A 57,671-nucleotide genomic window follows, 5' to 3' on the forward strand; every position below is an offset into this window, starting at 1 on the left:
TGCCGATAGAATTTTTGTTTTAGAACAAGGTAAAATCATCGAGCAAGGTAAACATGAGGATCTGATTGTAGAAAAAGGATTGTACTACGCTATGTGGCGCCAACAAATTGGCGAGCGTAAATAGTTGCGCGTAAAGAATCTCGCAAAGTCGCAAAGCCGCAAAGTTTTTTTTAAGCTTTGTGGCTTTTCTTTTTATTATTTTTAAGTTTTAAAGATTTGCAACTACTCTCTTTATCCCAAACTTAATGATTGGAACATTGAAATTGATTAGCAAACCTAATTTCATTTTTGTGATTTTGAGATATGTTAAAACCTGTTTCGCATGCACATCTGTAACTTGTTCAATTGACTTGATTTCCAATATCACTTTATTCTCAACTATTAAATCTGCTCTAAAACCAATATCTAAATTTATCTGATCCCAAATTACAGGTAATACTTTTTGTTTTTCTACTCTTAGTCCTCTTTTAGTTAATTCATGATACAAAATAGCTTCATAAACAGATTCCAATAATCCTGGCCCAAGTTTCACATGTACTTTATAGCAAACATCAACCACAACAGCAGAAATTTCATTTTCAGTCATTTTTTAAAAATTAAAGTATAAGCTTACAAATTTAAAACTTTAAATAAAACGCTTTAAAGCTTAAAAAAAAAATAAACTTCGCGACTCTGCGTCTTTGCGAGATTAATTCTTCACAAAAAAAACTTAGCACTAAAATTAGCACAACAAAAAAGCCGCAAAGCTTAAAAGAATAAACTTTGCGACTCTGCGTCTTTGCGAGATTAAATAATTACTTCAAGAAATCTCCAGCTTTAGAAAGCGCCTCAGCAATTCCGTCAGCATTTTTACCTCCAGCAGTTGCGAAGAAAGGCTGACCTCCTCCGCCTCCTTGAATGTATTTACCCAATTCGCGAACTACTTGTCCTGCGTTTAGGTTTTTGGCAGCTACAATTTCTTTAGAAACATAACACGTCAACATTGGTTTTCCGTCGTTAACGGTTCCAAAAACAACGAATAGATTTTGGTATGAATTTCCTAACTCGTAAGCCAAATCTTTTGCGCCTTCAGGATTTAAATCAACTTGTTTTGCCAAGAATTGAACTCCGTTGATTTCTTGCAACTCTTTAGCCAAATCAGCTTTCATATTTTTAGCTTTATCTTTTAATAAAGCTTCCAATTGTTTTTTCAATTGAGTATTCTCGTCTTGCAATGCCTGAATCGCTTTTACAGGATCTGGAGCATTTTTAAGTGCTTCTTTAATTTCGCTGAAAGAAAGTGCCTGAGATTCAAAATATTCTTTTGCCGCTTCACTTGTAATCGCTTCAATTCTTCTAATTCCTGCAGCAACAGCTCCTTCAGAAACAATTTTAAAGTGCCAGATATCAGATGTATTGGCAACGTGAGTTCCTCCACATAATTCGACAGAATCGCCAAATTTAATTGTACGAACTAAATCTCCATATTTCTCACCAAACAAAGCAATTGCGCCGTCTTCTAGAGCTTGTTCTTTTGGAATGGCTCTTTTTTCGATTAATGGCAAACTCTCACGAATTCTTGCGTTTACAAAGTTTTCAACCTCTACTAATTCTTCGTCTGTAACTTTTGCGAAGTGAGAAAAGTCAAAACGCAATGAAGCATTACGAACCATCGAACCTTTCTGTTCGATATGAGTTCCTAAAATCTTACGCAAACCTTGGTGCAACAAGTGTGTAGCCGAGTGATTTGACGAAGTTTTTGCTCTCTGAATAGCATCAACAACAGCGTTAAAAGTTCCAGTTAAATTTTCTGGTAACGATTTTGCTAAATGTATAGTCTGGTTATTTTCTTTTTTTGTATCAATAATGTAAACGATATCACCGTTTTGGGCTTCCAAATACCCTTTATCTCCAGTTTGTCCTCCGCTTTCTCCATAAAAAGGAGTTGCATTAAAAACCAATTGGAAAATCTCACCATCTTTTGCACTTTCAACTCTACGGTATTTCGTAATTTTAACCTGATGTGCCAATCTGTCATAACCAACAAATTCTTGAATATCATCTTCCACAATTACATTCCAGTCACCAGCTGTTACTTTAGAAGCGGCACGAGATCTTTCTTTTTGCAATTGCAATTGTTCTTGAAATCCTTTTTCGTCCAGTTTCAATCCTTTTTCTGAAAGAATCAAAGCAGTTAAATCAATTGGAAATCCGTATGTATCATACAATTCGAAAGCTTTTTTACCATCGATCGTATCTCCTGTATTATTTAAAATTACAGCGTCTAAAAGAATTAATCCTTGATCTAATGTTCTTAAGAATGAATTTTCTTCTTCACGAATAACATTTGAACAAAGTGCTTTTTGCGTTCTAATTTCTGGGAAAGAATCTCCCATCTGCTCGCTTAAAGTTTCTACCAATTTATAGATAAAAGCTTCTTTCGTGTCTAAGAAAGTAAATCCGTAACGAATAGCACGACGCAAAATTCTACGAATAACATAACCAGCTCCAGTGTTAGAAGGCAACTGACCATCGGCAATAGCAAAAGCTACTGCACGAACGTGATCGGCTACTACACGAATTGCAATATTTACTTTTTCCTCAGCTTCATTTGATGCTTTTACGGTATATTTTGCACCTGTAATTGTTTCGATTTCTCTAATTAATGGCATGAAAACATCTGTATCATAATTTGATGTTTTTCCTTGCAAAGCCATACACAAACGCTCAAATCCCATTCCGGTATCTACGTGCTGCGCTGGAAGTTTTTCTAGAGAACCGTCTGCTTTACGGTTGAATTCCATGAATACGTTATTCCAGATTTCAACTACTTGAGGGTGATCATTATTTACAAGACTTTTTCCAGAAACCTGAGCTTTTTCTTCTGCAGAACGTAAATCAACGTGAATTTCAGAACAAGGTCCGCATGGTCCTTGATCTCCCATTTCCCAGAAATTATCTTTTTTATTACCTAGAATAATTCGGTCTTCGTCGATTAACTCTTTCCAAATATCCCAAGCCTCTTGATCAAAAGGAACATTGTCTTCTTTGCTTCCTTCAAAAACAGAAACATAAAGATTTTCTTTTGGAATTTTGTACACTTCTGTCAATAATTCCCAAGCCCAGTTAATTGCTTCTTTTTTAAAGTAATCGCCAAAAGACCAGTTCCCTAACATTTCAAACATCGTATGGTGGTACGTATCTATACCAACCTCCTCAAGGTCATTATGTTTTCCTGAAACACGAAGACATTTTTGCGTATCGGCTATTCTTGGACTTTTTGGAGTTCCGTTCCCTAAGAAAAATTCTTTAAACTGGGCCATTCCCGAATTATTGAACATTAAGGTTGGGTCGTCTTTAAGGACAATAGGAGCCGATGGAACAATTGTATGTCCTTTACTCTCAAAAAAATCTAAAAATTGTTTACGTACGTCTTGTGATTTCATATTTTAATTAGAAAATGTGTCTGTTTAATGTGTCAATTTGATAATTAGACAATTAGATAATTTGTGAATTTGATAATGCATTAATTTCGAAATCGATCATAAAAACTAATCGTTTAAAACAATAAATTCCTTATTTTGCGCATTATATAATTACCCCAATTATATAATTAACCTATGTTCTTGTAAAAAAGCTTAAATGACTGCAACATTTAGTAATATTGTTCGTCTAAGTTATTTTACAAGCTGCAAAAATAGCGTATTTTAAAATATGGCGAAAGTAAAATATTATTACGACTCAGAAAATCTGGCTTATACGAAAATAAAAACCAGAAAAAGAATAAAAATTGGTTACGCATTCCTATTTTTAGTGGCTTCGGCACTATTTGGATTTTTGGTTTTTGTACTTTTAATAAACACTCCTTATTTCGAAACTCCAAAAGATCGTTTGCAAGCCAGAGAAATTGAAAATTTAAAACTGCAATATGCTATTTTAAATAAAAAATTAGACGAAATTGATGAAGCTGCAGATGCATTAGAAGAACGTGACAATAATATTTACCGCATTTATTTTAACAAAGCCGAAATTCCAGATTCCATTAGAAAAGCAGGTTTTAAAAACTCTGATCGATATAAAACTTTGGAAGGATACAATAATTCGCAATTGGTTCTAAATACTACAAAAAGAATTGACAAACTTTCGAAGCAATTGGCCATTCAGTCTAAATCTTTAGATGAAATTTTAAAATTAGCTGGAGCTAAAGAGAATTTATTATTGGCCATTCCTGCCATTCAGCCAGTTCGAAATGAAAATTTAAAACGTGTAGCGTCAGGTTTTGGATACCGCATTGATCCTTTCACGAAAGTGCGAAAAATGCACAACGGAATGGATTTTTCTGCCAATACAGGCGCTCCAATCTATGCAACAGGAGATGGAGTTGTAGAAAGAGCCGACAATACTGCTTCTGGATATGGAAATCATGTTGTGATCAGGCACGGTTTTGGATATGAAAGTTTATATGCGCATTTAAGCAAATACAACTGTCGCCCGGGACAACGGGTAAAAAGAGGCGATGTTATTGGTTATGTAGGAAGCACGGGAAGATCTGAAGGTCCACATTGCCATTATGAAGTGCATAAAGACGGGAAAGTCGTAAATCCGTTGAATTTTTATTATGGAAATATTTCAGCTGCAGAATACGTAGTGATTTCGCAAATGGCAAATCAAGAAAACCAATCATTAGATTAATAGTACAAAAAATACTATTTTTGGAATAAAATAGAAAAAAACGAACCATGCATATTGAACTTTCTAAAGACAAAAGATATTACAGTATTGGCGAAGTTGCCAAAGCTTTTAATGTCAATGCTTCTTTGATACGATTTTGGGACAGCGAATTTGATATTCTGAAACCTAAAAAAAATGCCAAAGGAAATAGAATGTTCACGCCTGAAGATATTACCAACCTGCAATTAATCTATCACTTAGTAAAAGAAAGAGGATTTACGCTGGATGGTGCCAAAATACACCTTAAAGAAGGTCAGAAGAAAACGTTAGATAAATTCGAAATAATACGTAAATTAGAATCGATAAAAACGCAACTGAACGACATCAAAAACGAATTGTAATTAAAAATTGAAATAAACCTAAATTAAACAAATATGAAGAAAGGATTAATAATTCTTGGAGTTGTAGCTGTAATCGTTATCGGATTATATAGCTGGGCAAGTGGCATTTATAACACTGCGGTAACACTTGATCAAGACATAAAAGAAAGCTGGGGAAATGTCAATACTGCTTATCAAAGGAGAAATGATCTGATTCCTAATCTAGTAAATACTGTAAAAGGATATGCTAAACATGAGCAAAGCACATTAACAGCAGTAATAGAAGCCCGAGCTAAAGCGACTGGAGTTACTATTGACCCAACAAACGTTACTCCAGAACAATTAGCAGCATTCAATTCTGCACAATCAGGAGTTTCATCTTCACTATCAAAATTATTGGTAAGTGTTGAACAATACCCAAACCTTAAAGCTGATGCAAGCTTTATGAAACTGCAAGACGAACTGGCTAGTACAGAAAATCAAATCTTAACGGCAAGAACTCGTTTTAATGAAGCTGTTAAGCCTTACAACAATAACATTAATACTTTCCCAAGAAATATCTTAGCTGGAATGTATGGCCTTAAAGAAAAACCATATTTTGAAGCATCTACTGGAGCTGATAAACCAGTTGAAGTAAAATTCTAAATAAAGCATTTTAGAGTCAACGGTTTCGTTTGATTCTAAAATCTATCCCGATAGCTATCGGGACTTAACTCTAAAATCACCCAAATGTCAAAAGTAGAAGATTTTTTAACCAAAGAAGAAGAGCAAGAAATTGTTGAAGCTATTCGTATGGCTGAAAGTAATACTTCTGGCGAAATTAGAGTACATATAGAAAAAACAACTTCTAAAGTCCATTTTGATCGGGCTTTAGAAGTTTTTCATGAATTACGAATGGATGAAACTAAATTGCAAAATGGCGTATTGCTCTATTTTGCAGTAGAAGACAAAAACTTTGTAATTTGTGGAGACAAAGGAATTAATGATTTGGTAGCCAATGATTTTTGGGATTGTACCAAAGATATTATGACCAACCATTTTAAAGCTGGAAACTTTAAACAAGGAATTGTTGATGGTATCTTAAACGCCGGTACACAGCTTAAAAAATATTTTCCTTCTCAGGAAGATGATATAAACGAATTATCTAACGAAATCTCAAAAGGATAAATAATGAAAATTTCTAAAAACAAAATCACAAATTCCAATAGACTTTTTCAGATTACTTTTTTGTTTATCGCATTATTTATCAGCAATGCTATTTTTGCGCAATTTGAGATTCCGTCAAAACCAAGTTTTCAAACTTCTGTTTATGATTATGCCAACATTTTAAGTTCTACAGAAAAAACGCAATTAGAAGAAAAACTAGTTCGTTATTCTGATTCTACAACTACTCAAATTGTAGTAATCACCATCGAAAGCTTAAAAGGAGAAGATGTAAGCCAATTAGCAACAAAATGGGGACAGACTTGGGGAATTGGCGGAACTAAAGAAGACGATAATGGAGTTGTAATTCTTTTAGCTAAAAATGAAAGAAAAATTGCTATTAATCCTGGATATGGCCTTGAAGATCGACTCACTGCAGGAATTGGTGGCGAAATCATCAGAAATATTATTGTACCAGAATTTAAAGCAGGAAGCTTTTACAACGGACTTGATAAAGGAACCGATGCTATTATCGATGTTTTCAAAGGAAAGTATAAAGGCGAGCGTAAAACAGCAAAAAAAGGACAAGATTTTCCTATTCTTCCCTTTATCGTTATTGTTGTGATTGTTTTAATTTTACTTTCTCGAAATAAACGAGGAGGCGGAGGTAATTCTGGGAACAATGGCGGAGGCGGCCCTAGCCTACTTGATGTTATTATTTTAAGTAATCTAGGACGAAGTGGCGGTGGATTTGGAGGCTTCGGCGGAGGATCATCTGGTGGTGGTTTTGGCGGAGGCGGAGGCTTCGGCGGAGGTTTTGGCGGTGGAGGTTTCTCTGGCGGAGGATCTAGCGGAGGCTGGTAATTAAATTTTGTTTCCTATTTTAAGTTTTGTTTAAAGTTTCAAGTTATCTTTGAAAATATTTTAGTTTCAAAATTTAATTCATAATTTACAATTCATAATTAAAAATAGATGTTATCACATAAAGCAAAATATGCCCTTAAGGCCTTACTTTATTTAGCAGAACAAGACGAAAACCACATTTCTAGAACAGTAGAAATTGCGGATGGCGCTAATATTCCTAAAAAGTTTTTGGAACAGATTTTATTAGATCTGAAACGCGGCCGTTTTGTAAGCAGTAAGCAGGGAAAATTTGGCGGCTACTACCTGATAAAATCTAAAAATGACATTACTTTGGCAGAAATTCACCGATTATTTGACGGTGCAATTGCACTTTTGCCGTGTGCTTCTCTAAATTTTTACGAGCCTTGCTCTGATTGCAAAACCGAAGACGAATGCAGTCTGCGCCACGGCTTAATGCTTATTAGAGATAAAACTTTAAAGGCTATGGAAGGCATCACAATCGCTTCATTGGTGAAGAAATAAAAAAATATTTTTTAAATCCTAGTAAATCTATAGAATTAATTATATATATTTGCCAAAAATAATTAACTAATCATTTACAAAATTTTAACTCATGAAAGTACCTTCTAGTCAATCAGGTGGAAAAAATCTTTTGCAAAAAAAATATAACTATAAGTTCACAACTGTGAATGCCGCTTCATTTATGATATGTATGTGCTGGTAAAAAATTTAATTTTAAACTCTACTAATCACATATACTTAATATAAAAATGAAAACATCTATTAAAAATATATTTACAATACTTGCAGTTTTAACGTTCTCAATCTCATTCGCACAAAAAATTGAAGGAGTTGTAACTACAGATCAAAATATTCCTTTAGAAGCAGCCAATGTGGTAATTAAAGGAACAACATTTAGCACTATTACAGATTCTGAAGGCCGATTTTCGATAGAATCACAAGGAAAATTACCCGTTATACTTTTAGTTCAATATATTGGATACAAAACCAATGAGCTTGAAATTACGGCAATTCCTGCATCTCCTCTATTGGTAACTTTACGCGAAGAAAATCAATTGGTAGAAGTTGTGGTTTCTTCAAGAAGAAGAATTGAAAAAGTACAAGATGTACCAATTGCCGTTTCTGTTGTAACAGGAAAACAAGCAGAACAAGCTGGTGCATTTAACGTAAATCGTATAAAAGAATTGGTTCCTTCTGTTCAATTGTATTCTTCTAATCCAAGAAATACCGGAATCAACATTAGAAGTTTAGGTTCTCCATTCGGACTTACAAATGATGGTATCGATCCTGGAGTTGGTTTTTATGTAGATGGGGTTTATTATGCACGTCCAGCAGCAACAACTTTAGATTTCATCGATGTTGAACAAATTGAAGTTTTACGTGGTCCGCAAGGTTCTTTATTTGGAAAAAACACTACTTCTGGAGCTTTTAATATTACATCTCGCAAACCAAGTTTTACATCGGGTGCCGATTTTGAAGTGAGTTACGGAAATTATGCCTTTTTACAGGCTAAAGCTTCTATTACTGGAGCATTAGGAAAAAAAGTGGCAGGTCGTTTATCTTTTTCTGGAACACAGCGTGACGGTTTAATCGATAACATTGCAACAGGAAGACCAACCAATACTTTAAATAATCAAGGTTTTAGAGGACAAATATTATGGACTCCTACAGAAAACACAAACATTATTTTTGCAGGAGATCTTACAACACAGCGTCCTGACGGATATGCGCAGGTTGTTGCTGGTGTTGCCCCTACTCAAAGGGCTGCATACCGTCAGTTTGATGCTATTATTGCCGATTTAAATTATCAATTGCCAAGTTTAAATGCTTTTGACCGAAAAATAGATCACGATACACCTTGGCGTTCTGGACAGGATTTAGGAGGGGTTTCGTTAAACATTGATACTAAAATTGGCGGTGGAACATTGACTTCTACAACAGCTTGGCGTTTCTGGAACTGGGATCCGTCAAATGATAGAGATTTTACAGGATTACAGGTTTTAGCAAAATCTCAAAATCCAACCAGACAAACACAAATTACACAAGAGATTCGTTATGCTGGACAACTAACATCCAAAATTAGCGGTGTTGCTGGAGTATTCTTTATCGATCAAACTTCGCAAACAGATGGTACAGAAGAATCTGGTAATGCACAATGGAGATTCTCTCAAAACTCAACAAGTCCATTATGGAAAACTCCCGGTCTCTTTGAAGGTTACGGAATTAAAACCGACGCAAGAATTAGAGCTTCGAGTGCGGCTGTGTTTGGACAGCTTGATTGGGCTGTTACAGAGAGATTCCACATTTTGCCAGGTTTGAGATATAATTTTGATAAAAAAGATGCTAGTTATTCTCGTAAAACTTATGGAGGTCTTCAGACAACAGATCCAGCCTTGTTGGCTTTGAAAAAATCAGTTTACTCTGATCAAGCATTTGATTCTGACACAGATAACACAGACTTTTCTGGAAACTTAACGCTTACTTACAAAGCATCAGACAAAATCAATGTTTATGCTACTTATGCTAAAAGCTACAAACCAGTTGGAGTTAACGTAGCTGGGCTTCCAACAAATTCTGCAGGACAGCCATTGACTGAACTTGCTGTAGTAAAACCAGAAAAAGTAAACCATTATGAAATTGGAGTAAAAACATCTCCATTTAAAAATTCAATTTTCAACTTAACGTTCTTTAATACCGATATCAAAGATTTTCAAACCAACGTTCAGGCAGCTGAATTGGGTGTAAACCGTGGTTATCTTGCCAATGCAGACAAAGTTCGCGTAAGAGGTGCAGAATTGGATGCTAGTTTTGTTATTAATTCACATTTAACAATTAATGGTGCTGCAACTTATACAGATGGCAAATATGTGAAATTCACCAATGCACCGCTTCCATTAGAAGAAACTGGAGCGCCAGTTGCCTTCAAAGATGTTTCTGGAACTGAATTGCCAGGTGCTTCAAGATGGGCAGGTTCACTTGGAGGAGAACTTTCTGATCATGCAAAATTCTTTGGAAACGCAGGAAAAATTTACTTCGCAGCCGATGGTTATGCACGTTCTGAATTCTCTTCAAGCCCTTCCGCTTCAAAATATTTAATTGTTCAAGGATACGCAATTTTCAATGCTCGTTTAGGTTTCCGTGCATCGCAAGGTTTATCTGTTCAGTTTTGGGGACGCAACCTTTTAAATAAAGATTACTACGAGCAATTATTGCCTGCAGGTGGTAACTCAGGACAATATGCTGGAGTTATTGGTGATCAAAGAACTTATGGAGTTACATTGAAGTATTCTCTATAAGCGGTTAGTTAGCGTTAGTATTAAAAACGAGGTGTATCTTAAAAATACATCTCGTTTTTTTATTTATCTTCAAAACAAACCTTAATCTGTTGTTTTTAAAACTTTTATAGTCGTTCTTTTATTTTTAAAATATTGAAATTTAATGTTCTTTTAAATTTTCATAATTTGAGCACTACAATACAGACTTACTACAATTTTACTATTTCAGAAAACGAAATTTCATTTGATCCTTATTGGTACAGTAAATCAAACGGTGTAGTAAATTCAATTTTAGGCATTTTAGCTTTAGTTAGTGGCTTTCTTGTATTGGAGTTCACTAATTCTAGAATGGGACTATTTGCCGCTCTTATCACATGTTTCATTCTACTTTCAAATACTCTTTATTTATTATTAATTCGAAATAAAACTTCTTTGAAATTTGATAAGTCACGAGATTCTTTTTACAAGATTACGCCCATTAGTAAAAAGAAAATATGCAAACTCAGTTTCATTTTTGCTATTGATTCAAAATCAAAATCCGATACTTTTTATTATCAATTAACTGCACAAAAAAGAAATTCAGTCAAAAACTTCCGTTTTACTGCTGTAATAAAAAGCACTGATGGAGATAATCCAGAGATTCGTTTTTTACAAATGGAAATAATTCCTCAATTAGAATTATTTTTAAAAATTAATAAAAAGACAAATCACCTTTTTGGTTTTGAAGAAACTTCGATTTAAGTTTAAATCATTTGCAAAAAATAAAACTATCACAAAATAGAGCCAAAAAGCATCTTAAAAAACAATCTCAAATTCAATTCGTATATTCTGTTTTCTATATATTCGCAGCCAGAATTTGTAGTATTGAAAAAGTACCAGAGAATATTTTTTATTATAATCTTGGCGAGCCAGCTTTTAAGCGGGCAAAACCAAAGAAAAATCGACCAGCAGACTTTAACCTGGATTCGATATTATAATATTTTTCCGTTAAGCGAAAAATGGGCAATTCATTCTGAATTCGACAATCGAAGCTTTGTAAATCCCATTCACGAAAATCTTTTTGTTATTCGATCTCAAGCTCGCTTTAGGGCAACTAAAATGATCGATTTGGGCGCTGGATTTGCCTATTTTAATGTCAATACCCAAAATCCGAATGTTGATCCAGATTTTTCTATTCCAGAATATCGAGCGCAACAAGACATCACTTTGATTAATGATATTGCCAAAATTACTTTTCACAACCGTTTTCAGCTAGAAGAAAGATTCATTCAAAAAGCGGATAAAAATGGATTATTGAATGAATTTTCATTTGCTTACAGATTTCGATACCGATTACAATCAAAATTTACAATTTGGGAAAAAGAAAAAAGAAGTATTAAAGGGACTATTTCCGACGAAATTTTATTCAATTTCGGAAAAGACAATCGAAGAAATACTTTTGACCAAAATCGTATTTACGGTGCTATACGTTATCATTTCAATCCAAATCTCGGTTTAGAATTGGGGTATTTAAAAAACTTCCAACGACGAGCCAGCGGTGTAGATTTTTACGATCGTGATATTATTCGACTTACTGTTTATCACAGAATTAATCGAAAATTTTAGATTTTAGATTTTAGATTTTAGATTTTAGATTTTAGATTTTAGATTTTAGATTTTAGATTTTAGATTTTAGATTTTATTAAAAATCCTAAATCAAATTTCATTTGATTTAGGATTTTTTTTAACCTTTGCCCCTTTGTCCCTCAGAACCTTAGCCCCTTAAAAAAAACTACGATCCCCTCTGTCTCTTTCCTCCTTTTTTGCTTTCGGCAAAGTTTCCAATTTTATAGGCTAACGAAAACATTACATAACGTTTTAAAACAGTATTTTCTTCGTCTCTAATAGAAGTTGGCGAAATAGTTCTGGTTGCGCTTTGATTCTGATTTAATACATCATAAACTTTTACTTTTGCGTATAGTTTTTTATCCAAGAATCCGTAAGACAAACTAGTGTTCCAAAGGAAAAAATCTTTTCTGAAATCGTCTGAAATATTCGAATTATAAGTATATCCAAAATCATTTCCGAAGATTAAATTGGCAGGCCAATAAGAAGTTGTCTGCATATTAATTCTATGAATTACGTTTGAAGTGGCGTCTCTAGAAAAGTTTTCGTATCGTGTTTCATTGTACGACAAACTATACGACGGCGCAATCGAAAGCACCTCTCCATAATCATACGAAGCATAAACGCTCGGCGTAATTACCACCGATTTTGCATAATACAAAACCGCATTTGTAAATCCTTTATCAAAATTATAATTACCGCTTAAACGCAAACCGTATCTAAGGGTATGCGCATCTTTTTTAATCTGCTGGTTCCAGTTTCCTCCAACCGAAGCCGAATAAGTTCCTGAAATATTAACATAAGTCGTATTTCTTTTTCCACTATCATCATAAATAGAAGTCGAAACTATGTCATTATTATAGTAATTCCCTTTAAGAAATAAGCTATAACCTGAACGTGTTCTAAAATCAAAATTTTTAAAATCAATTCCCGCGGTATTTTTTTCAATCGGATTTAAATCTGGATTACCAATTACACTATTCAGCGGATTATTTAAATCTGCAACTGGCATTAACTGTGTCGCTGACGGAAGCGCATTAGAATAATCATATTTAAAAGTTAAGTTTTTAGAACGATTAAATTTATAACGAAACTGAGCCGTTCCGTATGGAAGCATATATCTTTTATTTAAATCTGTAGCTTGATTTAAGTAAAACGAATGATTATCAAACTCAACAATTGAAGTTCTAGAATTGATATTAAGAGTATATTTACTTTTTTGCCAGCTAATACCAACTTTTGGCGTAATCGAATTTTGTTTCGACGTGGTATAATTGGTCAGCAATAAATTTAAATCTGAATATTCCTGAGATGCATCGTCAAAATTAAAAGTCTTTTGATCGTTCATCGAACTTTGCCAGTCAAAATCGGTACCGAAACGCACACGAAGCGAATCAGTAATGGGTTCCGTATATTCTACATCAAGCGAATATGCATCACTTTTTGACGTGTTTTTTGCGTTCTGATTTCTTTCGTCATTTGGTTTTGCATCCTGATAAAAAATAGTTTCAGAAATATTAATTCCGTTCGAATCATTTTTTGTGTTATTGTTATTAAAAACTACACTCAAATTTCGAGATTTCTTTTCAAAAGTTTTATTGAAATTAATGCTGTTTGCAAAACTCGTATTTGAGTTTTCTGTATGCGAATTTGCAGTACTTTCGTTCAATGCTTCACCATTTTCATTTTCAGAAAAAGACGAAGATGAAGAATTGCTATTCGATTCAGACAAATTCAATTTTGGAGCAAAAACAATCTGCATCGTAGGATTGATTTTGTATTCTAATTCGAAGTTGACTTTATTTCCAGTATTTTCATTTCTCGTTTTAGAATCTGCTTCGGTCAAAATATTCCCCGTTGGCAATAAACTCAGCTGATTGGATTTGCTATCATTTTTAGTCACCGAATTTGTAAAGTTGTAACTGCTCATAAACTCCAAATCCTTTGTCCAGTCATCAGAATAATTAATTCCAGCCAAAGTCGATTGCGTAATTCCTTTTCCTCCACTGCCTGAATTCTGATTGCCACCTCTTGCATTTCGTCCGCCACCCATATTGTCAAAAACATCATCCATAGAAAATCCGGTTGAGTTGATGTTGTTTGACGAAGCCAAAACACTAATTTTTTGTTTGTTTTTAAAGAAGTTCATCATTAAACTGCTCTCATAGCGTTCATCTGAGCCATAACCTCCAAGTACTTTACCGAAATATCCCTTGTTTTTCTTTTCGTCAATAGTGATATTTATGCTAGAATAATCTGAAGTCGATTCTTGTTTGGCAAGCTCTTCTTTTCTGGTTTTAAAATCAGAAACCTGAACTTTTTTAATTATATCGGCAGGAAGGTTTTTAATGGCAATAGCTCCGTCTTTATCAAAAAAAGCTTTTCCGTTGACCAAAACCTGATTGACTTCTCGCCCATTTACCGTAATTTTTCCTGTATTATCTACATCAAATCCTGGCAGCTGTTTCAATAATGTTTCTACATTGGCATCTGGACGCACTTTATAAGAACCAGCATTAAATTCTAAAGTATCTTTTTTAATTGTAATAGGCGGTGCTTCGCTTTTAATTACTACTTCGTCTAAAACATTTGCGTTTTCAAGCATATACAATTTACCGAAGTCTTTACTTTCTGTAAGTCCTTTTTGCTCTTCATAATAGGCCTGATATCCGGTATAATTTACTTTTAAGAAAACTGGTTTATCATACTTTTTAGTATTAATGATAAAATTTCCGTTTTTGTCCGTTGTGGCATATTCAATAATCGTAGAATCTTTTACAGCAGTAAAATAAACAGTTGCCAGTTCTATCGGAAGCTGAGAATTGATATCGACTACAGTTCCTTTAATAACAATATTGTTTTGGGCATTTGTCGAATAAACAAAAGCTAAAAACAATAGAAATGAATAAATCTTGGTCATAAAATTAGGTTAGTTAGATCAATAAGACTTAAAAAAAGCCAAAAGGTTTAATTGTGTTTTTTACATTTATCCAAATATAATGCCAATAAAAAATTGATTCTGTAAATTATCTAGACACAAAACATAAAAAAGTCCCCTATTCTTAGGGGACTCGCTTTTTATTTTTCTCTTATGTAAATATCTATTGGAACTCCTGCAAAATCCCATTTCTCACGAATTTTATTTTCAAGGTATCGCTTATAAGGTTCTTTAACGTATTGCGGTAAATTAGCAAAAAACACAAATTGTGGCGTTTGAGTAGGCAATTGCATGCAATATTTAATTTTTACATACTTACCTTTTGTCGCTGGTGGCGGATACGCTTCAATAACTTTTAGCATATATTCGTTGAATTTTGAAGTTGCAATTCTTTGTTTTCTATTTTCGAAAACCTGAACTGTAGCTTCCAATGCTTTTAACAAACGCTGTTTCGTCAAAGCAGAAACGAATAAGATTGGCACATCGGTAAAAGGCATTAATTCTTTTTTGATTTTTTCTTCGTAATCACGTGTAGACATGGTATCTTTTTCTACCAAATCCCACTTATTTACCAAGATAACAACGCCTTTACGGTTTTTCTCAGCCAGCCAGAAAATACTTTGATCCTGACCTTCAAATCCGCGAGTTGCATCTATTACCAGAATACAAATATCTGCATGTTCGATTGCACGTACAGAACGCATTACAGAATAAAACTCTAAATCTTCTTTTACTTTTGCTTTACGGCGAATTCCTGCAGTATCAACCAAGTTGAATTCAAAACCAAAACGGTCAAATTTAGTATCAATAGCATCACGAGTTGTTCCTGCAATATCGGTTACCATAAAACGATCTTGACCAATTAATGCGTTGATAAAACTAGATTTACCAGCATTTGGACGGCCCACTACAGCAAAACGAGGCAAAACAACTTCTGGCTGAACTGGTTCTGGTTTTACTGGAAAAGATTCGATTAAAGCATCTAATAAATCTCCAGTTCCGCTTCCAGAAATACTGGCAAACGTATAATAATCACCTAAACCAAGATTATAAAACTCAATCGCATCTTTCTCACGCATTGCGTTATCAACCTTATTTACGGCCAATAAAACTGGTTTTGTTACTTTACGAAGCAATTTTGCAACGGTTTCATCCATTGGTGTAATTCCTTCTTCAACATCAACCACAAAAATAATAACATCTGCTTCGTCGATAGCAAGTTCTACCTGCTTACGTATTTCTCCTTCGAAAACGTCATCAGACCCTCGAACGTATCCACCTGTATCAATGACAGAAAACTCTTTTCCGTTCCACTCGCTTTTACCATAGTTTCTATCACGGGTAACCCCAGATACTGAATCTACAATAGCTTCTCTTCTTTGTATCAGCCTATTAAACAGGGTCGATTTCCCTACGTTAGGTCTTCCTACTATCGCAACAATGTTATTCATTTATTTGAATTTTAGATTTTGGATCGCAGATTTTAGATTTCAATTTGCTTGAAATCAAGATTCTTATAAATCCAAAATGCTGTTTTTTAATTTTTTGCAAAGGTAGGGAAAAAAAGTTGCTGAGCTACTAAGTTTCTAAGTACCTAAGAATTTTGTTAAATTTTGTTTCTCCCGAAGCCTCGGGATAAGGTTTTACGTTTTAAAACTAAAACCAGATCTGGTTATTAATCTTATTTTTTAGGAGCTAATTCCAGCTGTTCGCTATATCTTTTCCTGGCTAAAGAAGCCAGAAAAAGGATGCCGCTTCCATCTGGGCTAGGGCTTTAAGGTTTTAAGAAAATTTTTTTTTTATTTTTTTCTCAACCAGCCTAATATTCTATCATTTTCGATTTTAAAATTTCCTTCTTGATTATGTAGGGCAAAAATTTCTCTCGAATTGCTAAACGGTCCTGGATTCTGCTGAATGATTTCGACTTCATTTTCAGAAACTTTAGAAATTATGGCCACATGACCAAACCTGTTTAACAGCGAACTAGAAAAAATAACCAAATCTCCTGTTTCTGGTTTTGACGTACTTGGATTTGTATATTGAATTAAATTTCGATTGCCGTTTAAGTTGCCGTCTTTAATTTTAGAATCAAAAAAATCTTTTGCGTGACCGTAAGCATCTGGCATTTTATGATTATAATGCTCATAATAATACCTTTTTACAAACTCAACGCATTGGTATTTGAGTCCTAAATTATAATTGTCTTCGGTAACGTTTCTTCCCTCAATATTATCAACACCGCCATTATAATAAACTTTTACACCATTTAAACTGTCAAGTGCCTGCCCTATTTTGTAATCATTATTGAGATTAACTTTTTTAATAATTGTCATTCCTGCATAAACTAAAGCTAAAATCGTAATTATTAAAATTGTAATCTTTTTAATTTTCATAGAGTCTCATTTTCAAAAATCATTTTCGTTTAACGAATAAACGATTAAACTGTTAAACAAAAATTATTGATTATAACCGAATCGTTTCAACATATTAGCATTGCTTCTCCAGTTTTTATTTACTTTTACAACCAATTCAATATGTATTTGTTTTCCGAAGAATTTTTCTAAATCGACACGAGCATCGGTTCCTACTTTTTTCAAAGCAGCACCTTTATGACCAATGATAATTCCTTTTTGTGTTTCGCGCTCTACCATAATAATCGAACGGATTCTAATAATTTTTTCGTCTTCAAAAAACTCTTCCGTTACAATTTCAACCGCATACGGAATCTCTTTGCTGTAATTCAATAAGATTTTTTCACGAATGGTTTCGTTTACAAAGAAACGCTCTGGTTTGTCTGTTAATTGATCTTTAGGATAATATGCTGGAGATTCTGGAAGTAATTCGATAATTCTTCCGAAAACTTCTGGAACGTTGAAGTTCTGCAAAGCCGAGATCGGGAAAATCTCTGCATTTGGTACTTTTTCTTTCCAGAAAGCGATTTGTTCTTCTAATTGTTCTTGGTTCGAATTGTCAATTTTATTCAATAATAATAAAACCGGAATTTTAGCGTAAATAATTTTATTAAAGAAAGCTTCGTCTTTTAAGTCTTGCTCGCCTATTTCGACCATGTAAATTAAAATGTCAGCATCTTCAAAAGCCGATTTTACGAAGTTCATCATCGATTCCTGCATTTCGTACGCCGGTTTTATGATTCCGGGAGTATCAGACAAAACCAATTGAAAGTCTTCTCCGTTTACGATTCCTAAAATTCTATGACGTGTAGTTTGTGCTTTTGATGTAATGATCGATAATCGTTCTCCAACGAAAGCGTTCATCAATGTTGATTTTCCAACATTTGGATTTCCGATAATATTTACGAAACCTGCTTTATGTGACATTTTAAATATAATTTATTCTGCAAAGGTAGTCATATCAAGTTAATACAGAAAATAAAACATTTTTTAATATTTTCGTTGGAATTCTCAAAAATCGCCGTATCTTTGCACCCGAAACATCGCGGGATAGAGCAGTAGGCAGCTCGTCGGGCTCATAACCCGAAGGTCACAGGTTCGAGTCCTGTTCCCGCTACTAACGAAACACCACTTTAAACAAAGTGGTGTTTTTTTTTGCAGAATAGTTACTGGGATCATATCCGCCACCGCGGACACAGGTTCGAGTACTGTTCCCGCTACTAAGACGAAGAGCTTCAGAGAAATCTGAAGCTTTTTATTTTTGTTTACTATGCAGTGAGTTACGAGCGAGACGCTCTCGCCAGCGGAGGGACAATCTTTGTTCGTGAAATTTAATTTATAATTTTTCTAATAATTTTTTCTTATGTTCAGCAAATTCTTCTTCTGAAAGTATTCCATTATCCTTTAATTTAGCTAATTTTTCAATTTGATCTAAAATTGATGGATCTGAGTTATTTTGCATAACTACTGTTTGCTCCTTCGGTTGAGAAACGTAGTTTCTAACAAATTCCGCAAATTGCCTAGCCGATGTTTTTTCAACGTTATCTATTATTGCTACGTTTCCAGAGGTATGGATTTTTACTTTTGCTAATAATAGACCTGTTTCATATTGAATTGAACTTATCTTGTCTAGAGGAAAATCTTCCACTTTTAAACCATAAACTAAACCTTTATCGATAAAAACCAGACGTCTAGTCGTTGAAACAAGAATCCCATGTCCATTATTGTATGTTCCTTGAATTATATTGGTAATTTTTTCTTCATCAGCAAGAATTTGAGGTAATTCATTAATCTCCTTTCTTCCTAAAAACAAAGATGAATTTCTTAAATTTAGATTATTTAATTCAGCTTTAATTTGATCAAATCTTGAATTTTTGGAAACATTTTCATCAGCTTTAACTTGTAATATTTCTTTAACTTGCTGTAAAGTAAAATTCTTTAATTTGAACGCAATACTTGGATTTGCATTGTTTATTTTTTTATAGCATCCTGTGCAAACAATTCCGCCGTCATTAAGTTTTCCAGCGCCGAATGTGGGTGTATTTATAAATTTTAATACTGTTGAACACATAACACAATTACTCATAATATTTCGTTTAAATTTTTAATCTTTATAATTTCTAAACAAATATCATTAGTTATTAATTACAATAATTACGGAAAACCATAATCAAACAATAAGACTCACGTTACAAGTTGTAACTAGAGAATGCTAGTTACTAAATTTCCGCTTTTTTATTTGTAAGCTTTATCTCTATTAAATTTTCAACGCAACCTTTTAGATAATTGACCATCTGTCTATTATAACCATAAAACAGCCAAAAAATGAAAAAGAACATTTTACTTTTGTTATGCATCGGAATTTTATTCTCTTGTAGCAATGAAGAAGAGAAATTATCAGAATCTACAGTAATAGGAACTTGGAAATTAATTGAAGTAAATGCTGACCCAGGAGACGGAAGCGGTACTTTTAGAGCAATAGAAAGCAATAAAACAATCGAATTTAAAAGAAATGGAATCATAACAACCAATAGTTCATTGTGTGATCCCTATTCTGAAGAAATTAAAAGTTCTGGAAGTTATAGCTTGGCAAATAATTCTATAACTACCAATTGCCAGAACCCAAACATAGCAACGATCTCGTTTGAACTTAAAGACGAATATCTGATTTTAAATTTCATTTCTAATGAAGGATATTCTCAAAAATTTAAACGAGTTAACTAAATTTTTAAATACAAGAACTTCCCAACTCAATTGGAAAACAAAAAAGCTTCAGACTACCTGAAGCTTTTTTCGTTTTTTAATTATTCTAAAGTTTAGAAAACCCCAAAACCGCACAATTATGTGACAGTAATGAGGCCCGCTAAAAACTATATGCTAGCCGATTCAAATTGTTTTAAGTCTCTGGTATTTTTCTGTACGGCAAGCGCAGAAAATAAGCCTAATACAAATGACATTCCGAAGAATCCCTTTTCGCTGAGCAGTAATTCGGCATTCCAAAGACCGATTATTAATAATACTATCGAAGCAATCGTACTAAACCAGCTTATACTATAATACAAATCGGTTACGGGTATTCCTTCTAGTCTGTCACGCACACTTTTTTGGACTGAAATTACTGAGAAAAGACCAAAGAGAAGAATGGTAAAATAATATCCTTTTTCGTTGTAAGCCATGTCTGAATTATAAAGTCCGATACAATACGAGGCCATTCCTATAAGTAAAGTCATCCATGAGGCACCCACAAAAGCGACACTCGGCTTTAAAGGGTATTCATTGTTAAATCTTGCATTTTTTAATTCTGAATTGTTGTTTGATTCATTTGATTTTAGCGGTTCCATAATTTTATGTTTTATAATTATGAAGCAAATGTCTGAAGGAAATAGAAGTTCTGAAAATCAATTTATTTAAAAAACTGATGATATAAAAATTCATTTTGTTATTTTTATCTTCATAAAAATACACTTATGAATGCACTGCAAGAAATAGCCAATATGATGAATGAAACCGAAAAAAAGGCATTCATACATTATCTATCAAAAAAAAATAAGCGTAAAGACACACGAAACGTAGAATTATTTTATTTTTTAGAAACTGACGATATAAAATTTAAAAATAAATTTTCGAAAGATAAAAAAAGCATCGATGCGTATCATGCGCTTAGAAAAAGACTTTACGATAACATGATCGATTTTATGGCTAATCGAAGTTTCGAAAATGATACTTCGCAAGAAAATGCAGTGCTTCGTCTTGTTGTAGTAAGTCGATTATTTTTTGAGCATAAACTCATAAAAACAGCTTTTAAATGCTTAGCAAAAGCGGAGGAAATCGCATTGAGCATCGAACATTTTAGTCTTCTTAATGAAATCTATCAGACTCAAATACAATTTGCACATTTTAATCTATCAGAACCAATTGAAAAAATAATACAGAAATATAAAGCAAACAAAAAACAGCTCGAATATGAAGAACAGCTTAATTTGGGTTATGCGGTTTTACGCCGTGAACTTGCTGCTATTTATCATGAAGGCCGAATAGTAGATTTTCAGGCCGTTATAAAAAATACTATTGAAACACATGGAATATCGCTAAAACAAGGATTAACTTTTAAATCGCTGTATCAGATACTATTTATTGCCAACGAATATGCTTCGATAAACAATAATTTCTCTCTCATACAGTCTTTTGTCATTAAAAGTTATCGCTTTATAAGTAAAAAAACCGAACTGAGAGACCGACATTTATACTATCACATATACATATTGTATTTTATCGCTAACTTCTATTTTCGAAACGGCCAGTTTACAGAATCCTTGAATTATCTAGACTTGATGTTTACGGAACTGCAGAAACAATCTGGAAAATATTATCAGCGTTTTTGTCTTAGATATTTTTTATTATTGGCTTTCAATCAAAACTATCTTGGCAATTCTCAAAAAGCTATTGAAATTGCCGAAAAAGCGCTTTCTTCAAACAAAAAAGCAGATCCTAATGACGTTAATGACATTCGCCTCATGCTTATTGTTTTTTATGTCCAGCAAAATGCCGGAAGTAAGGCTGCTAAAGAAATGGCAAAATTAAACCATACTGACAGCTGGTACGAAAAGAAAATGGGAATGGATTGGACAATAAAAAAGTGTCTAGTAGAACTGCTCCTTCATGTACAGCAAGAAAACACAGAACTGGCTTTATCGCGAATAAAAAGCTTTAAAAGACGTTATAAAAAATATCTTTTAACAGTAAATGAAGAACGCGTCATTCACTATCTTTTGTTTGTAGAACAATATGTAATGAAGCCCGAAATTATTCGAACTCCAAAATTTCAAAAAGCAATAGAAGATTTTATAATCTCAGCTCAAAACGGGCCTAAAGATATTTTAATTATGAGTTTCTTATCGTGGCTGGTTGCAAAAGTGAGATTAAAAACGACTTATGAAAACACTTTGGATCTTCTAAAAACATATTTTTTAAAGGAACATTCTTAGTACTATTTTATAAAAACTATAGAGAAATCTGAAGTTTTTTATTTTATTATAAAAAGAATATTACAGACCATTTGAATATTTATTAATACAGAAAAAGCTTATTTACAAAAACTGTTTTGAATTTAGAAATTAAATAGTAAATTAGCTACATATCATCCTCGCCTTTAAATATTTGCATATTTATTTCTTAATAAAAAACCAAAATACAATATTGTTAAAATTGAATGCTAATAGATGAACAAAATAGTACCCGTTTAATTACATTTATTGATACCGAAATTGAACCATCTCGAGGTAAAATTCTTGATTTAGGTGCAATTAAGGGAGACGGCAATGTATTTCATCAAACATCTATAGATCATTTCACACAGTTTTTGCGAGGAAGCGAATATATTTGCGGGCACAATATTTTAAATCACGATATAAAATACATCGGAAAATCGGTTCATGAAGCTGGCATTAATTCTTTCAATATAATTGATACTTTATATCTGTCGGCATTATTATTTCCAACTATGCCTTATCATTCATTAGTGAAAGATGATAAGCTTCAGACAGAAGACAGAAATAATCCTCTAAATGATTCTATAAAAGCACGAGATTTATTTAATAGTGAAGTTGCCCAATTTTGGCAAACAGATGAAACGCTAAAAAAAGTTTTTTACAGCCTTTTATATCGTACAAAAGAGTTTGGCGCGTTTTTTAGGTTTGTCAACCACAGTCACATAAGCTCTAATGCAGAAAGCCTTATTCGATCAAAATTCCGCGACGAAATATGCGAACATTCAGATTTAAATAAAATAATAGCTGAACATCCTATTGAATTGGCGTATTGCCTTTCCTTGATTAATTCGTTTATAGTTTATAAAAAAGTGCACTCTATTACACCTCCGTGGGTGCTTAAAAACTATCCTGAGGTAGAACGAATAATGTTTTTATTACGAAGCAAACCCTGCTTAACAGGTTGCAATTACTGTAACGACGCTTTAGATATATTTAAAGGATTAAGTAAATTTTTTGGTTTTAGTTCGTACCGAAACTATGGTGGCGAACCACTTCAGGAAAAAGCCGTTAAGGCAGCAGTTAACAATAAATCGGTTCTAGCCGTTTTTCCAACTGGCGGCGGAAAATCAATTACCTTTCAGGTTCCTGCACTTATGAGTGCCGAAAACTCTAAAGCGCTAACCATTGTAATTTCTCCACTCCAGTCGTTAATGAAAGATCAAGTTGACAACCTTGAAAAAAATGGAATAACCGAAGCTGTTACTATTAACGGATTATTAGACCCCATAGAAAGAGCCAAATCTATAGAAAGGATTGAAAACGGATCTGCTTCTATTTTATATATTTCGCCAGAATCATTGCGCTCAAAAACTATCGAAAAACTAATTTTAGGTAGAAAAGTGGCTCGTTTCGTAATCGATGAAGCCCACTGTTTTTCATCATGGGGGCAAGATTTCAGAGTCGACTATCTTTACATTGGTGATTTTATAAAATTAATTCAAAAAAAGAAAAATCTTGAAGACGGCATACCCGTATCCTGTTTTACTGCAACAGCTAAACAGAAGGTAATTGAAGATATCCAAGATTATTTTAGCGAAAAATTATCGCTGAATCTTGAAGTATTCACTTCAAAAGCATCGAGAACAAATCTTCAATATAAGGTTTTTGAAAAGCAAAATGAAGACGAGAAATATTTGACTGTTAGAGATTTGCTTGAGGAGAAAAAATGCCCCACAATTATCTATGTATCCAGAACACTGAGAGCTTATAAACTTGCCGAACAGCTAGTAAAAGATGGTTTTAATGCGAAACCATATCATGGCAAAATGGATAAAAAGGAGAAAACCGAAAATCAGAATGCGTTTTTAAATGGAGAAACGAAAATTATGGTGGCCACTTCTGCATTTGGTATGGGAGTAGATAAAAAAGACGTGGGTTTAGTTATTCATTATGAAATTTCAGATTCACTTGAAAACTATGTTCAGGAAGCAGGGCGCGCAGGGAGAGACGAAAATATTTCGGCCGATTGTTTTGTTTTATTTAATGAAGAAGACCTCAGCAAGCATTTTATTCTGCTAAACCAAACCAAACTTTCAATAAAAGAAATTCAACAAATTTGGAAAGCAATAAAAGATATTACACGATTTCGCTCTAAAGTATCTAATTCTGCCTTAGAAATTGCCCGTAAAGCAGGCTGGGACGATAGTGTTGCAGAAATAGAAACGCGAGTCATTACTGCAATAGCTGCCTTAGAAGACGCAGGATATCTTAAACGCGGACAAAATATGCCAAGGGTCTTTGCCAGTAGCATTTTATCTGAAAATGCTCAGAAAGCTATTGAAAAAATAAACGCCTCGAAAAAATTTGAAGAAAAGCAAAAAGAACAGGGGGTTCGTATTATTAAAAAACTGTTTTCTAGCAAAAGCAGAAAGGAGAATAATAATGAAACCGCAGAATCAAGGGTAGATTATATTAGTGATCATCTGGGAATTGTAAGAGAAGAAGTCATTAATATAATCAACCTGTTGCGTGAAGAAAATATTCTAGCCGATGCAAGAGACTTGACTGCCTTTATAAAAAAAGCAGAACATAAAAACCGTTCTATTGCCATCCTAGAAACATATTCTAAAATTGAAAACTTTTTATTACCGCTTTTCACGGAAGATGAGTGTGTTTTTAATTTGAAAGAATTGAACGAAGGAGCTGAAAAATATGGCTGTGAAAATGTAAACACTAATAAAATAAAAACGTTAATTAACTTTTGGTCAATTAAAAACTGGATTAAAAGGAAAAATTTAGACCATACTAAAAACCATATTGCTGTACTCTGTCTTCAAAACAAGGAACAATTAAAAGATAAACTTGAAAAACGCCATGAACTTGCCACTTTTATTATTACTTTTTTCTATGATAATAAAATGAGCAATATCGCAAATAATCAGGAAGATAAAGAAGAGATTCTCGTGGAATTTTCGGTTCACGAATTAAAATCAGCTTATGATAACAGCAACAATCTTTTTAAAAAAGAAATTAGTATTTATGATGTTGAAGATACCCTATTTTACCTTTCCCGAATTGAAGCCATAAAAATAGAAGGCGGTTTTCTTGTAGTCTACAATGGATTGACTATTGAGCGTACTGAACAAAACAATAAAAAACAATATACTAAAGACGACTATCAAAAACTCAATCAGTTTTACGAAAGTAAAGTGCAACAAATTCATATTGTGGGCGAATATGCGCAAAGAATGATCGACGATTACAAAAATGCGCTTCAGTTTGTAGAAGATTATTTCCAACTGAATTATAGTTCGTTTTTAAACAAGTATTTTAAAGGCAGCAGGCAAAATGAGATAAAGCGAAATATTACACCAGCAAAATTCAGACAGCTATTTGGAGAATTATCTCCTACTCAATTGAAGATTATTAATGATAATGAAACAAGACATATAGTTGTAGCTGCCGGCCCTGGAAGTGGAAAAACAAAAGTGCTAGTTCATAAATTGGCTTCTCTCTTATTAATGGAAGATGTTAAACATGAACAGTTGCTCATGTTGACTTTTTCTCGGGCTGCAGCTACCGAATTTAAAAAACGCTTGTTAAAGCTAATTGGCAACGCAGCAAACTTCATCGAGATCAAAACTTTTCATTCTTATTGTTTTGATCTTTTGGGTAAAGTGGGCACTTTAGAAAAATCGACCGCCATTTTAAACACTACAGTTGAAAGAATTAAAAATGGTGATGTTGAGGCTAATAAAATCACTAAAACGGTATTGGTAATTGACGAAGCTCAGGACATGAATGCAGATGAATTCGCGCTCATAAACGCATTAATGGAACAGAATGATGAAATGAGAGTTATTGCTGTTGGAGATGATGACCAAAATATTTATGAGTTTAGAGGAGCTAGTTCTAAATATCTTGAAAAGTTTATTTATGACAACAATGCCATGAAACATGAATTGGTTGAAAATTACCGTAGCAAACGTAATTTAGTCGAATTCTCAAATCAATATGTCAGACAAATTAAACATCGTCTAAAAGAAACACCAATCATAGCAAATCAAATCGATAATGGAAAAATTAAAATTATCAGGTATCGAAGAGGCAATCTAATTACACCACTTGTAACTGATATAGCTACAACAGATCTTTCGGGAACTGCATGCGTACTTACCAAAACAAACGATGAAGCGATAAAGATTACGGGACTGCTTTTAAAGAATGGCATTCAGGCTAAACTAATACAATCTAATGACGGTTTTAATTTATACAATCTTATTGAGATTAGATTTTTCTTGAATAAAATAGATTCAGGACCAGATATTTATACCATTAGTGATGATATTTGGGATAATGCCAAAGTAGAGCTAAAAAACACTTTCAGTAAGAGCAATAAACTAGATGTTTGTCTGAACCTTATCAAAGATTTTGAAACCACTAATCCTTATAAGAAGTATAAATCTGATTTAGAAGTTTTAATTAGCGAATCTAAATTAGAGGATTTTTACAATCAAAATGGCGAAACCATTTTTGTATCAACCATTCATAAAGCAAAAGGAAAAGAATTTGATAATGTATTTCTCCTGCTTGAAAATTTCAATCAAGATACCGATGAAGCTAAACGGCAATTATATGTTGCAATGACGCGAACAAAGCGTAATTTAAATATTCATCTCAATGCAGATTATCTTAATCTTTTGAATGCCGAAAATTTGGAACGAATACACGATAATGAAATATACACTGCACCTGATAAAATTGCTGTTCATACGACTTTAAAAGATATCTGGCTAGACTATTTTATTGACAGGCAGAGTTTAGTTTCTCAACTAATGTGTGGTGATAAACTACATATTAACGGAAACGAATGTTTAAATTCAAACGGGCAGTCTGTATTGAAATTCTCAAAGCAATTTATTTCGAAAATTGAAGAAATGAAATCAAAACATTATGAACTAAAAAGTGCCAATGTAAATTTTATATTGTATTGGTTCAAGGAAGAAACGTCACAAGAAATTAAAATAATTTTACCAGAGCTATATTTTGAAATTATCCAAAATCATTAGCTAGCCAATACTACAAGATAAATCTTCAATTTCCGACCATAATTTTCAATATTATGCATATTCCGTCCTCTTTTTCTTGATTAAAATAATATTTTCTTAATCAGGTGCTTTCTATTTAGCAGATGTTTTTTGTAAATTTGCAGCTTTAAAAATTAGTAGTTTATATTTTACGCCATCTCGCCACTGGTAAGCGTATTCTCAAATTAAACCAACTAACAACTGTTGTACATTTTCAATTATTATAACCGCAAATCAATACAATGCAAAACAAACACAACCCCAAAATCTTATTTTTTACCCTTCTAACTTTATTTTTTTCCTTTAATTTATTCTCTCAGAAAAGTGTCTATGCCGGAATCGAAATTGGACGTAGAGCTATAAAAGTTTCTGTTATTGATGTAAGCAATATTAGAAAAGCCGATTATAAAATCCTTTCCTTTTGGACAGAGCGAATTCCGTTTGCCGATCATATTACTGCAAATGGAGAACTTACTCAGGAAGACATTACTAAAACTACCGTTACCGTTACAAACCAATTACAAAAAATTAAAGCCGAAAACAAAATTCTTGAAGAAAACATTTTTGTTGTGGCCGCTCCTGTTTTTGCTTCTGCACGTAACGTAGATGTTTTAAAGAAAAAAATTGCTCTTTTAACTGGGAAAGAACTAGAAATATTAGATGTTAACGAAGAAGCAAAAACGCTTGTTAAAGGCGCTATTCCTCCAGTTGATTTTGCTAATGCTTTCCTTCTTGATATTGGTGCACAAACGACAAAAGGAGGTTATATCGACGAACTTAAAGACGGTAAATTAGAGTTTATTCCTTTAGAACTTAGTTTCGGAACCATGACGCTTACTGATGCTGTAGAAAAAACAGTGGTAAACAAAAGCCAGGTAAACGATATGTCTACTTATCAAGAAAAATCTTTTGATTATAATGTAATTCTGCGTAAAAAAACCAAAGAGTTATTTGATGCCAATCCTCCTTTAGCAAAAAAGGATAAATTGTATTTATCTGGTGGTGCTGTTTGGGCGTTTTCTACTCTTTTCTTTGACGAAAATGTTAACAAAGATCATTATGTTGCTTTAACTCTTCAGGATGTTATTGATTATGATGCTATTCTTAAAAACAACTTCGGTAAGTTTACCAACCTTGCAAAAACAGACAAAGAAGCGGCTAGGGTTTTAGGCACTTACGACCAAAAATACCTGATTTCGGCAAATAACATTCTTGTAACTTGCTTGGAAAGTATTCCAGATTTAGCAACAAAGAAAGTTTACTTTGTAAAAGAAGGACAGGTAATCTGGTTAATCTCTTTTATTGCTGACCGTTCAAAAAAGATTAATACTAATTTCTAAGTATTTTCTTTTTCTAAAATAATAAAGCTTCAGAGAAATCTGGAGCTTTTGTTTTTTAAACCAAATTAATCTGTTAAAAAAGATTTGTCTTTCAAAACAATATCGTAATATTGCAATATTATAAAACAAAAAAAATGGGAGCAACAAAGACAGAACATTTTACCGATGCACAAAATCAGATAGCTATTATCGCTAAAGCCTTAGGACATCCTGCAAGAATTGCTATTATCGAATATTTATTAAAAGTTAATGAGTGTATTTGCGGAGATATTGTGAACGAACTGCCTCTTGCCCAACCTACCATTTCTCAGCATTTAAAAGAGCTGAAAAATGCTGGAATTATTAAAGGAAGCATTTCTGGAAATACTATTTGCTATTGCATTGATGAAAAAACAATTGATATTTTAAACTCCTATTTCTTAAAAATCACTCAAACCTTATCAAAATCAAAATGTTGCTAAAACATTTTTTTTACAAGGTCTATCGTAATATTGCATTTAACCAATAAATAAAAACAAGATGAAATTATCAGAAATAAAACAGATTTTACCAACATTGGACAATGTTGAGTTTCAATTAGAAAACGGAACTTTTGTACCCGAACATTTTCATGTTACTGAAGTTGGAATCGTTACAAAACATTTTATTGATTGCGGAGGAGTTATCAGAACTGAAAAAGCTGTAAACTTTCAGCTTTGGAATGCCAATGATTTTGAACATCGATTAAAGCCTTCCAAATTATTACACATCATCAAACTATCAGAAGAGAAGCTAAATATTGAAGATTTTGAAATTGAAGTCGAATATCAAAATGAAACAATTGGCAAATATGATTTAGGATTTAACGGAAAAACATTTATCCTAAAAAATAAAACAACTGCCTGTTTAGCACAAGATTCTTGCGGCATTCCAGCAGAAAAGCAAAAGATCAATTTAATTCAATTAAATAATGATAGCGCTTCTTGCTGTACTCCAAATTCGGGATGCTGTTAACAAATGAAAGAGAAAATATATAAACACAAAAAAACAATTATAATAACCATTTCTGTTATTTTACTACAGCTAATTTTCGGTTTTGAACCAAAATTCTGCATTATAAATATCATTTGGCTATTCGTTTAATTATGAAAAAGAAAATATTAATCCTTTGTACCGGAAATAGTTGTAGAAGTCAAATTGCGGAAGGCTATATGAGATTTTTTGCAGAAAATAAAGCTGATATTTATAGCGCTGGAGTCGAAACGCACGGGGTAAATCCAAAAGCAATTTCGATAATGAAAGAAGATAGAATTGACATTTCAAATCATACTTCTAACAATATTGAGGAATATGCCAATATTAATTTTGATTTCGTAATTACTGTTTGTGATAATGCTAAAGAGCGATGTCCATTTTTCCCAACAAAAGCAGTTAAATTTCATTACAACTTTCCTGATCCCGCAAAGGCAACAGGAACAGATGTTGAAATAACAGAACAATTTAGAACCGTTAGAGAATTGATAAAAACGTATTGCAAAAACTTTGTTTCAGAACATTTAATATAAACAACGACCTACTAGCTTCAGAGAAATCTGGAGCTTTTTGTGTTTAGATTAGGCCGCCTTTTTTGCAGTTCGCTTTTTCTTTTCTAATAATTTAAGATGATTTTCGGCACAAAGAATTTTCTCGGTCGTGCCGTTTTTTTGCACTTCAATAAGATAATGAAAATCTCTTTCTTTTGAAGTTGATTTTATTATAAGTCCCCTTTTAAAATCCATTTTCCTTTCGATAATGGTACCCTTATAAGATCTCCCACTCAATGCAGTGTAGGAAACATCTTGTCCTTTTACAAATTTCATTGTTTTAGCCGTTTTTCTTAATATCTGCTAATACTCCTAAAATCTGAAAAACTAATGTTAAGGGGGGAAAACTAGTTTTTCGATTGGGCGAATGTAAAAAGTTTTGACAATTTACAACCCCGTATTTATACCTGTTTTTCAGGGTTTTAAATTTAATTAAAATTTTAATACGAAAATGACTTCTTAAAAAAAATTGATACAATTTAGAACAGCCCTTTTCGCACCTTTTTTAGCCTGAATTCTTAGTTTTGAAAGATTGAATTTTCATTTCCAAAACAATTTAAAAGAGAGCAAAATGGTACAGGACAGAGTAATGGAGAAATTGGCAATTCTAGCAGATGCTGCCAAATATGATGTTTCTTGCTCATCGGGGCAAAGCACACGCAAAAACAAAAACAAAGGATTGGGCGATACCGGAAGCGGTATTTGCCACGCTTTTACAGAAGACGGTCGCTGCGTTTCTCTGCTGAAAATTCTGCTTACCAATCATTGCATTTTTGACTGCGCCTACTGTGTTAGCCGAAAAAGCAATGACATCAAACGTGCTGCGTTTACCGTACAAGAGGTTGTTGATTTAACGATTGGTTTTTACCGAAGAAATTATATTGAAGGCTTATTTCTGAGTTCTGGTATTTTTGATAATCCAGATTTTACTATGGAACGTTTGGTGAGAATTGTCAAAAAACTGCGATTAGAAGAAAATTTTAATGGCTATATTCATTTAAAAGCGATTCCGGGAGCTAGCCAAGAATTACTAAGAGAGGCTGGATTATATGCCGATCGTTTGAGCGTAAATGTAGAAATGCCAACAGAACAAAGTCTGAAACTTTTGGCTCCAGATAAAAATCATGCCGATGTGATTAAACCAATGGAATATCTTAAAAATGAAATCGTTGGTTATCAAGAGGAGAAAAAAGCCAATTACAAAACTCCGCTTTTTGCTCCCGCGGGACAAAGCACTCAAATGGTAATTGGCGCAACCAAAGAAAACGACATGGAAATTCTTGGAATGGCCAATTATTTTTACGAACAAATGAAAATGCGTCGCGTGTATTATTCTGGCTATGTGCCGATAAGCCATGATAACAGACTTCCTGCGATTGGAACTCCTGTTCCAATGATTCGCGAAAATCGTTTGTACCAGGCCGATTGGTTAATTCGGTATTACGGATTTAATGTCAACGAAATTGTCGGTTTTGACCAGCCTAATCTTGATCTCGATATTGACCCAAAATTAGGATGGGCTTTACGAAATTTACATCAGTTTCCCGTTGATATTAATACGGCAGATTTAGAACTAATTCAGCGCATTCCTGGAATTGGTTTTCTGAGCGCTAAAAAAATCGTTGCAGCCAGAAACTTCAAAAGATTACAGCCTGATGATTTAAAGAAATTAGGAATTGCTTACAGCCGTTCCAAATACTTTTTGGCATTTTCGTCGCCTTTTTATATGCAGAAAGATTTAACTTCTATTCAAATAAAAAGTCAGATTCTCAATATGCAAAACAGCAAATACAAGAATGATTTTTCGAACCAGCTTTCTTTATTTTAATTAAAATGACACAAATAATTTACGACGGAAGTTACGAAGGCTGGCTTAGCGCCGTTTTTGAAAGCTACGAATACAAACTCAAAGATGTTGTTTTTGCAAAAAAAGAAAATTCGAACAGGCTACTTTTTTCAAATACGCATTTTGTTATTACAGACAATAATAAAGCAAATAGGGTTTTGAATGGCCTCGAACAGCGTCTTTCTAAAAATGGTTTCAGCAGTATTTATTTGGCGTTTTTATCAGAATTGGATCAGATTGAAGAAATGCTATTTCGTTTTGTACAATATGCTTTTTCAAGTCCGATCAATATCGAAGGAGATTTAAGCCGAAGCGAAGTCTTAAATGTAAAAAAAGCGGCGCATTTAACGGGAAAAGAAAGCCATAGAATGAAAGCTTTTGTTCGTTTTAAACTCACAAAAGACGATTTGTATTATGCCATCGTAGAACCTGATTGTGATGTTTTGCCACTTATAGAACAGCATTTTAAAAATCGTTACGCCGACCAGCGCTGGCTGATTTATGACTCTAAACGCCGATACGGAATTTATTATGACCTTGAAGATGTTACTACAGTCGAAATGCAGTTTGAGTCTAATCCCTCTTCTAGCTTTCTAGCCGAAATAAATGATGAAAATGAAGAATTTTTCCAGAATTTGTGGCGTAACTATTTTAGCAGTGTCAATATTGAATCGAGAAAAAACACCAAGCTTCATATCAAACACATGCCAAAACGATACTGGAAAAACCTGACTGAAAAAATTCCGAACCTCAACAAAAGATAATATTAATTCAGAAGTAAAATTAAATTTAACGCATAGAAACATAGACTATTGTCTTGAAAAAAGGAGATAAAAGAAACTAGTTTTAACACATATATGAACTATGTGTATTTAAATTAGTGAACGCCTTCTTTTAAAATTTTCAAAAACTATGTTTCTATATGTTAAAAAATTACACAAAACTTTACTTACTTTTCTTAAGCGCATCCAGCAATTCTACCAAATCAACAACGGCATAAGTTGAGCAATAATCGGATACGGCATAAGGTAGAATTAAACTGCTATTGTGAATAATGGCACCACAAGAATACACCACATTAGGCACATAACCTTCACGCTCATCTTCTAGAGGAGAAAGCAGCGGTTCTGAAAGTCTTCCTATTTCTTTTGATGGATCATCAAGATCAAACAGCGAAGCACCAATACAGTAACGTCTCATAGTTCCTACGCCATGTGTAATAACAAGCCAACCCTCTTCTGTCCAAAGTGGCGATCCGCAATTTCCTATTTGGGTCAACTCCCAATTAAAACGTGGTTTTTGTAGCAAAACGGGTTTATTCCATTGCGTAACTCTGTCAGAAAACATAATGTAATTATTTACACCATCAATTCGCGCCAGCATGGCATACTTACCTTTTACTTTTCTAGGAAACAAAGCCAAATTTTTGTTTTGCGCTCCTTCTCCATGAAGTGGCATTACTCTAAAACTATAAAAATCTTCGGTAGAGATTAACTTTGGCAAAATCGTATGACCATTGTAGGCCGTATAAGTTGCCATAACTCGAACTGAATTATCGTCATCAACAAAACGCACAAAACGCGCATCTTCTATTCCACGGCTTTCAGAATCAGAGATCGGAAATATAACACGCTCTGTGATGTCAGAATCGTGTTTAAATTGCAAATCGTAAAAAGAATTAGCCAGCCACAATATTTCTTGGAGTGCTACTTTTCTTTCTTCTCGAATCAAAGGATCTTTTAAAGCTTCAATCAGCGTATTTTTCAGCACTGCAAACTCAAATTCATCAGGAAGATCCTGCATAATCTGAGCAATATATTTATCAGTTGTATGCATTTCATACAGCTTACTTAAAAATCGCTCTTTATTAAATAAGGTTTTATGTTCAATTTCTGCTTTATCAATATGATTTCCAATTTTCATAATGTGCAGATCATTGTTGCGATCCAAAATTCCTCTTCTAAAAACAATCGACGAAATATGACCTTCACCCGTCGCGCGAAAAGAAATAATAACTCGTTTTTCTCCTGCTTCCAATCCGGTTTGGTCAAAATCTTCTACAATAGAAGGATTAAAAATCGCTGCAGATTCTATCGCATATTCCATAGTACAAAAAGAACCAATCAGCATTTTTCGGTCCAAAGACAAAGCTTCATAATCAATCTGCATTCCTTCTATTATAGGTCTTATTCTCTCGCAATGTCTAAAAAATACCGCCGAAATATTTCGATGCCTTCTTGCAAATTCGCGAAGGGTCTGTTCCAAAGTCTGCAAGACTTGTTTTTCGTCGAGCATCATTATCCGAACCACCATTTGCTGGGTTCTTTCTTGCCCATTCATAAAATATCGGGCAACAACTCTTCTAGAATCTGGGGTAAATTTTATATTTTTTCGAACAACGGATACTCGCATAACTGGAAAATTTTATAATAATAACATTAGGGAATCTTTTTACTACACAACAAGTTAATAATTTTTGTTAAAGAAAAAAACTTATTTTTTTATTAAAACTTTGAATTATCCTGTAATTGTAAGGTTTTAGATACTATTTTCATCAAAAGTTTTTTTCCTAATTTAGCTTCGATATTATAATTTAGAACAATGAAGAATAAAGTTAAATTTTTGAGAGAAGAAAAAAACATGACTCAAAATGAACTTGCCGAAAAATCGGGTCTTTCATTGCGAACTATTCAGAGAATTGAAGCCGGAAATATACTGAAAGGTTTTACCCTAAAAACAATCGCCGAAGCTCTAGAAACCAATCCTGAAAACATCATTTTCAAAAAAGAAAATACTTCAATCGAAAGAGCCAAACTCATTAATCTTTCTGTTTTATCAGGACTTGTTATTCCGTTCGGAAGCCTTATTTTTCCTTTAATCTTAACGTATAAAACCGCAGATTCTTCCAATAAAGAAATAGGAAAACAAATCGTAAGCGTTCAGATTGTTTTAAGTCTTATTTTATCGCTTTTAATGATTATAAGTCTGTTTCTTCAAAGTGCAATTTCACTAAAATTCCCCTTGTTTTTAATTCCTCTTGTCGCCATTCTTTGTCTAAAATTAGTAATTGTTATTGTAAACGGAATCAGTTTAAACCAAAAACAACAATTAGCTATCAAACTGAAAACCAATTTTTTATAAATACAGTCATAAAAATGGCGTAAAACTGTCGTATTGTTTTTGCACGAAAAACGGAAAGGAAAGCCGAATCTTGCACAAAAATTAGACATGAAATTAGTTAAGAAAATCACAGCCACATTTTTAGTTATTATCGTTGTATTCCTGATTGGAGGATATTTTTATTTCCAAAAGAAATTTACTCCGCCAGAGAATTATTTGAAAGTTATGGGAATTGCTGAAAATATTGAGATGAAATGGATTTCCAGCAACGAGAATTCTCATTCCGCTTTGCTTTTACCAGTGAAATTTAAGGGAATTGATTCCATTTTTTACATGCAATTTGATTCGGGTTCGGCAATTACAGTTTTTTACAAAAACTCTTTAGAATCGATTGCTGAAAAATTCCCAAATCAGATTAAAATGAATTCAGAAAAAAATGAAATTTCAACAGCTTTCAAAATTGGCAATATGAATATTGTTTCTGAGACTTTTGAAATTCTGAATTATGGAGAAAAAGTCAATTTTGATGATCCAAATGCAGAAAACATAATCGGCACAATCGGAACCGATTTGTTAGAAAAAAGAATTACCATTTTAGATTTTAAAAACAATCAACTTTCTTTTATCGAAAAAATCAAAGAAGATAATTTTACCAATTTTGAATTCAAAAAACGTAAAATCTTAATTCCTTCAATTCTAGAAAATGAAAATCTAAAATTACTATACGATACGGGAACAAGCGGTTACGAATTGATCACAACCAAAGAAATCTGGCAGAAATATAGAACAAAAAACAGCGCCATTAAAACCGAAAAAGGAAACTCATGGGGAAATACCTTGAGTGTTTATTCCGCTTCTGCGAAAAAGAAAATACAATTTGAAAAAACAATCTTAAACCTTTCTGAAGTTACTTATATAGAAGGAACTTCAGCGCTACAAAAATTCTTAATGAAGCGATCTGGAATGCAGGGAATGATTGGCAACAAGATTTTCCTCAATCACAAATTGATTCTGGATTGCAAAAACGAAAAATTTAAATTGGAATAAAAGTAAAATTTTACAATAAAAAACGGTTTTAAGAATTGATTTTGATAATATTTTTGACGTTTTCGATAAAACTTTCGGTGTCTTTAATTTCTTGTTTTATCAATTGATGATGATCTGATAAACTATGCTGTTCGAGCATATCTTTTTTCAAATATTTAATCATCGATTCTAGACTTCGCGTATCATTTTGATCTTGCCTTTTTAATTCGCGCTGTTTTGTTTCCAGATATTTTAAAGTTTCTTTTAACTTTTGAACGTTTAATTTCCCCAACTTTTTATTTTTAAAAATGATAAAAAAACAATAGCTCGAAATGCGGTAAGATTCAATATGCTCCAAAAACTAATACCATTTGAATTTACCTCATTTCCCAGCCATTGTTATTGATACTTACGAACAAAGTGTTTTTTTGGATTTAAGAAATTATATTTTTTTCGAACAATTTTATGGAAGCAAAAACAAACAATTGTTTTTCAATATTTTAATGCTAAAAACACAAGACAGATTTTTATTTTTTTTTTGCTATGAAAATAAATCGCACAACAAAAACACAACTTTCAGAACATCAAAAGGTTACCGAAAATCAGTTAAAATTGTGAATATCTATTTCAAGATTTAACTGTTTATTTTCCTGTAAAATTTATCTTTGACGTCCTTAAAAATTTTAAAGAGATGAGCGCAGTTTGGTACGAATGCAAAGTAAAATATAGAAAAACAGATGAAACTGGTGGACAAAAAGTTTTAACCGAGCCTTATTTGGTTGACGCGCTGTCTTATACAGAAGCCGAAAAAAGAATGACCGAAGAAATGGCCGCTTACACTAGTGAAGAATTTAAAATCACAGCTATTAAAGTGGCAAATTATGCTGAAATTCATCCTTTTGAAAATGCTGATAGATGGTTTAAATCTAAAATCACTTTAATTGCTTATGATGAAGAAAGTGGCAAAGAGAGAAAAACAAGCATGTATATGCTAGTTCAGGCAAATGACGTGCGAGAAGCTTTTGACAACACACTTCATATAATGAAAAATACAATGGGCGAATATTCTATTCCGGCTATTACAGAAACAGCTATTATGGATGTTTTCCCTTATTTCAGCGGTGAAGAAGGCGAAACAGAAATGTTGGAAAGATTCAATGCGCTGAAAGCTTCTAAACCAGAAAAACCAGAGGCCGAAATTATCGATCACATGGAATTTGAAACTGCTGTAGAAGAATAATATTCTAAAACATCAAAAAAACATAAAGCTTCAGAATGTTCTGAAGCTTTTTTTATTTACCTAAAATTCATCTGTTTATCTTTAAAATAATATATTAGCTGTAGATTGCAATTCTAAACCAAAAACCAAAAAAGCATGACCAAAAAGAACCTAATTCTATTCGGATTTATACTTTTGAAATTCATTCTGCAATATGTATTAATTAGTCCTGAATATGATTTGCAGCGCGACGAATATCTGCATCTCGATCAAGCGCATCATTTGGCTTGGGGATATTTATCTGTTCCGCCGGTTACTTCTTGGTTTTCGTATATTATTTTACAGCTTGGAAATTCGGTTTTCTGGGTCAAGTTCTTCCCTGCCCTATTTGGCGCACTAACACTTTTGATTGTCTGGAAAACTATCGAACTTTTAAAGGGCAATCTTTACGCGCTTATTCTTGGAGCATTATGTGTTCTGCTTTCCTGTTTATTGCGTTTAAACATGCTTTATCAACCCAACTCTTTTGACGTTTTATGCTGGACAGCGCTTTATTATGTTTTAATACAATATCTAACTTCTGAAAATACAAAATGGCTCTATTTTGGAGCCGTAATTTTTGCCTTGGGTTTCTTGAATAAGTATAATATTGTCTTTTTATTATTCGGATTAATTCCTGCTATTTTACTTTCGAAACAGCGAAAAATCCTGATTAAAAAAGAGTTTTATTTTGCCTTGATTTTAGGTTTAATTCTAATTCTGCCAAATCTTTACTGGCAGTACAGCAATCATTTTCCGATTGTGCACCACATGAAGGAATTAGCAGCAACACAATTGGTTAATGTTGATTTAGGTGATTTTCTAAAAGATCAGATTTTGTTTTTTATCGGAAGTTTATTGGTTATTCTCGCCGGACTTTTTTCTGTTTTACGTTATAAACCTTTTCAAAAATACAGACTCTTTTTTGCCACTTTTATTTTTACACTTTTGATTTTTATTTACTTCAAAGCAAAATCATATTATGTAATTGGCTTGTACCCTATTTATATTGCGTTTGGTTCTGTTTTTCTGTCGCAAATTTTAAACGAAGGAAAAAAAAGGTATTTAAAAATAGTATTTATAGCACTTCCTTTATTGCTTTTTATTCCGATGTACAATATCGCATTTCCAAATAAAAGTCCAGAGTATCTAGTAAAAAACAAAGTGGGAGCACATCGTTGGGAAGATGGAAAAGAACATGAATTATCGCAGGATTTTGCCGATATGCTGGGCTGGAAAGAATTGGCTAGAAAAACAGATTCGCTTTATGCTTTGTTGCCGAATCAGAAAGAGACTATTGTGCTTTGCGATAATTACGGACAAGCTGGTGCGATTAATTTTTATTCGAAAAAAGGAATCAAAGCCGTTTCTTTCAATGCCGATTATCTGAATTGGTTTGATCTTAGCATTCCATACAAAAACTTAATCCGCGTTAAGGAATTTGACGAAAACAATGAAGAACTCAAAGAAACAAGTCCGTATTTTGAATCGGCAGTAATTGGGGGACAAATCAGCAATCAATATGCTAGAGAATACAGAACGACAATTTTCGTTTTCACGAATGCCAAAATCGATATCAACAAGAGATTGGAACAGGAAATAAACGAAGAAAAAAGTAACATTAAAAATGATTAATTTCAAAAACCTATCGTATTTACAAACTGGAACAGCAAAACAGATAGCGGCGTTTAGTGTTTTAACCAATCATAAAGTTTTGGAAAACCTTGCCGATTTTGACCCTATTCTGGTTGGCACAATTCCGATTAATATTGATATTGAAGATAGCGATTTGGATATTGTCTGCTATTGGGAAAACAAACTTGATTTTATAGAAAAGACAAAAAAATTGTTCGGAAAAGAAAACCGTTTTACGATTCGCGAAGAACTTATCAATAACCAAGAATCTATTATCGCCAATTTCTTTATCGACACTTTTGAAATTGAAATCTTCGGACAAAATATTCCGACTGAACTTCAAAATGGCTATAGACATATGGTTATAGAACACCAAATTTTGAGTTCAAGAGGCGAAAACTTCCGATTACAGATCATTAGTCTAAAAGAAAAAGGCCTAAAAACTGAACCCGCGTTTGGTCTTCTATTAGGCTTAAATGGAAATGTTTACGAAGAATTATTGGATTATAAAATTTAAGAAAAAACATCACTTTTAGAATTTTTAAAAAATAAAATTCCAAAATAACTTGCAAAACCGTATTTAGTGTGTATCTTTGCACCCGAAACATCGCGGGATAGAGCAGTAGGCAGCTCGTCGGGCTCATAACCCGAAGGTCACAGGTTCGAGTCCTGTTCCCGCTACAAGTAAAAGCTTCAGAGAAATCTGGAGCTTTTTTATTTTATAAATTCTCACTTTCAAACTCCTCAATAACTTATTTATTATTTCATTTGATTTTAGCGGTGGGGCTTTTGTTTTTCATAGGCAGTCAAAACGCTTTCCATTATATTGTAAAATCCTTTCCTATCAAAGTCCTTTGGTTTTCTTTTAAGTTCGTCATAATCGCTTATGCCTTCCAAAATTTTGGATTTTAGTAGTTGATATTGCTGCTGTCTGTCAAGATTTTTTATTTGTGAATAGTCAAAATGTTTAACTACAAGATAATTTTTGTATTTTGTGCCATACCTTTTATAGTTCTCTGTTTCTTTCAAAAACGCAGCCAAACTGCCATTGTAATCATATAGCTCAAATCCAAAGTCAAAATCTGTAACAGATTCACCGAATGTCTTGCCAGCGATATGATTATTAATAAAATCCTGAATATCGTTTAAGTCAAAATGGATTTTGTCCTTATCAACTTCAGCAGTTTCCGTCCGTACGAAATGAAAGCGAGTAGTTTCAAAATATTTGATAATCGTTTTGTCAGTTTCTATTTGCTCGATTAGTAAGGAATGTTTTGCTAAATAATTCAAAAAGTCATCATGCAACTTTTCTGCATTATAACCCTTTGGTAAGGGTACTTTTGCCGCTAAATATTTGGTGAGAAGCAAAGCTGCATTGAGAAGAAGTTTTACTTTTAGATCATCGTCTGCATTATCAAAAATCAGCTTGTCAATATGAGTTGAGAGACGAGCAGTCTCAGTATGAACATTATCTGTATGCCGTCCAAAGTTTACTGTCGGTTCTACATAAATATCAAACCAAAAAAGTCCGATACCCTTTCCGTAATCTTTGTCGGCAATGAAGTCAAGGAATATTTTTGACGCCCTTTGCTCAAATTTTTCAAATTCCTTTTCAAAAATGTGTTGATTGACAAAAAACCAACATCTGTATTTTTCCTTTTGTTTCATTCGTGAATTATTGCACTAACGTTTGGTTTTCAATGTCCTCACTAACATACGTATAAAGAATATTTTAAGACAATGAAATTCGAGCAGATGTGTGTGCAAAATTTAGTGTATTATTTATTTCCAAATATATATTTTTTTAAAACAAATTCTCAAAAGAACTTTTTATTTAAGTGACTATAGATATAAAGTAAAAAATTAAGATGCACTTTCTAAAATATCGTAATAATCCAATATAATCTGGTTAGATAATTCAATGCTTCCCGCTACACAGACAAAAAGCTTCAGAGAAATCTGGAGCTTTTTTTTGTTTTTAATTACTTTTCTCTCTTTGCGGGCACAGATTACAAATCTGCGCTATCGTTGTGTTCGGAGTGATCGGCGTTCCTATTCATCACTGTGAAAAGATCATAGATTTCACAATCCCATTATTAGGAAAAACATTCAACAATTAAAAGTCCTTTTGATAATTATAAGTTTATTATTATATATTTGACAATAAACCCTAACGTTTATTAGACATATCTATCAATTTTGGGGTAATAAGCATTCGGTTATCAGTAGTATATACTAGTTATGTGATATTTTATATGAACAAAAATGTAATAATAGAAAATGGTCAAAATATAATTGACATTTCTTTTGATGGTCTCGTTATATGTCTAAAGATTTTAAAACCAATCATTGCAGACTGGAACGATAATGAAGGAACTGTTGGTCATTATTTTATTTTGAACGCAGAATATGATAGAAAAAAACTTATTTCTGAATTTAATGAAGTTTTAATTAATGGAAGTGAAGAAGAATTGGAATCTAAAATACTTACCTTTTTAAAACTATTAAAATCAGGTGAATACGAAATTAGTTCGTTTAGTAAATTGTTAAAATTTGCAGATATACATTCCGAATATGGAGATAATGAAAATTCAAATATTTATGGTTATCATTTTTTAAATTATAATCAAAATTTCAATTATATGTTTACTCAACCTTATTCACTAATTTCAAATGAAAGAGTGACCTTTTACAAGAATTTAATTAAATCAGGTGGTAAACCAAAGGTCTTAACAATTGCAAATAATAATTCTGATAATAATGTAGAATTTATTTTAGATGGTCATCATAAAATCTTAGCTTATTTATACTTAGGCATGCCTTGTGAATTTATTACAATCACAAAAATTAGTCCTGAAGATGAATATACAAAGATCAATCTCTTTAATGAATATGCATATCTGTTAGATAATACACTCAAAAATAACATAATTGAAAATAATCCGATTTTGAGAACAGACAAAAGTACTGATTCTCAAAAATACAATATGGAATTTGATAGATACTTAAAAACATTTCAAAAATACATTTCTGGAGATGTTTACAAATTAATATTTAAATCAATTAATTCACTTAACAATGAAGAAAAAAAATGGGGATTGAATAAATTAAGAATTATTGAAAAAAGAGATTTTTCAAATGAAAAATTAATACTGTGGAATATAATTAACGAACACCTTTCTCTTTCCTATCGTGAAATAAAATCTAAAGAAGAGTTTAATTATTTTATTTTGGAAACTTTTGGAAGATCATTAGATGATATTGAGAAAAACATCAAATAACAGTTACTACAACGGATTTAGTTGTAAAATATCCCTTTAAGATGCGAATGCAAAAATCTCATAACAATCTGCAATAAAGTGGTTAGATAATTTGATGCTTCCCGCTACTAAGAAAAAGCTTCAGAGAAATCTGAAGCTTTTTTTGTTTATCTAAAATTTGATTTAGATTGCAGATGCGTGAAGTCAGAGACATTCGCACAGCTTACCGTAAGAATACTTTGGAGAGCGAGAAACAGCTTTTCTATGGAAAAACTTTTTTATTCAAGCGCAATTTTTAGTGCTAAAATATGTTTACAAAGTCCCCTATTGTTCTCGTTGGCAGTGTACCAATTACAAGTACATTGATAAATCTCATTATTTTTAATGACAGTGTGGTAGATATCGGTCGAACCCTTTACAAGTGCTTTGATATAAGTTTCTGTTCTTTCTAAAATTTTTATTTCATCACATTCAACTATTTTTTTAGCATTTTTTAATCTAGGGTTAAAATTTATTAGTCTTTCAAGTTTGAATGGAAGTCTCCTGTAGAAATAGTTATTATCAAATAAATTATACCCTAGTAAACCGATACCTGACAAATTGGATTGTAGGTTATTCATTATTCTCAAATCAATTCCATTTTCAACTGAAATCAATGTCGGATTGAATACTTCATTTGTTTTAAAATAACCGTTCATTCCATTTATTAAGTTTGATGAAATTGAATCTGTCAAATCTTCTAAAAGCCTTCCTTCACCCGAAAATCCTCGATAAACACTATTTGAAAACAAATATGTCATTTGAATATCTTTGAAGTTTAAAATTAAGGCAAAGCTTTGTTGGGTATTATGTCTGTAAATAAATAGACTGTCAACTGACGAAATTAATTTTTGTATTAAATTGAGTCTGTGAATTCCGCCGACTTTTATACTATTTGGTCTCTCTAGTGGCAAAAAAGTATAATTAGCACCGGCTTTTGTTAAATAATATTCTGATTTTGTTGGTGTAGTAGGAAGTGTTTTAAATAATTGTAACGCTTCGAATTTGGTTAATTGAAAAGCAAGTTCCATTTCGGATAAAAATACTTGTACATTTCCTAGACCTTTAATCCATCTATTAGGTAACGTTACTTTATTTTCAACGGTTTTATGTTTTTCTGTAATAACATGTACTTCTTTCGAACCGATACCTAATAGTAATTTTTCAGATTGTTGCACATTCTTAAAAGCCCTAATTGTTTGATTGTTGAAATCAATATTTGTAGTACCGGAATGTAGAAATTCTCCATCAACACCATTCTTTAAAACATTAATTCTAGCATATACACTATTACAAGAAGAAAACGCTTCAAAATGAATTTCACCTGCTCCAACAGAAACTATTGGGTCTTTTAGTTTTGCTATTTGACCAGGTGTTAATGCAAAATGAGAACTTACTGTATTTGCCAATACACTTAAACATCTGGAAGCTAAATAGGAATTAATAATATTTCCGTAAAAAAAGCAAGGCTTATTGTTATCTCCATCAATTTCGGTATTATGTGAGAATGAAAAAATTTTATTATTCTCTTCTTGAAGATAGTAGGATGGGTTTTTATATTGATAAATAAATTCTGTTTCCATTATTTCTTTATTTCTATTATTCTCTCTTCTATTTCGTTTTCAACATCTAATTTTAAATCATTTTGCAACTCTTTATAATATTGAACAACTTTTTTACTATTAGTCGGTAGATTTTGTTTATCAAAATTTTTTATACAATTAGACAAAACAAGAAATTGAAAATGTTTAGTTTCTTTTGAATGATTAGGTTTATCTAAATACTCAATCAATCGGTTTATTGGTGCAAATTTTTCGTTTATCAACTTACTTAATTTTTTTGCAAACTCATCTAAATTTTCATTTCTAGTTATAGCTAAATTAATATATTCTGATGCAAGGTCTCTTGAAATTTTCTTCTCAAAAAGCAAACATACTGCTACATATAGCCAACCACTATGATGTATAAGAAGTTGGTGTTCTAAAATAAATTGCATTGGATACAAACATTCTTCAAACCCACTAACTTCATTTCCTGTAGCTGTATTTGGTATATATCTACAAAGTAGTGCATCAAGATAATTGGGATTTAATGAAAATTGATTGCCTATATCAACTCTACTTGCTTTTTCTGCGGAAGCTGTATTGTAATAAATTGTTTCTTGTCTAAGAGTTTTTTCTTTATTGTACCAAGTATAATTCCAGTTATTATCTAAAATTAATCTATACCAAGTGGCATATTCATTAGCATCTTTTTCAATATTAAAACCAACATTGAATGGCTCAACAACAGAAGGATAGCTTGATGCTTTTGATTTTCCGAATTCAGGAAAATTTCCATATGGGTTTTTAATTCTTGTTATTTGTGTCCAAAGCGGTAATGTCTCATTAGTAAAATTAATGTTGCTAGAAACTCCAAGAAAGTATCTTATAGCATCAGAATAATAACCTTTTAGGTTTTTCACGCCTTTGCTGAAATCAGCATCCAATTCCGTTATTAATATTCTATTACAAGCAACGATTAAATCTTCCAAATCAACTTTTGCATTACTATTTTCATATTGCAATAGTCTTTCTAATAAAATTTCCGGATGTACAAAAAATGGCTCATGAGTTGGTGTTGATATAAAGGGCAATGTGTTTTTATCCTTTAATTTTAAAAATGTCATTTTTGCCTTTTTGCCTAAAAACGGAATATACTTGAAATCCATCTTTGAAAACCCTTCATCATTTTTAATTGTCCAACTCTCAAGAAATAATGTAAATGCAGTCAGCGTATCACTTTCATGAAATTTATTAAAAAGAGATTTTGTATATGGTTTTATCTGTTTTACATAGTCAGATGGTATAGTAGATTGAAGTTGAATAATTCCATCCAAAAACAGCTCTATGTCTATTATTGATTTTGTTCGTATGCAAGTTCCTATTTGAAATAAAAGCTCATCCCAGTTAGAAATTGGTGCAATTTTTTTAAATGATTTCTTTTCAGCAATTACAGCATCAAAATTTTCAGAAGCTAGGTCGTTAACTTTTAAAATATCTTTTGCTACTTTTTTTAGATTTGGCAAAAATGGCGATACTATTGTTACTAAGTCTTTATCATCAAAATAGTTTATTAAAATTTTGGCCGTTTTCTCTTGAATCTTTGCTTCAGATTGCATAAAAAGCAAACATAAGTTTTCCCTGTAATCAAGGGCAATTTTAAATGAATTACTTAATACGTTTTCGATAATTTCCATAACTATTAAAATCGATTTTACAGTTTTGTCATTCGAAAATATAATTGGAACATTTTGTACAAATAATAAAGTATCAAATTCCTTATTTGCGTAGATTGTTTTAATGTTTAAGACAACATAATTTATTAAACTAGTTTGTCCAGTTCCTAATACCGAAAATAGGATAGATTGATTTGCAATTAATTCCTCCTTCGTGGGATGAAACAATTCCAGCAATCTAACATGCCAATCTAGATGCGGTTTCTTCCAATTATTCAGCAATGATGCCAAAAGGTGCGCTACTATGCTTCTATTGGCAAAAGCATTGTTTTTAATTAATATTTTGAAAACTTCAGTCCAATAAACGTGCGCTTTTGCACTTAATCCGTTAGAATAATCAATTGAGTTTGCTTTTATTGAATCCAGAATTGGAATTTCATATTTATAAAATTTACAAAAAACTTTTTTGATCAATTCACTATGTTCTAATAAAAATTCAGCGTCATCGAAATGGTTATTGTCAAAACCTTGTAAAGTAAACAAACTTCTAACAAAAAATTCTTCATCAAATTCGATCCAATTATTTTCATAAAATTTCCAAAGTATCTTAAAGTTTATGTTTCTAAATCTTTCTTTTGATATCTCTTTAATTACTTTATCTAGATAATGAGGTGGAAAGAGTTTATAGAAGTTAACAAGTGGTTCAAAATTATTGGTTGAAATATAGCTGTAATAAGGATTTGAAGTAAAGAATTCATGTTTGGTTTCTATTTTTTTAAATTCGTCATAATTTCTTACGCAGGTAATTAAAAAGTAATTTAAACAAGCATCTAATTGTTTCCTATTTTCATAAAAATCATTTCTTTCCTGGCCAATTAATTCTGAACCTTCCTTTTTTAAAATATCCCTGTTAATATCAAGCTCTTTCAATAAAGAAATAGTAGAAAAACGTTCCTCTTCTGTCAAAACTTTTGAGAAATTCAAAATCTCTTCCCAGTTTTTGTTCTTAATTATATTTATGATTTTTTCCATACCTGTTTATATTGTCGTTTTATCATGAGGCATAACTTAATTACCACATTATTGATTCCATATATATTTTCACTACTAATAATCCGAAGGACTTTTGATTGATTGATTGATTGATTGATGCTTTCTGGAATTTATACAGTGTCTATACAAACAAAAATCAGATAAATTAAGCTGCAAATACTAAAACAATTTAAAAATTTTCAAAAAGTTGGTTAAATATTTGAATGCTTCTCGCTAGAATGACCCATAATTTTGTTTTTTTTATTTCCTCTATCAATGCTTGTAAACGTTTGAACTAATCCAAAAAGTGAGTTCACTCTCACTCATTTATTATTAACAGCAATCCATCCATTTCAAATATATTTGCTTTTCTATAATTTTCAAATAAAATAAAGAACGCTTTACCACATTTTCACTAAAAAGAAGACATTAGAATCTCAGATAAATCTTAATTTTCATTTTTCATACAATTCACAAACAACAGCTTTTCAGCTTTTTAAAAAATAATCCAAAAAAATCTCAAAAAATCCTTTGCACAATCCAAAAATAGTTGCATTTTTGCACCCGCAATAGCAAAGCAGGTCCGTTCGTCTATCGGTTAGGACGCCAGGTTTTCATCCTGGTAAGGGGGGTTCGATTCCCCCACGGACTACTTACTAAGATAAAAGCTCTAGAGAAATCTAGAGCTTTTTTTGTTTATATTTACTTCGTTAAATATTTGAGAAAAGCAATCAAAAAAATCAACCCAAATCTCACAATGAAACTAAATTTAATAGCCCTTTTATTTGTATTCGCCTTTGCTACTATGTCTGGACAAGCTCCCGTTAGCAAAACCAATTACACCAACAGCAAGTTACCTCCGGAAGAAACTGTTACTAACAAATCTATAAAACCGCTTAAAAAAGAGTCTCTAGACGATACTTCGATTTTAATTTACGATTACGATGGTTCGCTTTTTTCTTGGGATCTAGAGGTAGAAAGCATCGTTTGGACTGTAAAAGCTTCAGATGCCCCTGCCGAAATGTGTGCCAACAAAATAACGATTCATGATGGAGTTGTGTATATTCCGTTTATTAATGGTGAAATTTATGCCGTAGACAACGGAACCGGCAACATTTTCTGGAAATCAAGATTGGGAAATATTACAGATCAGATTGTTTTAAAAGATCAAACTCCTATTATAGCTAATGGAAAACTATTTATTACAGCACAAAATCAAAACCAAAACAGTAATTTATATGCTTTGAACATAAAAGACGGAAGTCTGGCTTGGAACTACAAACTGGACACTCCTACTAACGATATTGAGCCATTATTTTTCGACAATAAAATTTTTACTCAAAGCGGAAACAATGTATATTGTTTTGAAGCCAATACAGGAAAATTGCTCAGCCAAAAAAGTTTTGACGAAACCATGAACGGAAAACCGACTACTGATGGTGAAAGTGTTTTTGTAGCTGGTGACAAAAACTGGCTTTACGCATTAAAACCAAATAGCCTAGATGTTCTTTGGCAATTTAAAATAGACGAAAATCAAAACAACGTAAAAGAGCGCATCGTTTGTCACGACAATAAAATATACTTTGCGGCACAAGGCGCTGAGGTTTCATCAATATATGCTGTAGATTCTAAAACTGGAACCCAACTTTGGAAAACCGATTTTAAAGACGATAACGTAGAATATATTGTTAAAGAGGTCGAAAATCTTTGGGGATATACCAAAAAGAAAAAGCTTTTCGAGTTGGATTTAACCAACGGCGAAATCGCTTTTGAAGAAAAATTGACTACACTTCCTGTTTCAAATATTGAATTCCCTAACGATGATAACCTGCTTTATTATTATTGTGATGCTGGATTGATTCAGTTTGATTTAAAAGAAAAGGACGAAAACGTATATTATATGCGAACTTCTCTTAAAGACGACGTTTACAGCGCTTATTTAAAGATAATTCGATAATAAAAAAGAAGCTTCTTCAGTTTGAAAAAGCTTCTTTTTTTTACCATAAGATACAAAAAAAAGACCACTTTAAGATGGTCTTTTTGCTATTTATTTTGAGAAAAATTTACGCTCTAAATAAAGCATATTTATTGTAGTTGTACAAAACTTCATCATAAGGAACATAAAGCGAAACTATTTTCTCTGTCGATTCATCAAATTTGATTCCGTTATGTTTTCTAAACAAATAAATTTCTTTCAAACAATTAGAAAGACTCTGATGAATTTCACTCGTAAACGTTGGCAGTTTTTTATCTCCAACCAAAAGATCAATCTGATAGTTAGAACTGCTTTTTGATAAGTTATTACCAATAATTCTAATTGTAAAAGTTGTCGATTTTCCGTATTGCTCTCCCTGATATTGCAGTGTCATGATTTCTTTTATTAAGTGATTAGTAATACCGCTTATTAATCGGTTTTTGGTTCTCTAGTTACTTGTATTAAAGTTATACAATTTTAAGACAAACATAAAAAATCATTTCTAAATTATATGTTATTTTTTGAAGAAAGCTTTAAGCCTAAAAAAAACGAAAACCGTAAACAATTACGGTTTTAACAATTAACTAAATGTAAAATTCATTCATAAGCAACGATCATTTTTGGGTAAACTATTGTAATTTATTTTCTTGGTTTATTTCTAATAAAAATGGATTTCCGTTTTCGTCCATCATTGTCAGGTTTAAAGCGTCTAAAAGCGCTATGTTTTTTGAAACTTCTCCTGTAAATTTATTGTACGAAAGATTTAACTCTGCCAAATTAGCCAGCTTTTCAATTTCCTGAGGAATTGCGCCTGTAAAATCATTATCAAATAAACTAAAATTTTGAAGCGCGTTCCAATTAATGATTTCGTTTGTCAAATTTCCAGACAATTTGTTATGGTTTAAAAGCAATACTTTCAGCCCAGAAATTTTATAAATTGAAACAGGCAGTTTTCCATGAATTTCATTATCAAAAACAGCTAGAATTTCCAACTGATTCAGTTTTCCAATATCCAACGGAAGTTCTCCCGAAATTTTATTCTTAAAAAGCTCCAAACCTTTCAATTTACCCAATTGGCAAATAGAATCTGGAATTGAACCAGATAATTTATTATCAGCAATATTAAGCGATTCTAATTCTTTCAAATTAAGAATTGACGAAGACAAACTTCCTTCAATTTTGTTCTTTTCCAGATTTAGCGATTCTAAATTTACAAGATCGTAAAAAGCTTCAGGCAATTCTCCCTGAAGATTATTATCTGATAGATTTAGCGCTACAACTTTTCCGTTTTCGGCCTTTACACCAAACCAGGTAGAAACAGACTGGCTCAAGTTCCACGTGTTTTTCCATTGCAAACCATTTGTTGCATGATACAATTTGATAAGCGCTTCTTTTTCCTTATCCGAAACGGTATCTGCTAAAATATTTAGCGAAAAGAGTCCTGTAAAAAGACAAACTAGTAGATATTTCATATTAGATTTGGGGAATTTAATACGCCACTAAATTATGTAATTCATAGTTATAATGCACTGATTGTCGACAAACTGTTGATAAAAAATAATTTTGTAAGATTTAAGTCTCGTTTCTATACATTGTAAAATCTATATTTTTTTGATTACATTTGACTAACTAATTCTAAAAACCTCATATTATGCAAATTAACTTCGTCGCATTATTTCTTGCCGCAATTGTTACATTGGTAACTGGTTTTATCTGGTACAACCCAAAAGTATTCGGAACGATCTGGATGAGAGAAAACAATCTTACTCAAGAAGAGTTAAGAAAAGGAAACATGCTCAAAATCTTCGGATTAACGTACATTTTTTCTCTAATGATTACAATGACTTTAATGTCGTTAACAATTCACCAATCTGGTGCAGTCGGAATGGTGGGCGGACCACCAATGATTGACAGCGCAAAACCATCTTTCGCAGCTTTTATGGCCGATTACGGAATGGCTTACAGAACTTTTAAACACGGAGCGCTTCACGGTTTTATGTCTGGATTATTTTTTGCGTTTCCTCTAATCGGAATCAATGGCTTATTCGAAAGAAAATCTTGGAAATATATCTTCGTCAATAGCGGATACTGGATTCTTACCCTGACTCTTATGGGTGGTATCATTTGCGGATTTGCTTAAATAAAACACATAGAAACCCGTTTGAAAAGTCGTTTTCAAACGGGTTTTTCTTAATAATAACTTAAACCCCATTAGTTATTGCAAATATTATCTAATTTTGAAGAAATTAGCTCAACCTTTTGAATACAACCTATTCTTTCCAGATTTACAAAAGCGCATCGTTATTGCCTTTAGAATGGAACTCGCTCGCATCAGATAATATTTTTTTGACACGAGAATATCTCGAAGTACTGGAAAATTCTGCCCCAGTAAATATGATTTGTCATTTTATCGGCATTTTTGATGAAAAAAAACTAATCGGAATTATTTTAACGCAATTTTTATTTGCCGAAAAACTAGAGTCGTTTGGTGAGCGCGATAAATGCTTAAAAACCTCAGTTCGTAATTTTGCATTAAAGAATTTTGCTTCGCACGTTTTATTCGTTGGAAACAATATGCTTACAGGGCAAAATGCTTTTATTTTTGATAAAAATGCTAAAGAATCTAAAGCTATCAAAACGTTGCATAAAGCTATTAATCAGCTCAAAAAAGAGCTGAAAGAAAGTGGCAAAAAAGTTCACATTACAAGCATAAAAGATTTTACTGCAAAAGAAATAGAACCGCTCCAAGCTGAATTCAAAAACAATTATACGTTTTCGACACAGCCTAATATGATTTTTGAAATCAATGAAAACTGGAAAACAGAACAGGATTATATTGACGCTTTATCCAAAAAATATCGCGATCAATACAAACGCGCCCGCAAAAAATCGGAAGGCATTTTAAAACAGCAAATGTCGCTTTCAGATATTCAGCAATACGAAGATGTTATTTACGATTTGTATTTTCATGTTGCCAAAAATGCCCCTTTCAACACCTTTTTTCTAGCAAGAAATCATTTTAGTTTTTTTAAAGAAATCATGGGAGAAAACTTTCTTCTGTATGGTTATTTCTTAGACGAAAAACTAATTGGTTTCAACACTTTAATCAAAAACGGAAATGTAATGGACACGTACTTTTTAGGTTATGACGAAAGTGTCCAACGCGAAAAAATGCTGTATTTAAATATGCTCTACGATATGATTGCGTATTCTATCAAGAAAGGTTTCCGTGAAATTATTTTTGCCAGAACGGCTCTCGAAATCAAAAGTTCGGTTGGTGCAAAACCAGTTAAAATGTATGGTTTAATCACGCATAGCAATGCATTGATAAACCATAACATTTCAAGGTTTTTTAATTATCTGGAACCGAAAACAGAATGGCAGGAACGTAATCCGTTTAAATAAAGGTGTCGCTCCGCTGGAGCTTTTGATAATTGTCAATCAAATAATTGCTATAAATATTAAACTCTTCCAGAGCTATTTTACATGATCCCATTTTGATTGCTGCCTAAAGCAAACATTGCCAAAAAAACTCCATATTTTCAACAATTATTCCTCTATAAATATTAATCTCCGCTGGAGCTTATTTTTCTTTACGCTAATTTTTTCTATAAATATTTCGCTCTTCCAGAGCTATTTGCCGCAGTTTATTTTGAATTGATTTAAAATATTTTGACAATAAATACTAATTAAAAAGCTCCAGAGGAGCTTAATATTTATCGCAATTATTCCAACCTGAGAGTTTCAAAAGCCCCAGCGGGTAGATACATACACAAAGCATTCTTCAGAAAAAAAATCTAAGGCACCGCCAATTTCATCTGCTTATGCAGAATATGAATTTCTAACGAAGTCTGTGCGCCACAATATTCTCCATCGATTTGAAAATTAACAGGATAATCTGTTTTTATTTCGGCTTTATCTGTCGAAATAATCACAATATCATCAGAGTCGATTGGCATATTTCCCGTAATTATTTTTCCGATTAAAAGCAGATCGAGACTTTTTAGAATTACCAATTCAAACTTTCCATCGTTCATAGTACCATTCGGATTGATAATGACACCCGTTCCGTATTTTTGCGAATTGGCAATTACAATCATTCTCGCAACATGTTCTACTACTTTATTGTTTGCCGTAATGGTAGCCACAAAAGGCTCTTCTGCTTCTTTTAATGTTGTAAACGCTTGCAAAGCATAACCCCAAAAACCTCTCACATCGCTTTTCTCGTAGTTTTTAACCAGATTGGCATTCAAACCAAGGTCGCTTAAATGAATGCTTTTTTTACCGTTGATGCAAATCATATCCATCTCGATATAATGGTGCAAAAAGGCTATTTTAAGATTCTCCTCTATTCCGGGAGGAAGATTCAAGTCTACCGAAAGTCCGTTGGCAGAACCGGCGGGCAGAATTCCGATAATAACGTTGTGGTCTTCCATAGCTTCGGCAACCATTTTAATAGTTCCATCACCGCCGGCAACCACAATTCTTTCAGGAATATACTGATCGTATAATTTTTGAATTTCTTTTACATCATTTTTTCCGGTTGTTTCATAAACTTCCAAGTCAAAATGATTTGTAGCTGCAAATTCTTCAACAGCTCCTATTAGTTCTGATTTGTCTAGATCTCCAGAGATAGGATTCACGACAAAGATGACGTTCTTTTTCAAAATTTTATTTTTAAAACCAATTATATTAAGTAAATTACAGTTACATAAATATACGTAATTAATGAAACCATTTTTACAATTATATCGAGGTTATGCAAATGAACAGGAATTAATTGTGATGGGGCATGTTTTGAAGAGAGAACATACTTATGATTTTGAGAGAAAAAAACTAAAAAATGCCACATCAATTCTCAAATTGTTCCGAATAAAAACCATTCAGAATTTTGACGTTTATCTTCATTATAATGACCAAATAATTCATTCTAAAACATTAGACGATGGTTATTTTAAATTTTGTATTCCGTTAGAAAAAGAAACTCATTTTGGATGGATGCCTTATGAAGTGAGTTTAAAATACGGAAATGAAACCAAAATCTGTAAAGGCAGTTTTATTAGACCGCACAAAGGAAAACTTGGAATTATTTCGGACATTGACGACACTTTTCTAATTTCTCATACCAATAATATCTTTAAAAAAATCTATATCTTACTTTTTAAAAATGTAAACGACCGCAAAGTTTTTACTGATGTCGTAGCTCATTATCAGGCTTTGAGTTCGGCTGGAAGAACTAATACGGAAGAAGTAAATGCTTTTTTCTACATTTCGAGCAGTGAGTGGAATTTATACCGCTTTATTGCTAAGTTTACTAAAATACATAAACTCCCAAAAGCAGTTTTTCTGCTAAAAGATATTAAACGCGGCATTACCGATTTTTTTATGAGCGGAAGAGGGAATCACGATCATAAGTTTGAGAAAATCAAACATGTGGTCGAATTTTACCCTACCTTACAATATGTTTTAATGGGTGATGATTCTCAGCATGATCCGATACTGTATGAAAGAATCTGCAAAATCTTTCCCGTTACAGTGATCGCTGTTTATATTAGACAAACTGGTAAAACACAGAAAAAAGAAGTAAAAAAAATCCTGAAGAATTTAGAAAGTTTGAATGTTGCTGTCTGCTATTTTAAGGAAAGTAGTAAAGCGATTGAACATTCTAGGTCTATTGGGATTATTAAATAGTTTGTTTCAAGTTTCAAGTTTCAAGTTTCAAGTTTCAAGTTTGAAGTTCCCACTAAACCTGAAACTTGAAACTTTTTAGCCCAGATTGAAGTGGAAAGCCCGGAAGCGCAAAACCTTATTTTCTTGGCAGAAAACAGCGACCGGAGGAAGCTCGTTTTATGACTTAGAAAATAAGGTTTTGCGGTGTCCCGATAGCTATCGGGATGTAACGGCAAGCTGGATTAGCTCCTGAAAATATTAACTATTAAAATTATCAATTTCTTCTTGAACGATTTCCCAATCAATAAGCAGCTGATCTAAATCGGCTTTCTTTTTATTGTAAGCGGTAAAGAAAGAAGCGTCTTCAACATGTTTATCATAGTTGGTTTCTAGCATTTTATCGTCATGCTGAATGTCTTTTTCTAATTGCTGAATCTGACTTTCGATTTTGCTTAATCTGTTTTGAAGCGCTTTTGTTTTTTTCTGGTCTTCGTAAGAAACTTTGCTTGCTTCTTTTACTGGAGCAGCGGTTTTCACTACATCTTTTTTCTCTACTTCGCGCATGTTCTCGAGATTGCGCTGTTCTAAGAAAAAGTTGATATCTCCTAAATATTCTTTTATTTTCTGATCTTTAAATTCGTAAACGATGTTTGACATTCCTTGAAGAAAATCCCTGTCATGAGAAACTAATAATAAAGTTCCGCCGAATTTTTGAAGCGCTGCTTTCAGAACGTTTTTAGATTTTATGTCTAAGTGGTTCGTAGGCTCATCCATCAGCAATACGTTGATTGGCTGTAACAGCAATTTACAAAGAGCCAAACGGTTACGCTCACCTCCAGAAAGCACTTTTACTTTTTTCTCTACATCGTCTCCACGGAATAAAAACGAACCTAACATATCACGTACTTTCATACGATTGGTGTCGGTTGCGGCATCTTCCATAGTTTGTAGCAAAGTGATTTCTCCGTCTAAATATTCGGCCTGATTTTGAGCAAAATATCCTAATTGCACATTGTGTCCTAATTTGATATTTCCGTCGTATTCAAATTCGTTTACCAAAGCTTTAATGAAAGTCGATTTACCTTGTCCATTTTGTCCAACAAAAGCAATTTTACTTCCTCTTTCGACCAATAAACTAATGTCTTTTAAAATCGTTTTATCGCCATAAGCTTTTGTTACATGCTCAGCTTCAATAACCACTTTTCCTGGTTCTTTTGAAACTGGAAACGAAATATTCATTACAGAATTGTCGTCTTCGTCAACTTCAATTCTTTCTACTTTATCTAATTTCTTAATCAGCGATTGTGCCATCGAAGCTTTTGAAGCTTTTGCACGGAATTTCTCGATTAATTTTTCTGTTTCTTCAATTTTTTTCTGTTGATTCTTTTGAGTTGCCAATTGCTTTTCGCGAATTTCGTGACGCAACTCTAAGTATTGAGAATATGGCTTATTGAAATCGTAAGCTTTTCCTAAAGAGATTTCGATTGTTCTGTTGGTCACATTATCCAAAAACATTTTATCGTGTGACACAATCACTACAACTCCAGGATAATTGCGAAGGAAATTTTCTAGCCAAATGATACTTTCGATATCTAAGTGGTTGGTTGGCTCATCCAGAAGCAATACATCGTTTGACTGCAATAATAGTTTTGCCAATTCTATACGCATTCTCCAACCTCCAGAAAATGTTTCGGTTTGATTATTGAAAACTTCTCTTTTGAAACCAAGTCCTAAAAGAATTTTTTCTGTGTCTCCAACATAATTATATCCGCCAAGAAGCTCAAAACGGTGTGTGTAATCAGAAAGATCTTCTATAATCTGTCCGTATTCTTCACTTTCATAATCGGTTCTGGTAACCAATTGATGATTGATTTCTTCTAGTTTTTTTTCTACAACTTTAATTTCGGTAAAAGCTTCATAGGCTTCTTCCAAAACGGTTCTTCCCTGCTCAAAATCGATATCTTGTCGAAGAAATCCCATTCTGATATCTTTCTCTTGAGAAATAACTCCAGAATCTGGTTTAAAATCTCCTGCCAGCATTTTTAGCATTGTAGATTTACCAGCTCCGTTTTTACCAACAAGACCTACGCGGTCGCCGGCACCCAAACGAAAAGTAACTTCTTCAAATAAATAGGTTCCTCCAAAAGAAACGGAAAGATTGTGTATATTAAGCATAATTTGTGACTGTTGTTACAAGAAATAAAGGCGTAAAAATGTACCTTTGATAAAATTTTTGCAAATGTTAAAAAAAGGATCCAAACTAAATAGCATTTTAACAGGAAGTTGTCCAAAATGCCAAAAAGAAAGCATGTATGAAGACAAAAATCCGCTTCATTTGAGTAAAGTTCTCAAAATGAACGAGCATTGCAGCCACTGCGGATTTAAATACCAAATTGAACCTTCATTTTTTTATGGCGCAATGTATGTGAGCTACGGATTGAATGTTGCCGTCGGAATTGCGGCTTTTATTGTTTCTTTTGTCTTTTTTGGCGCCACAATCGAACAATCTTTTATTGCAATTATATTGACCTTAGTTGTTTTATTCCCTTTTGTATTACGCCTTTCTAGAAACCTTTACATTAATATGTTTGTTTCTTACGATCCTAATGCCGGTCGGAAATAGATCTAAGATATCGCTTGTGGAAACGCTTAATATCGGCTTCTTTGTCAATTGGAGCTCCATTTTCTATATGTTCAAATAACATTTTTGCCAAAGCTGGCCCGAGCATAACGCCACGAGTCCCCAATCCGTTAAGTAGATGGATAGATTTATAGGCTTCGTGAGTTCCAATAATGGGTCTTCTGTCGGCGACTGTTGGTCGAACACCTGCGAAATGTTTTACGATCTCGAAATCGCACGTAATAATTTCTTTTATACGATCTAGGAGTTCTTTTTTGCCTTCTTCTGTTGGAAGGTCGGTTTTGTCATGCCAATTGTAAGTGGCACCAACTTTAAACAAATTGCCTCCTATTGGCAAGATAAAAACACTTGTATTAACAATTACATCCAGCTTTAAATCTGGCGCTTTTATTAAAAACAGCTCCCCTTTTGTACCATCCAAAGGCAAGTAATTAAAATAAGGATTTTTATGCAGTCCAAAACCTTCTGCAAATATAATATGACGGGCTTTAATATTTTTATACTGAATTCCTGAATCAAGAAACTCTAAGAAAGAGCTATGAAAAGATTCTTCTAGAAATAAATTATTTTCTTTTAAATATTCTCTATAGCTTTCCAATAATTGTCCTGTTTTAACATAGCCGGTATGCAAAACTTCTCCGTAATCATGAGGCGAATCGATACTCTGGTATTTTTTTGTAATCAGCTT

The 57,671-nt window shown here is 32.7% G+C and carries 49 protein-coding genes and 3 tRNA genes (2 of these 52 running past the window's edge); 33 read left to right on the forward strand and 19 right to left on the reverse strand.

Translation table 11 applies throughout. The annotated features are described in order from the left end of the window. Positions 1-124, forward strand: partial view of an ABC transporter ATP-binding protein gene (locus EG814_RS13920; protein WP_125722509.1) — the final stretch only. The gene continues 1,622 nt to the left of window position 1, outside the view; the window shows 124 of its 1,746 coding nt (coding positions 1,623-1,746); its start codon lies off the left edge, out of view; the stop codon is at positions 122-124. An 84-nt stretch (positions 125-208) separates the two neighbouring features. On the opposite strand, the gene EG814_RS13925 is transcribed toward EG814_RS13920, so the two are convergent. Beyond that, entirely contained in the window at positions 209-586 is a 378-nt protein-coding gene (locus EG814_RS13925) for a GxxExxY protein (RefSeq protein ID WP_125722510.1), read from the reverse strand. Between the two features lie 208 nt (positions 587-794). Beyond that, positions 795-3,425 (reverse strand): alanine--tRNA ligase, encoded by a 2,631-nt coding sequence (alaS, locus tag EG814_RS13930; protein ID WP_125722511.1) that lies wholly within the window; start codon positions 3,423-3,425, stop codon positions 795-797. Between the two features lie 268 nt (positions 3,426-3,693). Between alaS and EG814_RS13935 the strand changes: the two genes are divergently transcribed. The 9 genes from EG814_RS13935 to EG814_RS13975 all read left to right on the forward strand — a co-directional run bounded on the left by EG814_RS13935 (position 3,694) and on the right by EG814_RS13975 (position 11,938). After that, positions 3,694-4,671, forward strand: a complete 978-nt coding sequence (locus tag EG814_RS13935; protein ID WP_125722512.1) for a M23 family metallopeptidase — start codon at positions 3,694-3,696, stop codon at positions 4,669-4,671. A gap of 47 nt (positions 4,672-4,718) precedes the next feature. Then, a complete protein-coding gene (locus tag EG814_RS13940) occupies positions 4,719-5,051 on the forward strand; it encodes a MerR family transcriptional regulator (protein WP_125722513.1) in 333 nt (110 codons plus the stop codon). A 33-nt stretch (positions 5,052-5,084) separates the two neighbouring features. Then, a complete protein-coding gene (locus EG814_RS13945) occupies positions 5,085-5,675 on the forward strand; it encodes a LemA family protein (RefSeq protein WP_125722514.1) in 591 nt (196 codons plus the stop codon). 84 nt (positions 5,676-5,759) lie between these two features. Beyond that, positions 5,760-6,197, forward strand: coding sequence for a TPM domain-containing protein (locus EG814_RS13950; protein ID WP_125722515.1), 438 nt, complete (start codon positions 5,760-5,762; stop codon positions 6,195-6,197). A gap of 3 nt (positions 6,198-6,200) precedes the next feature. Then, complete coding sequence (locus tag EG814_RS13955) at positions 6,201-7,037, forward strand: TPM domain-containing protein (RefSeq protein ID WP_125722516.1); 837 nt, start codon at positions 6,201-6,203, stop codon at positions 7,035-7,037. Positions 7,038-7,145: 108 nt separating this feature from the next. After that, on the forward strand, positions 7,146-7,559 hold the full coding sequence (locus EG814_RS13960) for an RrF2 family transcriptional regulator (protein ID WP_125722517.1): 414 nt from the start codon (positions 7,146-7,148) through the stop codon (positions 7,557-7,559). Positions 7,560-7,807: 248 nt separating this feature from the next. Further along, positions 7,808-10,354: a TonB-dependent receptor gene (locus EG814_RS13965; RefSeq protein WP_125722518.1), complete on the forward strand. Its 2,547-nt coding sequence runs from the start codon at positions 7,808-7,810 to the stop codon at positions 10,352-10,354. 132 nt (positions 10,355-10,486) lie between these two features. Then, positions 10,487-11,074 (forward strand): hypothetical protein, encoded by a 588-nt coding sequence (locus EG814_RS13970; RefSeq protein ID WP_125722519.1) that lies wholly within the window; start codon positions 10,487-10,489, stop codon positions 11,072-11,074. Positions 11,075-11,197: 123 nt separating this feature from the next. After that, on the forward strand, positions 11,198-11,938 hold the full coding sequence (locus tag EG814_RS13975; RefSeq protein ID WP_235830977.1) for a DUF2490 domain-containing protein: 741 nt from the start codon (positions 11,198-11,200) through the stop codon (positions 11,936-11,938). A 166-nt stretch (positions 11,939-12,104) separates the two neighbouring features. Here the strand turns inward: EG814_RS13975 and EG814_RS13980 are convergent, their stop codons facing one another. The 4 genes from EG814_RS13980 to era all read right to left on the reverse strand — a co-directional run bounded on the left by EG814_RS13980 (position 12,105) and on the right by era (position 18,214). Further along, complete coding sequence (locus EG814_RS13980; RefSeq protein WP_125722520.1) at positions 12,105-14,858, reverse strand: outer membrane beta-barrel protein; 2,754 nt, start codon at positions 14,856-14,858, stop codon at positions 12,105-12,107. Between the two features lie 158 nt (positions 14,859-15,016). Next, a complete protein-coding gene (der, locus tag EG814_RS13985; protein ID WP_125722521.1) occupies positions 15,017-16,327 on the reverse strand; it encodes a ribosome biogenesis GTPase Der in 1,311 nt (436 codons plus the stop codon). 348 nt (positions 16,328-16,675) lie between these two features. After that, complete coding sequence (locus EG814_RS13990; protein WP_125722522.1) at positions 16,676-17,269, reverse strand: CHAP domain-containing protein; 594 nt, start codon at positions 17,267-17,269, stop codon at positions 16,676-16,678. Between the two features lie 63 nt (positions 17,270-17,332). Continuing rightward, positions 17,333-18,214 (reverse strand): GTPase Era, encoded by an 882-nt coding sequence (gene era, locus EG814_RS13995; protein ID WP_125722523.1) that lies wholly within the window; start codon positions 18,212-18,214, stop codon positions 17,333-17,335. Positions 18,215-18,331: 117 nt separating this feature from the next. Here era and EG814_RS14000 point away from each other — a divergent pair. After that, positions 18,332-18,404, forward strand: a tRNA-Met gene (locus EG814_RS14000). A gap of 219 nt (positions 18,405-18,623) precedes the next feature. On the opposite strand, the gene EG814_RS14005 is transcribed toward EG814_RS14000, so the two are convergent. Next, on the reverse strand, positions 18,624-19,373 hold the full coding sequence (locus tag EG814_RS14005) for a PH domain-containing protein (protein WP_125722567.1): 750 nt from the start codon (positions 19,371-19,373) through the stop codon (positions 18,624-18,626). 239 nt (positions 19,374-19,612) lie between these two features. On the opposite strand from EG814_RS14005, the gene EG814_RS14010 reads away from it, so the two are divergent. After that, positions 19,613-20,011 carry a lipocalin family protein gene (locus tag EG814_RS14010; RefSeq protein ID WP_125722524.1) on the forward strand — a complete coding sequence of 133 codons (399 nt, stop codon included), beginning with the start codon at positions 19,613-19,615 and terminating at the stop codon, positions 20,009-20,011. 146 nt (positions 20,012-20,157) lie between these two features. Here the strand turns inward: EG814_RS14010 and yiaA are convergent, their stop codons facing one another. Beyond that, positions 20,158-20,628, reverse strand: a complete 471-nt coding sequence (yiaA, locus tag EG814_RS14015) for an inner membrane protein YiaA (RefSeq protein WP_125722525.1) — start codon at positions 20,626-20,628, stop codon at positions 20,158-20,160. Between the two features lie 126 nt (positions 20,629-20,754). Here yiaA and EG814_RS14020 point away from each other — a divergent pair, with 126 nt between their 5' ends. From EG814_RS14020 to EG814_RS14045, 6 genes are all read left to right on the forward strand, one after another. Further along, positions 20,755-22,272, forward strand: a complete 1,518-nt coding sequence (locus EG814_RS14020) for a hypothetical protein (RefSeq protein ID WP_125722526.1) — start codon at positions 20,755-20,757, stop codon at positions 22,270-22,272. A gap of 224 nt (positions 22,273-22,496) precedes the next feature. Next, positions 22,497-27,344: a RecQ family ATP-dependent DNA helicase gene (locus EG814_RS14025; RefSeq protein ID WP_125722527.1), complete on the forward strand. Its 4,848-nt coding sequence runs from the start codon at positions 22,497-22,499 to the stop codon at positions 27,342-27,344. A 260-nt stretch (positions 27,345-27,604) separates the two neighbouring features. Then, positions 27,605-28,702: an exopolyphosphatase gene (locus tag EG814_RS14030; RefSeq protein ID WP_125722528.1), complete on the forward strand. Its 1,098-nt coding sequence runs from the start codon at positions 27,605-27,607 to the stop codon at positions 28,700-28,702. Between the two features lie 134 nt (positions 28,703-28,836). Next, complete coding sequence (locus EG814_RS14035; RefSeq protein ID WP_125722529.1) at positions 28,837-29,163, forward strand: ArsR/SmtB family transcription factor; 327 nt, start codon at positions 28,837-28,839, stop codon at positions 29,161-29,163. Between the two features lie 58 nt (positions 29,164-29,221). Beyond that, entirely contained in the window at positions 29,222-29,695 is a 474-nt protein-coding gene (locus tag EG814_RS14040) for a DUF6428 family protein (RefSeq protein ID WP_125722530.1), read from the forward strand. Between the two features lie 131 nt (positions 29,696-29,826). After that, positions 29,827-30,246: an arsenate reductase ArsC gene (locus EG814_RS14045; RefSeq protein ID WP_125722531.1), complete on the forward strand. Its 420-nt coding sequence runs from the start codon at positions 29,827-29,829 to the stop codon at positions 30,244-30,246. 48 nt (positions 30,247-30,294) lie between these two features. Here EG814_RS14045 and EG814_RS14050 read toward each other — a convergent pair whose 3' ends face one another. After that, positions 30,295-30,540, reverse strand: coding sequence for a hypothetical protein (locus tag EG814_RS14050; RefSeq protein WP_125722532.1), 246 nt, complete (start codon positions 30,538-30,540; stop codon positions 30,295-30,297). 295 nt (positions 30,541-30,835) lie between these two features. On the opposite strand from EG814_RS14050, the gene EG814_RS14055 reads away from it, so the two are divergent. Beyond that, complete coding sequence (locus EG814_RS14055) at positions 30,836-32,092, forward strand: putative DNA modification/repair radical SAM protein (protein WP_125722533.1); 1,257 nt, start codon at positions 30,836-30,838, stop codon at positions 32,090-32,092. 5 nt (positions 32,093-32,097) lie between these two features. Continuing rightward, on the forward strand, positions 32,098-32,874 hold the full coding sequence (locus tag EG814_RS14060) for a TIGR03915 family putative DNA repair protein (protein ID WP_125722534.1): 777 nt from the start codon (positions 32,098-32,100) through the stop codon (positions 32,872-32,874). A gap of 181 nt (positions 32,875-33,055) precedes the next feature. Here the strand turns inward: EG814_RS14060 and EG814_RS14065 are convergent, their stop codons facing one another. Next, the gene (locus tag EG814_RS14065) at positions 33,056-34,522 is read right to left on the reverse strand and encodes a glycoside hydrolase family 130 protein (protein ID WP_125722535.1); all 1,467 of its coding nucleotides are present in this window, start codon (positions 34,520-34,522) and stop codon (positions 33,056-33,058) included. Between the two features lie 189 nt (positions 34,523-34,711). On the opposite strand from EG814_RS14065, the gene EG814_RS14070 reads away from it, so the two are divergent. Both EG814_RS14070 and EG814_RS14075 read left to right on the forward strand, forming a co-directional pair. After that, positions 34,712-35,251 (forward strand): helix-turn-helix domain-containing protein, encoded by a 540-nt coding sequence (locus EG814_RS14070; RefSeq protein WP_125722536.1) that lies wholly within the window; start codon positions 34,712-34,714, stop codon positions 35,249-35,251. Positions 35,252-35,338: 87 nt separating this feature from the next. Beyond that, positions 35,339-36,277: a hypothetical protein gene (locus EG814_RS14075; RefSeq protein ID WP_125722537.1), complete on the forward strand. Its 939-nt coding sequence runs from the start codon at positions 35,339-35,341 to the stop codon at positions 36,275-36,277. 28 nt (positions 36,278-36,305) lie between these two features. Here EG814_RS14075 and EG814_RS14080 read toward each other — a convergent pair whose 3' ends face one another. Beyond that, positions 36,306-36,548: a hypothetical protein gene (locus EG814_RS14080; RefSeq protein WP_125722538.1), complete on the reverse strand. Its 243-nt coding sequence runs from the start codon at positions 36,546-36,548 to the stop codon at positions 36,306-36,308. 399 nt (positions 36,549-36,947) lie between these two features. Between EG814_RS14080 and EG814_RS14085 the strand changes: the two genes are divergently transcribed. The 4 genes from EG814_RS14085 to EG814_RS14100 all read left to right on the forward strand — a co-directional run bounded on the left by EG814_RS14085 (position 36,948) and on the right by EG814_RS14100 (position 39,830). Next, positions 36,948-37,496 (forward strand): DUF4494 domain-containing protein, encoded by a 549-nt coding sequence (locus EG814_RS14085; RefSeq protein ID WP_125722539.1) that lies wholly within the window; start codon positions 36,948-36,950, stop codon positions 37,494-37,496. Between the two features lie 135 nt (positions 37,497-37,631). After that, positions 37,632-39,149 carry a glycosyltransferase family 39 protein gene (locus EG814_RS14090; RefSeq protein WP_125722540.1) on the forward strand — a complete coding sequence of 506 codons (1,518 nt, stop codon included), beginning with the start codon at positions 37,632-37,634 and terminating at the stop codon, positions 39,147-39,149. Next, positions 39,142-39,666: a DUF4269 domain-containing protein gene (locus EG814_RS14095; RefSeq protein WP_125722541.1), complete on the forward strand. Its 525-nt coding sequence runs from the start codon at positions 39,142-39,144 to the stop codon at positions 39,664-39,666. Before EG814_RS14090 ends, EG814_RS14095 begins: the two co-directional genes overlap by 8 nt. A 91-nt stretch (positions 39,667-39,757) precedes the next feature. Beyond that, positions 39,758-39,830: transfer RNA gene (locus EG814_RS14100), tRNA-Met, on the forward strand. Between the two features lie 93 nt (positions 39,831-39,923). Here EG814_RS14100 and EG814_RS14105 read toward each other — a convergent pair. Then, positions 39,924-40,817 carry a hypothetical protein gene (locus tag EG814_RS14105; protein WP_125722542.1) on the reverse strand — a complete coding sequence of 298 codons (894 nt, stop codon included), beginning with the start codon at positions 40,815-40,817 and terminating at the stop codon, positions 39,924-39,926. 587 nt (positions 40,818-41,404) lie between these two features. Between EG814_RS14105 and EG814_RS14110 the strand changes: the two genes are divergently transcribed. Further along, positions 41,405-42,430 (forward strand): hypothetical protein, encoded by a 1,026-nt coding sequence (locus EG814_RS14110; RefSeq protein WP_125722543.1) that lies wholly within the window; start codon positions 41,405-41,407, stop codon positions 42,428-42,430. A 257-nt stretch (positions 42,431-42,687) separates the two neighbouring features. On the opposite strand, the gene EG814_RS14115 is transcribed toward EG814_RS14110, so the two are convergent. Further along, positions 42,688-44,031 carry an SWIM zinc finger family protein gene (locus EG814_RS14115; protein WP_125722544.1) on the reverse strand — a complete coding sequence of 448 codons (1,344 nt, stop codon included), beginning with the start codon at positions 44,029-44,031 and terminating at the stop codon, positions 42,688-42,690. Next, positions 44,031-46,697 (reverse strand): DUF6493 family protein, encoded by a 2,667-nt coding sequence (locus EG814_RS14120; RefSeq protein WP_125722545.1) that lies wholly within the window; start codon positions 46,695-46,697, stop codon positions 44,031-44,033. Before EG814_RS14120 ends, EG814_RS14115 begins: the two co-directional genes overlap by 1 nt. A gap of 580 nt (positions 46,698-47,277) precedes the next feature. On the opposite strand from EG814_RS14120, the gene EG814_RS14125 reads away from it, so the two are divergent. Together EG814_RS14125 and EG814_RS14130 are read left to right on the forward strand one after the other, a co-directional pair. Continuing rightward, positions 47,278-47,349 (forward strand) — tRNA-Glu (locus EG814_RS14125). Between the two features lie 105 nt (positions 47,350-47,454). Next, the gene (locus EG814_RS14130) at positions 47,455-48,654 is read left to right on the forward strand and encodes an outer membrane protein assembly factor BamB family protein (RefSeq protein ID WP_125722546.1); all 1,200 of its coding nucleotides are present in this window, start codon (positions 47,455-47,457) and stop codon (positions 48,652-48,654) included. A gap of 106 nt (positions 48,655-48,760) precedes the next feature. Here the strand turns inward: EG814_RS14130 and EG814_RS14135 are convergent, their stop codons facing one another. Both EG814_RS14135 and EG814_RS14140 read right to left on the reverse strand, forming a co-directional pair. Next, on the reverse strand, positions 48,761-49,066 hold the full coding sequence (locus tag EG814_RS14135; RefSeq protein WP_125722547.1) for a hypothetical protein: 306 nt from the start codon (positions 49,064-49,066) through the stop codon (positions 48,761-48,763). Positions 49,067-49,301: 235 nt separating this feature from the next. Further along, positions 49,302-50,144, reverse strand: coding sequence for a leucine-rich repeat domain-containing protein (locus EG814_RS14140; RefSeq protein WP_125722548.1), 843 nt, complete (start codon positions 50,142-50,144; stop codon positions 49,302-49,304). A 179-nt stretch (positions 50,145-50,323) separates the two neighbouring features. Between EG814_RS14140 and EG814_RS14145 the strand changes: the two genes are divergently transcribed. Both EG814_RS14145 and EG814_RS14150 read left to right on the forward strand, forming a co-directional pair. After that, entirely contained in the window at positions 50,324-50,812 is a 489-nt protein-coding gene (locus tag EG814_RS14145) for a DUF1761 domain-containing protein (protein WP_125722549.1), read from the forward strand. A 119-nt stretch (positions 50,813-50,931) separates the two neighbouring features. Next, positions 50,932-52,077: a GNAT family N-acetyltransferase gene (locus EG814_RS14150; RefSeq protein WP_125722550.1), complete on the forward strand. Its 1,146-nt coding sequence runs from the start codon at positions 50,932-50,934 to the stop codon at positions 52,075-52,077. Positions 52,078-52,469: 392 nt separating this feature from the next. Here EG814_RS14150 and EG814_RS14155 read toward each other — a convergent pair whose 3' ends face one another. Then, the gene (locus tag EG814_RS14155; protein ID WP_125722551.1) at positions 52,470-53,339 is read right to left on the reverse strand and encodes a diacylglycerol/lipid kinase family protein; all 870 of its coding nucleotides are present in this window, start codon (positions 53,337-53,339) and stop codon (positions 52,470-52,472) included. Between the two features lie 61 nt (positions 53,340-53,400). Between EG814_RS14155 and EG814_RS14160 the strand changes: the two genes are divergently transcribed. Then, a complete protein-coding gene (locus EG814_RS14160; protein ID WP_125722552.1) occupies positions 53,401-54,363 on the forward strand; it encodes an App1 family protein in 963 nt (320 codons plus the stop codon). A gap of 237 nt (positions 54,364-54,600) precedes the next feature. Here the strand turns inward: EG814_RS14160 and EG814_RS14165 are convergent, their stop codons facing one another. Beyond that, complete coding sequence (locus EG814_RS14165) at positions 54,601-56,517, reverse strand: ABC-F family ATP-binding cassette domain-containing protein (protein WP_125722553.1); 1,917 nt, start codon at positions 56,515-56,517, stop codon at positions 54,601-54,603. Positions 56,518-56,581: 64 nt separating this feature from the next. Between EG814_RS14165 and EG814_RS14170 the strand changes: the two genes are divergently transcribed. Then, positions 56,582-56,965, forward strand: coding sequence for a DUF983 domain-containing protein (locus tag EG814_RS14170; protein WP_125722554.1), 384 nt, complete (start codon positions 56,582-56,584; stop codon positions 56,963-56,965). On the opposite strand, the gene EG814_RS14175 is transcribed toward EG814_RS14170, so the two are convergent. After that, a protein-coding gene (locus tag EG814_RS14175) for an NAD(P)/FAD-dependent oxidoreductase (protein ID WP_125722555.1) crosses the window boundary here: on the reverse strand, positions 56,946-57,671 show its 3' portion. The gene runs 345 nt beyond the window's last position; the window shows 726 of its 1,071 coding nt (coding positions 346-1,071); its start codon lies off the right edge, out of view; its stop codon occupies positions 56,946-56,948. The two genes, EG814_RS14170 and EG814_RS14175, sit on opposite strands and share 20 nt — an antisense overlap.

This window comes from Flavobacterium ustbae (genome assembly GCF_003946915.1).
Lineage (GTDB): Bacteria > Bacteroidota > Bacteroidia > Flavobacteriales > Flavobacteriaceae > Flavobacterium > Flavobacterium ustbae.

Excerpts from the sequence above, each read along its gene's own strand:
- EG814_RS13965 (WP_125722518.1), top strand. The coding sequence starts at position 7,808 with ATGAAAACATCTATTAAAAATATATTTACAATACTTGCAGTTTTAACG.
- EG814_RS14005 (WP_125722567.1), bottom strand. The coding sequence starts at position 19,373 with ATGAGTAATTGTGTTATGTGTTCAACAGTATTAAAATTTATAAATACA.
- EG814_RS13935 (WP_125722512.1), top strand. The coding sequence starts at position 3,694 with ATGGCGAAAGTAAAATATTATTACGACTCAGAAAATCTGGCTTATACG.
- EG814_RS14090 (WP_125722540.1), top strand. The coding sequence starts at position 37,632 with ATGACCAAAAAGAACCTAATTCTATTCGGATTTATACTTTTGAAATTC.
- EG814_RS14020 (WP_125722526.1), top strand. The coding sequence starts at position 20,755 with ATGAATGCACTGCAAGAAATAGCCAATATGATGAATGAAACCGAAAAA.
- EG814_RS14035 (WP_125722529.1), top strand. The coding sequence starts at position 28,837 with ATGGGAGCAACAAAGACAGAACATTTTACCGATGCACAAAATCAGATA.
- EG814_RS14160 (WP_125722552.1), top strand. The coding sequence starts at position 53,401 with ATGAAACCATTTTTACAATTATATCGAGGTTATGCAAATGAACAGGAA.
- EG814_RS14140 (WP_125722548.1), bottom strand. The coding sequence starts at position 50,144 with ATGAAATATCTACTAGTTTGTCTTTTTACAGGACTCTTTTCGCTAAAT.
- EG814_RS14170 (WP_125722554.1), top strand. The coding sequence starts at position 56,582 with ATGTTAAAAAAAGGATCCAAACTAAATAGCATTTTAACAGGAAGTTGT.
- EG814_RS14010 (WP_125722524.1), top strand. The coding sequence starts at position 19,613 with ATGAAAAAGAACATTTTACTTTTGTTATGCATCGGAATTTTATTCTCT.
- EG814_RS14135 (WP_125722547.1), bottom strand. The coding sequence starts at position 49,066 with ATGACACTGCAATATCAGGGAGAGCAATACGGAAAATCGACAACTTTT.
- EG814_RS13990 (WP_125722522.1), bottom strand. The coding sequence starts at position 17,269 with ATGAAAATTAAAAAGATTACAATTTTAATAATTACGATTTTAGCTTTA.
- EG814_RS14105 (WP_125722542.1), bottom strand. The coding sequence starts at position 40,817 with ATGAAACAAAAGGAAAAATACAGATGTTGGTTTTTTGTCAATCAACAC.
- EG814_RS14070 (WP_125722536.1), top strand. The coding sequence starts at position 34,712 with ATGAAGAATAAAGTTAAATTTTTGAGAGAAGAAAAAAACATGACTCAA.
- yiaA (WP_125722525.1), bottom strand. The coding sequence starts at position 20,628 with ATGGAACCGCTAAAATCAAATGAATCAAACAACAATTCAGAATTAAAA.
- EG814_RS14085 (WP_125722539.1), top strand. The coding sequence starts at position 36,948 with ATGAGCGCAGTTTGGTACGAATGCAAAGTAAAATATAGAAAAACAGAT.
- EG814_RS14045 (WP_125722531.1), top strand. The coding sequence starts at position 29,827 with ATGAAAAAGAAAATATTAATCCTTTGTACCGGAAATAGTTGTAGAAGT.
- EG814_RS14055 (WP_125722533.1), top strand. The coding sequence starts at position 30,836 with ATGGTACAGGACAGAGTAATGGAGAAATTGGCAATTCTAGCAGATGCT.
- EG814_RS13940 (WP_125722513.1), top strand. The coding sequence starts at position 4,719 with ATGCATATTGAACTTTCTAAAGACAAAAGATATTACAGTATTGGCGAA.
- EG814_RS14075 (WP_125722537.1), top strand. The coding sequence starts at position 35,339 with ATGAAATTAGTTAAGAAAATCACAGCCACATTTTTAGTTATTATCGTT.
- EG814_RS14165 (WP_125722553.1), bottom strand. The coding sequence starts at position 56,517 with ATGCTTAATATACACAATCTTTCCGTTTCTTTTGGAGGAACCTATTTA.
- EG814_RS13955 (WP_125722516.1), top strand. The coding sequence starts at position 6,201 with ATGAAAATTTCTAAAAACAAAATCACAAATTCCAATAGACTTTTTCAG.
- EG814_RS13980 (WP_125722520.1), bottom strand. The coding sequence starts at position 14,858 with ATGACCAAGATTTATTCATTTCTATTGTTTTTAGCTTTTGTTTATTCG.
- EG814_RS14060 (WP_125722534.1), top strand. The coding sequence starts at position 32,098 with ATGACACAAATAATTTACGACGGAAGTTACGAAGGCTGGCTTAGCGCC.
- der (WP_125722521.1), bottom strand. The coding sequence starts at position 16,327 with ATGAATAACATTGTTGCGATAGTAGGAAGACCTAACGTAGGGAAATCG.
- EG814_RS14130 (WP_125722546.1), top strand. The coding sequence starts at position 47,455 with ATGAAACTAAATTTAATAGCCCTTTTATTTGTATTCGCCTTTGCTACT.
- EG814_RS14030 (WP_125722528.1), top strand. The coding sequence starts at position 27,605 with ATGCAAAACAAACACAACCCCAAAATCTTATTTTTTACCCTTCTAACT.
- EG814_RS14120 (WP_125722545.1), bottom strand. The coding sequence starts at position 46,697 with ATGGAAAAAATCATAAATATAATTAAGAACAAAAACTGGGAAGAGATT.
- EG814_RS14095 (WP_125722541.1), top strand. The coding sequence starts at position 39,142 with ATGATTAATTTCAAAAACCTATCGTATTTACAAACTGGAACAGCAAAA.
- EG814_RS14050 (WP_125722532.1), bottom strand. The coding sequence starts at position 30,540 with ATGAAATTTGTAAAAGGACAAGATGTTTCCTACACTGCATTGAGTGGG.
- EG814_RS14025 (WP_125722527.1), top strand. The coding sequence starts at position 22,497 with ATGCTAATAGATGAACAAAATAGTACCCGTTTAATTACATTTATTGAT.
- EG814_RS14145 (WP_125722549.1), top strand. The coding sequence starts at position 50,324 with ATGCAAATTAACTTCGTCGCATTATTTCTTGCCGCAATTGTTACATTG.
- EG814_RS13945 (WP_125722514.1), top strand. The coding sequence starts at position 5,085 with ATGAAGAAAGGATTAATAATTCTTGGAGTTGTAGCTGTAATCGTTATC.
- alaS (WP_125722511.1), bottom strand. The coding sequence starts at position 3,425 with ATGAAATCACAAGACGTACGTAAACAATTTTTAGATTTTTTTGAGAGT.
- EG814_RS14040 (WP_125722530.1), top strand. The coding sequence starts at position 29,222 with ATGAAATTATCAGAAATAAAACAGATTTTACCAACATTGGACAATGTT.
- EG814_RS14110 (WP_125722543.1), top strand. The coding sequence starts at position 41,405 with ATGAACAAAAATGTAATAATAGAAAATGGTCAAAATATAATTGACATT.
- EG814_RS13960 (WP_125722517.1), top strand. The coding sequence starts at position 7,146 with ATGTTATCACATAAAGCAAAATATGCCCTTAAGGCCTTACTTTATTTA.
- EG814_RS14115 (WP_125722544.1), bottom strand. The coding sequence starts at position 44,031 with ATGGAAACAGAATTTATTTATCAATATAAAAACCCATCCTACTATCTT.
- era (WP_125722523.1), bottom strand. The coding sequence starts at position 18,214 with ATGTCACATAAAGCAGGTTTCGTAAATATTATCGGAAATCCAAATGTT.
- EG814_RS14065 (WP_125722535.1), bottom strand. The coding sequence starts at position 34,522 with ATGCGAGTATCCGTTGTTCGAAAAAATATAAAATTTACCCCAGATTCT.
- EG814_RS13950 (WP_125722515.1), top strand. The coding sequence starts at position 5,760 with ATGTCAAAAGTAGAAGATTTTTTAACCAAAGAAGAAGAGCAAGAAATT.
- EG814_RS13925 (WP_125722510.1), bottom strand. The coding sequence starts at position 586 with ATGACTGAAAATGAAATTTCTGCTGTTGTGGTTGATGTTTGCTATAAA.